The following is a 57,671-nucleotide window of genomic DNA, read 5'->3' on the forward strand; positions in this document are numbered from 1 at the left end:
CGCCGGCATAGATGCCCACATGTGAGGCATCGCCGTTCAGAATCACCACGTCACCTGGCTGCACGGCCCCGACCGGGACTTCCAGGCCCACCTCGGCCTGCTGCCAGGTGGTGCGCGGCATATCGATGCCGACGCTGCGGAACGCCCACTGCACCAGACCGGAGCAGTCCCAGGCGTCCGGGCCCACTCCACCCCAGCGATAGGGCTTACCGGTCTGGGTCTGCGCCAGTCCCAGCGCGATCATGGCGCGCGGGCTGGTGATCGGCAATTGTGCCGAGCCACTGGCACTTCCGGAGGCGGAACCGCTACCGCTGCCGGAGGAGGAACCCGAGGCGGCGGATCCGGTATCGGCGTGCGCCGCGCCCGCCCAGAGCGCGCCGGTGAGAGTCAAGGCCGCGGCAGTCGTCAGAAACGATGCGGTTCGGCACAGCAGTCTTCGTGTCATGCACTCGCCCTTCAGCTCAACCACGCCGAAGGCACGACACTCAGCAAGCAATCAACCTGCAAACGGGCCACGCTGCCCGGTGTGACGTGAGATTCAGCGCTTACGACTGGAACTAGCGATACATCTCGAAAACACCATAAAGCTAAACGTTAGCTCTAAAGTTGCTGTTCTATCTCATCAGTCACATGCTTCACAAGGGGTATCCGGCGGGCGAGTCTCGAGAGTCACCTCACTCGCGGGCGGCGAACACCTCCCGAGCGGCGGTGATGGCATTGAGTGCCGCCGGGAAACCCGCGTAGCCGCCGAGCTGGATGATCGCCTCGATGGCTTCCTCGCGCGTGCCGCCGACATTGAGCAGGCCGTGCAGGTGCACGCGCAGCTGTGGACCGGCGGTGCCGAGCGCGGTGCATGCGGCGACGGTCGCCAGCTCGCGCGTCTTCAGATCCAGGCCGGTGCGCGAATACACGTCGCCGAAGGCGAATTCGACGATGTAGCGCGCCAGGTCGGGCGCGGTGTCCGCGAGCGCGGCGAAAATGTGCTCGGCCGCATCGCCATCCACCTCATCGAGCTTGGCCAGACCGCGCTGATAGCGCTCCTCCCCGGTCTCCTGGGGCCGAATATCGGACTCCGACACCGGATTTCCGGCCTCCGGCCGATCCGCGAAGGCGGCCCGCGCCACCGTGATGGCATTGAGCGCCGCCGGGAAACCCGCGTACACCCCGACCTGGATGATCGTCTCGACCACCTCGGCCGGAGTCAGTCCCACCGTGAGCCCGCCGTCGATATGCCAGCGCAACTGCGGTGCGGCGTGCCCGAGCGCGGTGAGCGCCGCGATGGTGATGATCTGCCGCTGCTTCAGCGTCAGCCCGGGCCGCGAATAGATATCCCCGTACCCGAACTCGACCACGAACCTGCCCAGGTCGGGCGCGATATCGGCCAGACTGTTCACCACGGCCCGACCGTTCGGGCCACCGACCTGATCGAGCACCTCCAAACCACGCTGGAAACGATCATCGGCGGTGGGGCTGGAGCTCATGCGGGACTTCCTTCCCTGAGGTGACATACCTGAGTTGACGCCGCGGGGCCGGGCGACGGCCCAACCCATCCTCAACTCCGCAACCTCCATCCCGCGCGGGACATTCCGGCCTGTCCCGAGATGGCGAAGGGGCGCAGCCGCGATGGCTGCGCCCCTTGCGATCTATCCGGCCGTCAGGCCTTGGTGACGGAAACCTTGACGCCGCCGACGATCTCGGCGGCTTCCGCGCCCGCGTCCCCGAAAGTCAGGGTGGTGGCGAGGATTTCACCGGCGATCAGGTCGCGGTGGGTTTCGGCCCAGCCCTTGCGGTCGGCGGGAACCTCGAGGATCACGGTGATCCGGTCCGAGACGTCCAGGCCCTGGGATTTGCGGGTCTCCTGGAGGTCGCGGATGAGGTCGCGGGCCCAGCCCTCGGCCTCGAGTTCCTCGGTGACGACCGAATTCAGCACCACCAGACCGGCATTGCCGGGCAGCGCGGCGGTGGATTCGGGTTCGGCGGCCACCAGGCGCTGGGTGTACTCCTCGGGCAGCAGCGCGATACCGGCGGCGGTGACGGTGCCGTCGGCGGCCTCGCTCCACTCCCCGGCCTTGACCGCCTTGATCACCGTCTGCACCTGCTTGCCCAGGCGCGGTCCGGCGGCACGGGCGTTCACCACCAGTTCGAAACGGCCGTGCGAGGCCACATCGGTGGTGAGATCGACCTTCTTGACGTTCACCTCATCGGCGATGAGATCGGCGAACGGGCGCAGCCGCTCGGCATCCTCGGCCGCCACGGTGAGCTCCGAAAGCGGCAGGCGCACACGCAGATTCTGCGCCTTGCGCTGACCGAGCACCGTGGAGCAGACCACGCGCACCTCATCCATGGCCGCGACCAGTTCCGGATCGCCGGGCAGCTCGGACGCGCTCGGCCAATCGGTCAGGTGCACCGAGCGACCGCCGGTGAGCCCCCGCCAGATCACCTCGGTGATCAACGGCAGCAGCGGCGCGGCCAGCCGGGTGATGACCTCCAGCACGGTGTGCAGGGTGTCGATGGCATCGCGATCCTCTTCCCAGAACCGCGAACGTGACCGGCGCACATACCAATTGGTGAGCGCGTCGGCGAAGGACCGCAATTCCTCTGCCGCGGTGGCGATATCGAGCCCTTCCAGGGCATCGGTCATCACATCGCGGGTCGCGGCCAGCTTGGCCAGGATGTAACGATCCAGCACGTTCTGCGAATCCGTGCGCCACACACCGGGTGTCGAGGCGTACAGGTTCAGGAAGGTCCACGCGTTCCACAGCGGGCGCAGCGCATGGCTGACGCCTTCGCGGATACCGCGCTCGGTGACGATGAGGTTGCCGCCGCGCAGGATGGGCGAGGCCATCAGGAACCAGCGCATGGCATCGGCGCCGTCGCGGTCGAAGACCTCGAAGACATCCGGGTAGTTGCCCTTGGACTTGGACATCTTGAGGCCGTCATCGCCCAGTACGATGCCGTGCGCCACAACCGATTTGAACGCCGGGCGATCGAACAGCGCGGTGGACAGCACATGCAGGTTGTAAAACCAGCCCTTGGTCTGGCCGTTGTACTCGACGATGAAATCGCCCGGGCTGTGCGCGGCCTGATCGCCGGAGCCCTCGAACCACTCCTTGTTCTCGAACGGGTAGTGCACCTGCGCGTACGGCATGGAACCCGATTCGAACCAGCAGTCCAGCACCTCGGGCACGCGGCGCATCATCGACTTGCCGGTCGGGTCATCCGGATTCGGGCGCACCAGATCGTCGATGCCGGGCCGGTGCAGATCGGCCGGACGCACGCCGAAGTCCTGCTCCAGCGCATCGAGCGAACCGTAGACATCCACGCGCGGGTACTGCGGATCGTCGGACACCCACACCGGGATCGGCGCGCCCCAGAAGCGATTACGGCTGATGTTCCAGTCGCGCGCGTTCTCCAGCCACTTGCCGAACTGGCCGTCCCGCAGATGTTCCGGGGTCCAGTTGATCTGCTGGTTCAACTCCAGCGCACGATCACGGAACTTGGTGACCGCCACGAACCAGGACGGCACCGCCATGTAGATCAGCGGCTGACCCGAACGCCAGCTGTGCGGGTACGAGTGCTCGATCGTCTCGTGCCGCAACAGCTTTCCGGCGGCCTTGAGGTCCTTGATGATGACCGGGTTGGCGTCGAACACCATCAGACCCTGATACGGCGGCACCATCGAGGTGAACTTGCCGCCCGCGTCCAGGGGCTGCACGATCTCGATTCCATTGGCGGTGGAGACATCCATATCCTCCTCACCGAAGGCGGGCGCGAGATGCACGATGCCGGTACCGGAGTCGGTGGTCACGTAGTCGGCGTTGAGCACGCGATGCGCGTTCGGGTGACCCACGAAGAAGTCGAACGGCGGCTGGTACCGCAGATCGGCCAGCGCCGCGCCGGAGTGCTCGGACAGCACCTCGGGCTCCTCGCCGAACTCCCGGGTGTAGTGCGAAACACGTTCGGCGGCAAGCAGGTATCGCTTACCGTCCTGCGCGCGCACATGCACGTAGGTGACATCGGGATGCACCGCGATGGCGAGGTTGGACGGCAGGGTCCACGGCGTAGTGGTCCAGATCAGCGCGTTCGCGCCGTCCAGCTGCGCGAGCGGATGCTCGGCCGGAACCGACAGCACCATATCGACGGTGACCGCCGGGTCCTGGCGCATGCGGTACGAATCATCGAGGCGCGCCTCCTGATTCGACAGCGGCGTCTGCTCGTACCAGCTGTACGGCAGCACCCGGAAACCCTGATAGATCAAACCCTTGTCATGGAGCGACTTGAACGCCCACATGACCGATTCCATGAAGTCGAGGTCGAGGGTTTTGTAGTCGTTGTCGAAGTCGACCCAACGTGCCTGTCGCGTCACATAGTTTCGCCACTCGTTCGTGTAGCGAAGAACCGAGGATTTGCACGCGGCATTGAATTCCGCGAGACCCATGGCATCGATCTGTGATTTGTCCGTGATACCGAGCTGCTTCTCCGCTTCGATTTCCGCGGGCAGTCCATGAGTGTCCCAACCGAAGCGCCGCTCGACCTTCTTACCGCGCATCGTCTGAAATCGTGGGATCAAATCCTTGACATATCCGGTCAGCAGATGACCGTAATGCGGCAACCCATTGGCGAAGGGCGGACCGTCGTAGAAGACGAATTCCTCTGCATCGGAACGGTTCTCGATGCTGGCGCGGAAGGTGTCATCGGCGGCCCAGTAGTCCAGCACGCGCTGCTCGAGCTCGGGGAACGATACCTGCCCGGTCACGGAGCTGAGCTCGACGCGAGGGTAGGCGTTGGGGGTCGGGGTCTCGCCGGACATCTCGGCGTCAGCTCCTCGTGCCAGTGGGTCTCGGGGACCCGGTGGGCACGGGGACGATGACGGCGCCGGTGCGCCGATACCGCGGTACCACCCCGCTTGTCCGGCTGCGGACCGGACCTCTCGTTATGAGCTGTGACGGGCTCACCCGTTCGGTTCTACTGGGCGCGCACACCCGAAACGGCTGCTCACGCTGTTCTTCCGAAGACTCCCCGGTGATGGCCGGATCAACGCCGCAATACTGTGTCGATTCTAACCGGGCAGGTCCAGTGGATATTTCCGGCCCGTCTAATGCTTCGCGTGCCGCCCGCCTGGGCGCGACTGCGAATCTTCCTCCGGTTCACGTAGCGACAGCGCACTGACCAGCAGTAACACCGCGCCTAACACGCACACAATGATGCAGCCCCAGGCCCAGATCACCGAACCGGTGGTCAGGGCTGTCACCAGCAGGCCGAAGCCCACCGCTGCCAGAGCCAGCGTCATCACGAGCATGGTCACCACCCCTCTTATGGAAACGGTGGCGGCGCCGCACCTCCCGTTTCACCGAACGGGGAGCGCGGCACCAATGGCCGTGATTACGACTCTACTTGCCGCCCTTGAGGAGTGCGCCGTTGCCCGAAGCGCCCTCGCCGAACTCGCCGCCGTCGACCGGGACCGCGGAACCGCGGTTCTCCAGCTCTTCCAGCTGCGATTCCAGGTAGGACTTCAGGCGCACCCGGTACTCGCGCTCGAAGGTCTTGAGCTGCTCGATCCGGCTCTCCAGCACGCTGCGCTGCTGGGTGATGGTGGCCATGATCTCGGTGTGCTTGCGCTCGGCATCGGCCTGCAGGGCGTCGGCCTTCTCCTTGGCCTGGCGGAGCTGGGAATCGCTGCGGGTCTGCGCGTCCGACAGCATGGCCTCGGCCTTCTGACGGGCATCGGCGATCATCGCCTCGGAACGGGTGCGGGCATCGCCCACCAGTCGCTCGGAGTTCGCTCTGGCATTGGCGAGCAGCTGCTCGGCCTCGGTCTTGGCATCGGAGGTGAGGCGATCGGCCATCTCCTGGGCCAGCGAAAGCACCTTGGCGGCCTGTAGATTCGCGTCCGCGCTGGGGGCCTCGGCCTTGACCGGGACCGGCGCGGCGACGGGCATGGGCGCCGGCGGCGGAATCGGAGCGGCCTTGACGGGCTCCGGCGCGGGCGGCTGCTTCACAGCCTGGACAGGACCGCGATTCTTCTTGGCATCAGCCAGTTCCGCGTCCAATTCGGCAACGCGCTGGCGAAGATCTGCGTTTTCTTCGATGAGGCGTGAGAGCTCCTGCTCGACCAGGTCGAGGAAGGCGTCGACTTCATCCTCGTTGTAGCCGCGCTTCCCGATCGGTGGTTTGCTGAACGCGACGTTGTGCACATCGGCAGGGGTCAGCGGCATGGAACGATCCCTTCACGCTTCGTTGGAGATCTAGCGGTAGATCTGGGTAAGCATTCTTTCCGCTCATTCTGTCACACATGAGCTAACGGCTGCCCCTGCTGGCCCGTGATCGTCATGAGGATGAACACGATGAAAAGCAGGACCATTATCGACAGATCCAGCCTAATTCCCCCAAGATTCACTGGGGGTATCAAACGCCTCAGGAGTTTCACGGGCGGGTCCGTGATGGTGAAGATCGCCTCGAGGATGATCACGACGAACCCGGTGGGCCGCCAGTCCCGCGCGAAGCTGCGAATGAACTCGACGATGACTCGGCTGATGAGCAGCAGCCAGAAGAGGAACAGCAGGAGGTTCAACACCTGGAACAAGGCCACAGTGTTCACTCTGCCTCAGAAACAGTGCCGCGCAAAATAGGATCACCGATCGCGCCGGTCACAGTGTGGTTTTCGGCGTAGTTCCGCCGGATCTTCCCCCGCGCGCGGCCGCACGCTCACACCCGTCACCGACCGGCCGCGGATAGGCCGTGAATGGACTGGGCGGGCTCTGGCGACCGCTTCGCAACCCCCGTTAACGACTGTCACACCGGCGCTGATCATCACAAAGCCGGTGCGACAGCTTACTTCTGGTTGTAGTAACCGTTCTCGGCCAGCTTGCGGCGCTCCTCGGCGGAGACATCCACATCGGCGGGCGAGAGCAGAAACACCTTCGTGGCGACCTTGTCGAATGAACCACGCAGCGCGAACGCCAGACCGGCGGCGAAATCCACCAGGCGGCGGGCATCGCTGTTGCTCATCTCGACCAGATCCATGATCACCGGGGTGCCGTCCCGGAAACGCTCGCCGATGATGGCGGCTTCGGCATAGGTGCGCGGGCGTAGCGTCGTGATCTTGGACAAGGGGCCTCCGTCCTCGAAGATCGCGGAACGGCGCGGCGGCTGCTGTTCCAGCCGGCGCTCCTCCATCCGCAACTCTTCCATGCGCCGCTCGGCCTCCGGGTCCACCGCGAGCGCGCCGCGCGTGGTGCCGCGCACCATCGAGGCGCCGCCGGAACCCATGGAACGAGTACGGCTGGACGGGGCGGTGTCGATACGGGTGGGGCGACGCGGCGCGTCGTAGCGATCACGTTCGCGCTCACGGTCATCCGCGTATTCGTCCGCGTACTCGTCGCGGCGCGAAGTGCCGTACGCGGGCTTGTAGGGCGCCTTGTACGGCGGCGGCTCGGCGTAACCGGGCTCGTCGTCGTAGCGCTCGTGCTCATACCGGTCGTAGTCACGCTCGGTGTAGGCCCGGGACCGGCGCGGGGCACGTTCGTCGACGGCCGGACGGGGGCCGCGGTCCTCGACATAGTCGTCTTCGTAGTCCTCGAGCGGAACCATGCCGAAGTACGCCTTGAACTTGTGCAGCGTGCTCATCTGGTCGACCTTCCTTCGGCCCCGGTTGGCCTGGGGTGTTGTCCTGCTCAGTCCTCGTCTGCCACCAAGCATATGTTTCATATGTGACTGATGAGGTTTCTTTGCTACGCCGAGGTTATCGGTCGAGCGCCCATCAAAGCGGTACCGACACGCACGCAGGTGGATCCGTGGCGTATCGCGGCCTCCAAATCACTTGACATGCCCGCGGACAGCTCTCTGGCCTGGGGATGTTCCGCCAAAAGTGAGTCGTGCATATGGGCGAGTCGCTCGAATGCGGCGTCTGGGTCGGCGTCCAGCGGCGGGATCGCCATCAGGCCCGCGAGCTGCAACGATGCCGATTGGGCGACCTGATTCGCGAGGGTGAGCATGGCATTGTCCGAGACACCTCCGCGCGCCGGATCGGCATCGAGACTCACTTGCAGCAGGACGCGCAAGGGGGTCGTCCGCTCCCCCGCTTCCAGGGCCGTGTGGACCCCCGAATCCAGGGCGCTCGCCAACCGGTCACTGTCCACCGAGTAGACGGTATCCGCCCAGCGTGCAACATGTTTCGCCTTGTTGCGCTGCAATCTGCCGATGAATTCCCAGCGTATTTGCGACAGGTGGCGCAGTTGCGCCACTTTGTCCGATGCCTCCTGCTCGCGTGATTCACCGAACTCACGCAGGCCGAGGCCATAGAGGATCTCGATATCCGAGGCCGGGTGGAACTTGGTCACCGGCAGTAGTCGCACACTGTCCGGTGCACGGCCCGCGGCCCGGCACGCTGCGGCGATGCGCTCGGTCAGGCCCTCGAGCGCCGCCGACAATTGCGCGACACGACCGGGCGCGGAAGTGAGCTTCGACTCCTGCGCCACTGCGGAACCGGTTGCGGCGGCGGGATTCTCGGTCATTCTGCAATTCCCTCCGATGCCATCCAAATCACACCGGCGAGTCTGCCGGTCGGCGCGCCGCGGCGGTGACTGAAGAGCGCTTTGTCCTCGATCGTGCAGCGCGGGTCCACGGCCACGGCGCTCACGCCGGCGGTTTCCAGCTGCCGCCGGATGCCCGCGCGCAGATCCAGACCCGGGGTACCCCGCACGGTGGTGGTCGCACTGCCCGGCAGATGTTTCTCGACATCGGCGCGCATGGCGGCGGGCACCTCGTACTGGCGGCCGCTGGCCGCCGGTCCCAGGAACGCGCCGATCCGCTCCACCCGCGCGCCGAGCTCGACCATGGCCTCGATCGCCTTGGGCACGATCCCGATCCGCGCGCCGATCCGGCCCGCGTGCACGGCCGCGATCACACCGGCCTCGTCATCGGAGAGCAGCACCGGCACACAGTCCGCGCTCAGCGTGACCAGCGCCAGATCGCGCTGAGTGGTCACCAGCGCATCGGTGGCGGGAACCGCCTCGGCCCGCGGGCCGTCGACCACCGTCACATTGCGGCTGTGGATCTGTTCCATCCACACCAGCCGCTCCGGCGGGAGCCCGATGCTCTCGGCGAGCCGAACCCGATTGCGGCGCACGGCTTCCGGATCATCCCCGACGTGGTCGCCCAGATTGAACGAGTCATAGGGGGCCTGGGAGAAGCCGCCCGCCCGAGCCGTGACAACTCGTCTTGTCCGATACGTCGTGCCCGCAGAAGTCATACCTCCGAGAGTAGTGGCCAATTCCCCGCAACCCATCCGGAGACGGCGTGGTCATCACCACCCGCGCGGCCCCGCGGCTCATCCGAGCGGGCGAGACCGGTACTCGGCACCGAGCGGGCCCACCCGGGCAAACGAACGCGCCCGCCTCCGGATGGGGGCGGGCGCGGTTATCGCCTTGCGGCGCTCGGGTCAGCGGCGCATGAAGGAGGGGACGTCGACGTCATCGTCGTCGGCATCCGGGGGCTGGATATGGCTGCGGGAATTGTTCGCCACGGTGGGTTCCATTGCCGGGCGCGGGGATTCGTAGGAGGGGGCCGGGCCGCGACCCGAGGACGGCGGCGGGTTCTGCGCCACCGGGGCCGGGGCGGGTTCCTGCCGGACCGGAGCCGGTTCGGGAGTGCGGGCGGTGGTGTAGTCCGGGGTGCGGGCCACCTCACCGGCGCGGGCGGTATTGAAGCTGGAGGTGGTGGTGGCGCCCGTGCGGCCTACGGCGGGCTCGATGCGTCGGGCGGGGCCGCTTCCGTCAAAACCCGCCGCGATCACCGTCACTCGGACCTCATCGCCGAGGGAATCGTCGATGACGGTACCGAAGATGATGTTCGCTTCGATATGGGCTGCTTCCTGCACCAGCGAGGCTGCCTCGTTGATCTCGAAGAGGCCGAGATCCGAACCGCCCGCGATCGAGAGCAGTACCCCGTGCGCGCCGTCCATGGACGCTTCCAGCAGTGGTGAATTGATGGCGGACTCGGCGGCTTTCACCGAGCGGCCCTCACCGCGGGCCGAGCCGATGCCCATCAGGGCGCTGCCCGCGCCGGACATGACGGACTTGACGTCCGCGAAGTCGACGTTGATCAGACCCGGGGTGGTGATCAGATCGGTAATGCCCTGAACACCGTTGAGCAGCACCTCATCCGCGGAGCGGAACGCGTCCATCAGGCTCACGGCCGCGTCGCCGAGCTGCAGCAGGCGGTCGTTCGGGATGACGATGAGGGTGTCGCAGGATTCGCGCAACGCCTGGATGCCCGCCTCGGCCTGATTGCTGCGGCGCTTGCCCTCGAACGAGAAGGGCCGCGTCACAACGCCGATGGTGAGCGCGCCGAGCTTGCGCGCGATGCTGGCCACGACCGGGGCGCCACCGGTGCCGGTGCCACCGCCCTCGCCCGCGGTCACGAAGACCATATCGGCGCCCTTGAGCACCTCTTCGATCTCGTCCTTGTGGTCCTCGGCGGCCTTGCGGCCGACTTCCGGATCGGCGCCGGCGCCGAGGCCACGAGTCAATTCACGACCGACATCGAGCTTGACGTCCGCATCACTCATCAGCAGCGCCTGCGCGTCGGTGTTGACCGCGATGAACTCGACTCCCTTGAGTCCCTGTTCGATCATCCGGTTGACGGCATTCACGCCGCCGCCGCCGATGCCGACGACCTTGATCACAGCAAGGTAGTTGTGCGGGGGCGTCATGGGCTCTCGCCTTCCTTAGATCCAAAAAGCTTGTCGTCTAACGGATGCTCGCCGTATGCCAGTTCCGGATGGTCTCGGTTCGATGAACCCTCAACCATAGGTTTAGCCTTATGTCAAGTATCCGACTGGTGCGGAACGGTATTCGCAGCCACCGCGTTACGGGCGCAGGCGCGCCGAGACGAGAATCAGAATCTTGTGTGATCCACCTCGTCCGGTCCACCTGGCATCGTATCGTGGACGGTTGCCCTCCGGTGCCGGGACGGCGCTGGAGCGTTCCTGCAGGCCACCGAAACTTTCGGTGGCCCAATGGGTATCGCTCACTTTACCGTGACGAGATTCGGACTCGAAACGTCGAACACCTTGCCGGGCTGGGTGAGTAGAGGTCCCACCACCGCCGCCTTCTTCTGTGAATCACCGGTCCCACCCCACAGCACGGTACGCCCATCTCGCAACTCGAGAGCAATATCCGAAACCGATCTGGCCACAACCTCTCCCACGCCCAGGCTCGGCGGCACCAGCGCCATCACCGCGACGGCCGCGCGGGTGGCCGGATCATTGCCGCCGGGATGGTCGGTGACGAGTTTGGGCGCGGTGCCCGGGGGCTGTTCGATCGCGAATTCCACGCTGTCGCAATCGAGCAGATGCGGGCCGTCCGGGGCGTCGTAGTAGAGCACGGGGGTGCGCTCGACCACGGTCACCTGCACGGTGGACGGGAATTCGCGCTGCACCCGCACACTGCGGACCTTGGGTAACTGCGCCACCCGTTCGGCCATGGCGGTGGTATCGAGACGGATCATGGACAACCCGTCCGGCACCTGGAGTGCGTCCAGCACTTGCTCTTCCGGCACCACGGACAGTCCGTCGACGCGCACGGTGCGCACCGACAGCACCGGCGTGAACCAGGCCGCGATCCCGAGCGCCAGGATCAGCACCAGGCCGATCGCCGCGCCGATTCGCACCCGCGGTGAGCGCCACGAGTTCAGCAGCGTCGAATCCTCCCGGGACCGGCCGCGGCGCAGCCGGGCGCGCCGGGCCGCGCGCACCGCCGAATCTTCTTCGGCGGCAGGCTCGTCCGCCCGGTCGTCCGCGTCGTGCGCCGCGTCCACCGCACCCCGCTTGCGGCCGGAGCCGTCAGCCGAGTCCTTCGCTCCCCCACCCGGGCTCATCTCCGCTCACCGCCCGTGCGAGGGTCGCGCGCGCAGACCGTCCAGAATCTGGCTGCCCAGCATGGTGACATCGCCCGCGCCCATGGTGATCACCACATCGCCGGGACGCGCGAGCGCGGCCACCTGACGGCCCACCCGGGACATATCCGGCTGATAGTGCACGGGTTTGGTGACCGAATTGGCCACCAGCGCACCGTTCACCCCGGGCAGCGGTTCCTCACGCGCGCCGTACACGTCCAGCACCACGACCTCGTCGGCGAGCGAGAGGGCGGTGCCGAACTCGGTCGCGAAAGTGGCGGTGCGACTGTACAAATGCGGCTGGAAGACCACGATCACCCGGCCCGGGCGCGAGCGCGCGCCATCGCGGGCCTCCTGGGCCACCAGTTCGGCGGCGGCGCTGAGCACCGCGCGCACCTCGGTCGGATGGTGTGCGTAATCGTCGAAGACGCGCACGCCGTTCTCCCGGCCGGTGAGCTGGAAGCGGCGGTGCACACCGCCGAAACCCTCCAGGCCCTGGATGATTTCGCCCATATCGGCTCCGGCGGCGCGGGCGGCCAGCAGTGCGCCGAGCGCGTTCAGGGCCATATGGCGGCCGGGCACCGAGAGTCGCAGGGTGCGCGGCGCGGGCTCCTCCGACAGCTGGAAGATCGCGACACCGCCGACATCGCGGGGTTCCCAGGACAGCAGGTGCGCGCCGATCGGCACACCCGCGAAATCGCCGGAACCGTAACCGATTACCTCGATACCGCGCGGATCGTCGGCGAGCCGGGCCACCGAGCGTTCGGCCAGGCCGAGCGAGCCGGGATCGTCCAGGCACACCACCAGGCGGCCGCCCGGTTGCAGGCGATCGACGAAATCGTCGAAGACCTTGGTGTACGCCTCATCGGTGCCGAAGAAGTCCAGGTGATCGGATTCGATATTGGTCACCACGGCCACATCCGGCGCGTACTGCAGCAGTGAGGCATCGCTCTCATCGGCCTCGGCCACGAAGATGCCGCCGGTGCCGTGATGGGCGTTGGTGCCCGATTCGTTCAGCTCGCCGCCGACCGCGAAGGACGGATCCGCACCGCAGTGCTGCAGCGCCACCACCAGCATGGAGGTGGTGGAGGTCTTACCGTGTGTGCCCGAGACCAGCAGTGTCTTATGGCCCTGCATGAGCTCGGCCAGTACGGCGGGACGCAGCAGGACCGGCAGGCCGCGCCGATGTGCCTCCACCAGTTCGGGATTGGTCTTGGGGATGGCGGCGAAGGTGGTCACCACGGCGGTCGGGCCGCCGGGCAGCAGGTCCAGGGCGCTCGCGTCATGGTCGATGCGCACCTGTGCGCCGCGGGCCCGCAGTGCCAGCACGCCGCGGCTCTCCTTGGCGTCCGAGCCGGACACCATGCCGCCGCGGGACAGCAGAATTCGGGCGATACCCGACATTCCGGCCCCGCCGATGCCGATCATATGCACCCGGCGCAGCAGCTCCGGTAGGTCTGTCTGCTGCTCGACGGGCGTATTCACGGCCTGTTGGGTATCGGCTGCTTCAGTCACGACCTGCCACCTCCAGCACAATTCGCGCTACCTCGTCCGCGGCGTCGCGATGTCCGGCGTCCGCCGCCGCGCGACCCATGGCTGTCAGCCGATCCATATCCCTGAGCAGCGGTATCACCTCGTCGATCACGTATTTCGGAGTCAGCTCCGCGTCCGCCACGATTCTGCCACCGCCGACGGCGACAACGGGCCGCGCGTTGAGCTCCTGCTCGCCATTGCCATGCGGTAGCGGAACATAGAACGCGGGCAGCCCCACCGCCGACACCTCGGCGACGGTCATCGCACCCGAGCGGCACACCACCGCGTCGGCGGCGGCATAGGCCAGCGCCATCTGCGACAGATACGGCACCGCAATGTATTTCGCGGGCTCGTGCAGCCCGTCCAGGACGAGGCTGTTCTTCGGCCCGTGCGCGTGCAGCACCGAGATCCCGGCCGCGGTCAACTGCGGCGCGGCGGCCGATACGGCCTCATTGAGACTGCGCGCCCCCTGCGACCCGCCGAACACCAGCAGCACCGGCCCCTCGGCGGGCAGGCCGAAGTGCTCGCGCGCCCGCGCCCGCAGCGCGGGACGGTTCAGTGTGGTGATCGCCGACCGCACCGGGATACCGACAACCTCGGCATCGCCCCGACCGCGCGCGTGCACGCCCGAATTCGCCGCCGCGGCCAGCACTCTGGCGGCCACGCGCGCGCCGATCTTATTGGAGATACCGGCCATGGCGTTGGCCTCGTGCACGATCACGGGTACCTGACGCCGCCCGCGTGCTCGACTGCCCGATGCGCGACCGCGCCCCGGCAGGTACGCCAACGGCGAAAGTCCGCGTCCGGCAGCCAGATAGGCGGGCAGGGCGACATAGCCGCCGAAGCCCACGATGACGTCGGCGTCGACCGCGTCGATGATGTCGCGGGTGCGGCGCATCGAGGCCAGCACTCGGCCCGGCAGGCGGAGCAGGTCCGCGGTGGGCTTGCGGGGTAGGGGCACCGGGGGAATCAGCTCGAGGGTGTATCCGCGTTCGGGCACCAGCTTGGTTTCCAGGCCGCGCTGGGTGCCCAGTGCGGTGATCCGGATGGCCGGGTCGTGACGGCGCAGCGCGTCGGCGACCGCCAGGGCGGGTTCGATATGTCCCGCGGTGCCACCGCCCGCCACGATCACCGAGAGCGGCCGCTCCACTGTCACCTCGAATGTCCCCTGTCCCTATCGTGTTTCGTCGGATAGCTGGGTTCCCAGGCCCGGGTGCTGCGCCACGATTCGGTGGAGCGGCTGGTGCGCCGGGCGGTATCGGAATCTACGGACCGGCGGCGCGGCGGTTCGGAGCGGCCCCGGCCCGACGGCGGTAGCGCGCGGCGCTGCGGTGCGGGTTTCACACCGGATTTCGGCTTGGGCTTGGCTTTGGCGGTGCTGCGCGCGCGGGCGGCCTGTGCCCGTGCGGGCGAATACATTTCGGGCACCGGCAGGCGCAGCAGGCGGCTGAAGCGGCCGTCCTGTCCGGCGTGCAGCGCCGCCACCGCCTCGGGTTCGTGCCGGGCGGCATTGGCGATGATGCCGAACATGAGCAGGGTGATGGCGAGCGAGGAACCGCCCGCCGACACCAGCGGCAGCTGGAGTCCGGTCACCGGCAGCAGTCCGACCACGTAGCCGACGTTGATGAGCGCCTGCCCGGTGATCCAGGTGGTCGCCGCGGCGGTCAGCAGCCGGATGAACGGATCCACCGATCGGGTGGCGATGCGCAGGCCGGTGTACACGAACAGCGCGAAAAGCCCCAGCACCAAAGCACATCCGAGGAAGCCGAGCTCCTCGCCGATGATCGCGAAGATGAAGTCGTTGTGCGCGTTGGGCAGATAGCTCCACTTGGCCCGGGACTGTCCGAGCCCGCGACCCCAGATTCCGCCGTCCGCAAGCGAATACAGCGCCTGGCGGGCCTGATAGCCGATGCCCTGCGGATCATCGCCGGGGCTGAAGAACGCGCGCATGCGGTCCGAGCGATATCCGGCCGACAGCGCCAGAATGCCCGCCGCGACCGCACCCGATACCGCGATGGTGACGAACATGCGCAGCGGCAGCCCGCCGAACCACAGCAGCGCGGACAGCACGATGCCCAGCGCGATGGTGGTGGACAGGTTCGGTTCGAGCACGACCAGGAAGCACACCAGCAGCCCGGCGGGCACCAGCGGCATCAGAATGTCCTTGTACCCGGCCCTTTCGGTCTGCCGCGAGGCCAGCAGATGCGCGCCCCACACCACCAGGGTCACCTTGGCGATCTCGGACGGCTGCACCGAGACGAAGCCGAGGTCGAACCAGCGCCGCGAACCCTGCACCTCCAGGCCGATGCCCGGAATCAGCACCAGCACCAGCAGCACCACCGAGAGCGCGAACACCGGGAACGACAGCTGCCGCATCACGCGCATGGGAATCCGCAGCGCGATATAGAACAGCACCGCGCCGAACAGCGCCATCATGGCCTGCTGGATGAACAGCGAATACGCCGATTTGCCAACGGCATACGATTCCACGCTGGACGCGGACAGCACCATCACCAGGCCGAGCACGGTGAGCAGCACCGCGATGGCGACCACGAGATGGAACGAGGCCAGCGGCCGTGCCAGCCAGGCCGCGAACCAGGTGTTGCGGAACCGCGCGGTCGCCGCCGAATCCTTGGCCGTGCGACCGGAATCGGTGGCCGCACGCGCCGGGGTCTGCGCCGTTCGGGACGGCATCCTGTCTCCGGCGCGGCGCGGCCCCGTCATTCCGATCTCCCGATGTCCTTCTCGTCCAGGGCCTGCACCGCGGTGGCGAAACTCCGCCCCCGGTGGGTGTAGTCGGCGAACATGTCCAGGGATGCCGCGGCCGGAGCCAGCAGCACGGTGTCGCCTCGGGTGGCATAGCCCGCGGCCACGCGGACCGCGCGGGCCATCACCGCTTCGGGTTCGATTTCGGTGAAGGGGTCACCCATCCCTGCATCGTCCCCCGAATTCAGCTCCACCACGGGGACATCCGGCGCGTGTCGCGCCAGTGCGGCGGCGATCACCGGGGCGTCGACGCCGAAGAGCACGGCCGCCACGAGGTGTTCGCGGACCTCTTCGACCAGATCCTCCACGCTCGCGCCCTTGAGCTGACCACCGGCCACCCAGATCACCGACTGGTGCGCCAGGATCGAGGAACGCGCGGCATGCGGATTTGTGGCCTTGGAATCGTCCACGAAATCGACACCGCACAACTCCCGCACGTGTGCGGCGCGATGCGGGCCGACCTTGTGCTCCTGCAATCCCTCTTTCACGAATTGCGGTGCCACATCGATGGATCGGGTGAGCGCGGCGGCGGCGAGCGCATCGGCGACACCGGCCGGACCCTGCGGGCTGATATCGCTCGTCTCGGCCAGAATCGCGGCCTTGGTGAAGGCGCGATCGAGCAGTTTGCCGTCCACCACACCGAGTTCACCGTCGGCGGGCACGCCGATGCGGAAGCCGACGGTGCGGCGCGCCTTGGACTTTCGCGCCAGCGCGGCCGCGACCTGATCGTCCAGGCCGACCACGCCGACGCGGCCGGTGAGCGCACGCGCCTTGGCGGCGGCGTAGGCGTCGAGCCCGCCGTGCCAGTCCAGGTGATCCTCGGCGACGTTCAGCACCACACCGGCTTCGGGTCGCACCGAAGGGGCCCAATGCAATTGGAACGAGGACAGTTCCACCGCCAGCACCTGCGGTCCCGGATTGCGGCGCAGCGCGTCGAGAATCGGCAGTCCGATATTGCCGCAGGCCACGCTGGGAATCCCGGCGGCCCGCAGAATCGAATGCGTCATCTGCGTGGTGGTGGTCTTGCCGTTGGTGCCGGTGATGACCAGCCATTTGCGCACCGGACCGTAGATGCGCGCCTGATCGACCCACCAGGCGAATTCGACATCGCCCCACACCGGAATGCCCTCGGTGACAGCCGAGACCAGTATCGGGGAATCGGGCCGCCAGCCCGGGCTGGTGATGACCAGCGCGAACCGTTGCAGCGCATCGGGTTCCAGCAGATCCGCGGTGGTCGCGGTCTGCAAGCCCAGTTCGGCGGCCTCGGCCAGGGCCTTACCGCCGCCGTCGGTCACCACCGGGCGGGCGCCGATGTCCTGCAGCGGCTCCACCAGGGAGCGCCCGGACACCCCCCAACCGGCGACGAGCACGTCACGACCGCGCAGGAATTCGAGCATGGGGCCTGGCGAACGCAGGACCCTCGGAGAATGTTCGACCATCAGATGTTCACCCGACCGCGGAGAGGTAATCGCTGTAGAACAGGCCCAGACCGATCGCCGACGCCATGCCGGCCAGCAACCAGAACCGGATGATCACCGTGGTTTCCGCCCACCCTGATAATTCGAAGTGGTGGTGGAACGGCGCCATCTTGAACAATCGGTTCCGCGTGGTGCGGAATACCGCCACCTGGAGAATCACCGAGGCGGCCTCGGCGACGAAGAGCGCGCCGATCACGATCATCAATAGTTCGGTGCGGGTGGTCACCGATAGGCCCGCGAGCAGACCGCCCAGCGCGAGCGAACCGGTATCACCCATGAAGATCTTGGCGGGCGCGGCATTCCACCAGAGGAAGCCGATGCACGCGGCACCACCCGCGGCGCACACCAGCGCCAGATCCAGCGGATCGCGCACGTTGTAGCAGCCCGCCTCGGGATGCGTGGTGCAGGCATTGCGCCACTGCCAGAAGGTGATGATCATGTACGCGCCCAGCACCAGCGAGATGGAACCGGCCGCGAGACCGTCCAGGCCGTCGGTCAGGTTGACCGCGTTGGACCAGGCCACCACCACCAGGCTGACGAACAGCAGGAAGACCACCACGCTCATCGACACGGTGGCGATATCGCGGGTGTACGACAGGTGCCTGCTGGCCGGGGTCAACCCGTTCGCGCCTTTGAATTGCAGTGCCAGCACACCGAAGATGACCGCCGAGGCCAACTGTCCGATGTACTTGCCCGCCGCGGTGAGCCCGAGATTGCGCTGTTTGCGCAGTTTGATCATGTCGTCCAGGAAGCCGACCGCGCCCAGCGCGGTGGCCAGGCCCATGACCAGCAGACCGGACGCCGACGGGCCGGGCTCGCCGTAGCTCATCGAAATCAGGTGTGAGCCAAGGTAACCCGCCCACATACCGGCCAGGATCGCCACGCCGCCCATGGTGGGGGTGCCGCGCTTGGCCTTGTGACTCTCCGGGCCGTCGACCCGAATCTCCTGGCCGAAGCCCTGTTTGGCGAACCAGCTGATCACCGCGGGGGTGAGCAGAATCGAGACGGCGAGCGCGATGGCCGCCGACAAGAGAATCTGAGTCATCGCGCGGCCTCCAGCAGATGCTCGGCAACGGTCCAGAGCCCCACCGACTTCGACGCCTTCACCAGCACCACATCACCCGGTTCCAGTTCGGCGTCGAGAATCTCGATCGCGGCTCGCAGGTCGGGCACCAGTATCGACTCTTCACCCCAGGAACCCTCCATCACCGCCCCCTGATGCATACCGTGCGAGGGCCGCCCGGTCCCGACCACTATGAGCCGGTCCACGTCCAAGCGCACGACGAGACGGCCGATGCGATCGTGTTCGATCACCGAATCGTCGCCCAGCTCACCCATTTCGCCGAGGACGGCCCAGCTGCGGCGGCGGCCGATCTCGCGGCCCTGCCCGTCCGCACCGGCCGCGCGGGACATGGTGACCAGCGCCTTGAGCGCGGCGCGCACCGAATCCGGGTTGGCGTTGTAGGAGTCGTTGATGACGGTCACGCCGTCGGGGCGGGTGCGCACATCCATGCGGCGGGCCGAGGCGGCGCTGGCACCGGAGAGTGCCCGCGCCACCGTCTCCAGCGACGCGCCCTGGTTCAGGGCCACCGCCGCGGCGGTCAACGCGTTGCCGACCTGGTGTTCACCGTGCACGGCGAGTCGGATCTCGATGGATTCGCCGTTGTGGTGCAGCGTGAATCGGGCCCGCGCCTGCTCGTCCATCCGGACGTCGGTGGCGCGCACATCGGCGTTCGCGGCCATACCCACGGTGACCACGCGGGCCTGTGTGCGTGCGGCCATCTTGGCGACGAGGTGGTCGTCGAGGTTCAGCACGGCGAGGCCGTCGGCCGGAAGGGCTTCGACCAGTTCGCCTTTGGTCTGGGCGATGACTTCCTGACTGCCGAATTCGCCCAGGTGCGCGGTGCCGACATTGAGCACCGCGCCGACCGCGGGCGGCGCGATCTCGGTGAGCGCCTTGATATGTCCGGGTCCGCGCGCGGAGAGCTCCAGCACCAGATAGCGGGTATTCGCATCGGCGCGCAGCGCGGTCCACGGGTGGCCGAGCTCATTGTTGAACGATCCGGGCGGGGCGACAACCTCGCCGAGCGGGGCCAGCACGGCCGCCAGCAGATCCTTGGTGGAGGTCTTACCCGCCGAACCGGTCACACCCACCACGGTGAGCGTGCCCGCCGCCGCGAGCCGATCGACGCTGGCGCGCGCCAGCTTGGCCAGCGCGCCGAGCACCGCCGCACCGGAACCGTCGGTGTCGTACGCCAGCGCGATGGCGCGGCTGGCATGCGGTTGCGGCGTCACCACGATGGCGGGGACACCGACCGGGCGCGCGGCCAGCACGGCCACCGCTCCGGCCGCCACCGCGCGTTCGGCGAAATCGTGACCGTCGGCCTTCTCACCCGGCAGCGCCAGGAACAGGTCACCGGAAGTGATTCGGCGCGAATCGAATTCGACCGCTCCGGTGACCGTCGCATCGGGGTCGGGGACGTCGTGCAGCGTGCCGCCGACAATGTCCGCGATCTCCCGCAAAGTCATCTCGATCATGAATGTGTCAGGTCCCTCGTCCTTCGCGACAAGGCCGCCGCGAGCACCTCGCGGTCGTCGAACGGATACTTCACTCCCGAAATCTCCTGCCCTGTTTCATGTCCCTTGCCCGCGACCAGCAGCACATCGCCGGGTTGCGCCCAGTCGACGGCGGCGGCAATGGCCTGCGCCCGGTCCCCGACCTCCCGGACCTCTCCGCGTTCATCCGGCGCAACCGCATCGGCTCCGGCACGGACCGCGGCGCGGATGGCCGCAGGCTCCTCACTGCGTGGATTGTCATCGGTGATGATGAGCAGATCGGCGCCGCGCGCTCCGGCCGCACCCATGAGGGGGCGTTTACCGGCATCGCGATCACCACCCGCGCCGACCACCACGGCCAGGCGTCCGTGCCCCTGTTCGGCCAGCAGCGCACGCAGGGTCGCCACCACCGATTCGATGGCCGCGGGCTTGTGCGCGTAGTCGACCACGGCCAGGAAATCCTGTCCGCGCTCCACCCGCTGCATCCGGCCGGGCACATCGACTTCACCCAAAGCCGCTGCGGCGGTGCCGACTTCGGCTCCGGCGGCGGCGCAGACGGCGAGTGCGAGCAGCCCGTTGGCGATGTTGTACGCGCCCGGAAGCCGCAGGCTCACATCGGCTTTCACGCCCGGGCCGGATGCCTCGAACCGCTGGCTCGCCGCGCCCGGGACGGCCACACCGGCCACCCAATCCGCTTGTACGCCAGGGGTTGTCGTCACCGTCACCAGTTCCGGGCTGCCGTCCGCGAGCGCGGCCACGGTCACGTCACCGGCCAGCCGGACGCCCCATTCGTCATCGATGCACAGCACCGCTGTCGCGGCGGGCACGACGGCCGAATCACCGGCCACGAACAGGCGGCGCTTGGCGGCGAAGTAATCCTCGAAATCGGCGTGGAAGTCGAGGTGATCCTGGGAGAGATTGGTGAACGCGCCCACCGCGAAGGCCACCCCATCCACCCGGCCCAGCGCCAGCGCGTGACTGGAGACCTCCATGACGACCGCCTGCACACCCTGCTCCACCATGACGGCGAACATGGCGTGCAATTGCGGGGCCTCGGGGGTGGTCAGCGCCGACGGCACCCGCTGCCCGCCGATACGCGTTTCGATGGTGCCGATCAGCGCGGTGCGGAATCCGGCCGCGGCCAGTCCCGCCTCCACCAGATACGAGGTGGTGGTCTTGCCCGAGGTGCCGGTGATGCCGATGATGCGCAGCGTGCGAGACGGATCACCGTAAAGGGCCGAGGACAATTCGCCGAGCACCGAGCGCGGGGCATCGTGCACCAGCACCGGCACGCCGATCTCGCCGATCAGTTCCGCGCCCGCCGGATCGGTGAACACGGCGACCGCACCACGCTCGACCGCATCGTGCGCGAAACGCGCGCCGTGCGCCTGCGCACCGGCCAGACCGGTGAACAGATCACCCGGCCGGACCGCGTTCGAACGCTGCTCGATACCGGTGATCTGCACATCCGCCGGAATTCCGGCCGCACCGGCCGGACGGGCGTTCGTGAGCTCGGCGACCGTGCGCAGGGCGGTCACCGGCGGTGCGGCGGGCCGAAGTACCTGCGGACTGTCTTGCGCGGGCACGAAGCTCCTCTCCGGGACGGTGTTCATCGAAGGTCATAGGTGCGAATCCGGTACTCGGACTCGGATCGACGTGTCAGGTTACCTGTGTTCGGTCACCGTGCGATCGGCACGCCGGAGTTCGGTCACCCGCCCCGGCGCGAGCCGGGCGCGGTGTACGTCACGTCCATCGCCTATCCGCTCTAACTCGCCTGCAGAATCAGCTGTTTGGCCGGTGGTGACGGCGGCACCCGATCGCGTTGCAGCGCCCAGGACGCGATGGCGTGGAACAGCGGCGCGGCCGATCCGCCACCGCTGCCGTCGGAGCTGCGCACGGGTGCGTCGAGCATCATGCCGATCACATAGCGCGGATTGTCGGCGGGGGCCATACCGGCGAACGTGATCCAGTAGCGGTCGGTCGAATAGCACCGGCACTTCTGATCGATCTGCTGCGCGGTACCGGTCTTACCCGCCACCTGATAGCCCTCGATGGCCGCCGGACTGCCGGTACCCGACTGGATTCCGCGCGGATCCTTCTGCACCACGGCCTGGAACATCTGCCGCAGCGTCTGCGCGGTCTGCGGGCTCACCACCTTGACCCCGTCCGGCTGCTCCTCCTCGGTGCGACGGCCGTCCGGGGCGATCTTGGCCTTGACGATGCGCGGCGGAATCCGCACGCCGTCATTGGCGATGGCCTGGTACATGGCCGTCATCTGCAGCGTCGTCATCGAAAGACCCTGGCCGATGGGAAGATTCGCGAAGGTCGAACCGGACCACTGATCACGCGGCGGCAGTACGCCGGCGCTCTCACCGGGCAGGCCGACACCGGTGCGCTGACCCAGGCCGAACTTCTTGAGCATGTCGAAATAGCGGTCCTCGCCCACGCGCTGAGCCAGCATGAGCGTGCCCACATTGGAGGACTTACCGAAGATGCCGGTCGTCGTATACGGGGCCACCCCGTGCTCCCAGGCATCGTGCACGGTGACGCCGCCCAGGCTGATCGCGCCCGGAACCTCATGTACCTCATCGGGATTGGTGAGTCCGTATTCGATGGCGGCGGCCGCGGTGACGATCTTGTTCACCGAACCGGGCTCGTACACCTCGGCCACCGAGGGATTGCCCAGATCCGATTGCGCCCAGGACTGCGGGCCCATCGCGGGATTGAAGGTGTTGTCATTGGCCATCGCCAGCACCTGGCCGGTATGCGCGTCCAGCACCACCGCCGACGCGGCCTGCGCACCGGACATATCCTTGGCCTGCTGCACCTGCTGCTGCACGTAGTACTGCAGATCCTGATCCAGGGTGAGCTCGACGCCGTAACCGTTCACCGCGGGCACCTGATCACGCCAACTGCCCGGAATGACCGCGCCGTCCGAACCGCGGTCGTAGGTCATGGAACCGTCCGAACCGGCGAGGATCGCGTCCATCGCCGATTCCAGGCCGATCTGCCCGTGCCCGTCCCAGCCGGTCGCGCCGATCATATTGGCGGCCAGCGAACCACCGGGATACTCACGCATATCCTGGCGCTCGGTGCCGACCTCCGGGAACTGGAGATTGATATCGGCCGCGATGCGCGGATCCACATTGCGCACCAGATACGCGAACGGCTCATCACTGCGCAGCTTGGTCAGCAGATCCTTCTCCGGAGCCGCGTTGCCCAGCTTGTCGTGAATGTATTTCGCGATGGCCTGCAGGCGATCATCCGGTTCCGGCTTCTTCGGATCCTTGTCATGCGCCTCGGCCAGATCCTTGCGCACCTTCACCGGCTGGAAGGTCAGCGCCTTCGCGGCGATGGTGAAGGCGAGCGAATTGCCGTAGCGATCGGTGATCGGACCGCGCTTGGCCGGATCCGGCAACTTCACGGTGCGCTGACTGGCCGCCTGCGCCGAGAGCATGGGCGCGGAAAAGCTTTGGATCCAGAGCAATTGGCCCGCGGTCACCAGCAGGGCCAGCAGCATGAGCACCCGGCCCACCCCGAACCGGAATCGCGTGGAGCCGTCCATACCCGCGGCGGTGCGCGGTCTGGCGCTGCGCCCCGGTCCGGAACCCGCACGGCCGGAGCCGGATCGGCTGCGCGCGGCGGCCGCCCGTCCCCGGCCGGAATCACGACCGCCGCGCACCGCGCGGGAAGAACTCATCGAGGCGTTCCATTCGGCGCGGCCTGCAGCGCCGGGGACTGCGACGCCGGATTCTGCGGCGCGGTAGCCGGATTGGGCGCGGTGGTCGGCGGTGTCGTGGTCACCGGCACCGGACGCTCGCCCTGGGTCTGCACCGCACGCGGCGCGGTCGGGGGCGGGGCCGAGGGTGTGGTGTTCAACGGCGGCACCGGACCGCCCTGTGCGGGCTTGGGCTCACCGATCACGATGACCTGACCATCGGGCCCCACCACCAGGCGGGCCGGATCCTTGGCCGGGATCATGCCGAGTTCGGCTGCGCGCTGGGCCAATTCGGGGGCCGAATCGGCCGCTTCCACCTCGCGCTGCAAGGCCGCCTTCTCATCGGAGAGTTGCTCATTGCCGCGCCGGGCCGCGCCCAGCTGATAGCTGTCCTCGGTGGCGCGGGTGGTGAGCAGCAGCGTCAGCGCCAGCCCGCAGCCCAGCAGCGCGATAATGGTGGCCACGAACGACATGCGGCCACGCGGTGCGTCCGCACCGCCCATCCGCCGCAGCACCGGCGGCAATTCCGCGCGCTCCCGGCTCTTACGGCGGGCATAGGCGCGTTGTGCCGCACCCGATTTCACGTGTTCGGCGGCCTGTGCCCGGCGCGCCCCCCGGCCGGTGCTCTGCGTCTTGATGGTCATAGGGCGGCCCCGTTCCACGACGGGCGTGCGTGCCACCTCCGAGTCCGGTATTCCCGGACGGGCGTTGCCCGCCACTCCCCGGCCGTGTCCGCTCGCCGATTCCGCACTTGCCCGCTCATTGCGCAACCTCCCCTGCGATACGCTCCGCCGCCCGCATGCGCACCGGAGCGGCCCGCGGATTGTCTTCGATCTCCTGCTCGGTGGCTTTTTCCGCGCCCCGGGTCAGCAGCTTGAATTCCGGTCCCATTCCGGGCAATTCGACCGGCAGGTCAATGGGGGTGCGCGAAGCCGTGCGCTTGGCCAGCTCCGCCTTGACCACCCGATCCTCCAGGGACTGGTAGCTCATGAACACGATCCGGCCGCCGGGCGCGAGCGCGTCCAGCGCGGCGGGCACCGCGGCTTCGAGGGATTCCAGCTCGCGATTCACCTCGACGCGCAACGCCTGGAACGTGCGCTTGGCGGGATGACCGCCGGTGCGGCGGGCCGCGGCCGGAATGGTGGCGTACAGCACCTCCACCAGCTGGGCGCTGGTGGTGAACGGTGTTTTCTGCCTGCGGCGCAACACTTCCGAGGCGATCTTGCCCGCGAAGCGTTCCTCACCGTAGACCTTCAGCACCCGGGCCAGATCGCCGTGGCTGTAGGTATTGAGCACATCGGCCGCGGTGGGGCCGGTGCTGGAATCCATCCGCATATCCAGCGGGGCGTCGATCGAATAGGCGAAACCGCGATCGGCCTCGTCCAATTGCATGGAGGACACGCCGAGGTCCATGAGAATCGCGCGCACGGAACCGGTAGGCGGCAGCCCGGCCTCTTCGAGGGCGTCGGCGATACCGTCATACCTGGTGTGCACCAGCGTGATTCGGTCCTGGAACGGGCTTAGTCGCTCCCCCGCCAGTTTCAGCGCCTCGGTATCTCTATCGAGTCCGACCAGGCGGATATTGGGGTAGGTGCGCAGGAAGTGTTCGGCATGACCACCGAGGCCCAGCGTGCAGTCCACATAGACGGCTCCGTCGAGACCCAAAGCGGGACCGAGGATTTCGTCGGCGCGATCGAGGAGAACCGGGACATGGCGGGGGCCGTCATTGCCTGGGTGCACCTTCGACCTCCCGGACCTCACATTCGTCGCACGGCCGCTGACGGGTCGCTTGCGATTCGGACTAAGCACTGAATCGATGGCCAATGCCCCAGGGTCTCTGACCGAAGCGCGGCACCTGGCGTTGGGGAAGTACGTCAGGGTCCGCGTCGGGCAGAGGCCGCAGGGCACTCGCCTCGCTGTGGGCTAGAAAATTCCGCCCAGCGACTCGTCTCTGGCCTGCGAGTAATCCTCCTCATGCTCGGCGAGGTAGCTCTCCCACGCCGTCTTGTCCCAAATTTCGAGGAAGTCGACCGAGCCGATCACCACGCAATCCTTCGAGAGGTTCGCGTAGCGACGATGCTCAGCCGACAACATGATGCGTCCCTGTGCGTCCGGACGCTGTTCATCCGAGGAGGCGGCCAGGTTCCGGACGAACGCGCGAGCCTGCGGATTGCTTCGGGACGCGGCGGCGGCTCGCCGCGCGAGCGCGGTGAACTCTTCCTTCGGATACACGGCAAGGCTGTGGTCTTGACCCTTCGTGACCATCAACCCTCCCGCCAAATCGTCCCGGAACTTCGCAGGCAACGTGAGTCGCCCTTTGTCGTCCAGTCGAGGGGTATAGGTACCGAGGAACAAGTCCCAGCACCTCCTACCGGATCACCCTCTCGACTGTTCGGCCTCCTGTAGTGCGCGCTCCACATTACCCCACTTTCCCCCACTTTCAATCGAAAGCGGCGGTGATCTCGGTCCCCGCTTGGCGAACTTCGCAGGTCACACCAGCTATCACACGGGTGGGGAACTTTCCCCGCAGTTCCCCCGACACGCGCGGCACGCGGCGGGCAGGACCCGACAACAGTCAGCAAACCCGCAGATAGCGCGCATTTCCGGCGAGTGTGGGTGAGCGTGGGGGAAACCCGTGGGGGGAGGTGGGGAAGGCCGGGAGGGCATCGACACGCCGTTCAACTTCCACAAGAAACGCCGTGGCGCCACACCTCAAATCGGTGTGGCGCCACGGCGTGTCGCTCTTGTTTCAGTTAGCCGAACAGCCGCCCCTAGTAGTAAGGAGCGGACCGATCAGTTGTCCTGCTCGAACCGGCGGCGGAACCGGTCTTCCATACGAGATGAGAACCCGCCCGACTTCTTCGGCCGGCCCTGGCCGCCGCCAGGACCGTTGCCCGACGACGGATGACCATCACTGCCGCGGCCACCCTGGGACTTCATCCCAGGGCCACCGGTCAGCAACAGCACACCCGCGCCGAACATGACGATGAATCCGATCAAACTGATGATCGGGAAGTCGCCCAGCTTGATGGGCGCGGCGATGCCTGCCACGAGCAGGAACAGACCAAGGACGAACAAAGCCGCCGACTGAAGTCTGCGCCGGCCGGTGGCGGATCGTAAGCGTCCGCCCCGAACCGTCGAGGCGAACTTGGGGTCCTCAGCATAGAGCGCGCTCTCGATTTGTTCGAGCATGCGCTGCTCGTGCTCGGAGAGTGGCACGGTACCTCCCCCGGCACTAGGTGGTGGCGGTCGCCTCCGGGTAAGCGACAGATAGCCGACGTTGGCGGCTGTCTGCCACCAATAATACGAGTTCGATCAGGTACCTACCACCTACTCGCCGATAGTCATGCCAGCATTCCGGCAACCCAGCCCGTACCGGGACCCAATCGTGATGCCTGGGCCAGCAGATCTTCCACATCGTGCAGGAATGCGCCTACCCGCGAAGAGAACTCGTCGGCGCGCCGATCATCGACCGGACGGGGCAATCCGGCCTCCAAAGCGGCCCGCGTTTCGGACTGCGCGCTGAAGTAGTCGGCCCACATGACGAATTCCGGTGCGGCGGCCTGCATCATGACCCAGGCATTGCGGGAACGCGCCCGGGGCGCGCGATCCGCGCCCGTGAGCGCCAGCACCGCGCCCGCCCCGCGCAATGCCGCCAGATAGGCCGTTCGGAAGCGCTCGGCCGGATCCTGTTCCCCCGCGGCCTGCATCAACAGGCCGTCCGCACGCCGTAGCAGTTCACCGGCGCGCCCGGGATGGGCCGGACGTTGGTTTCTACCGGACATCGGGTACCTCCCCACTCGCATACCCCGACTCCACGGGACCCCCTCAGGGCGAGAAGAGCCTCCAGAAAGATCGAACAGGTATTCGAAGGTTTCAATTGAGTCTGACTCTAAAGACACCCACCGACAAGTTCCGGCGCTCGACCACGCGGCAACGCCAGGCGAGAACGGCGCTATCGTCGGACCATCCGTCCGCGCCAACGAGAGCTGCGCCTGCCCGATGACCGCCGTCACCCCCAACACCACGCCCGCACCCGTCGTCGTCGATCTGTCGGCGGCGACCATGCGCGTCCGGCTGCATGACGCCCTCTCGGTATACGTCGCGGCGATGGACTATCCGCGCGGTACCGAACATCAGCGCGCGCCCATGTGGACCGAGCACACCACCCGGCCCGGCTGGCAGGCCGTGGCGGCGGTGCTACCCGATGACGACGGGCGCCTGGACCTGCGCACCGCGCCGATCGTGGCCATCGCCTACGGGTATCACGGTGCCGCGCACCAGTGGTGGCATCAGCAGGTGTACAGCGGTATGCGGCGCACCGGATGGCCGGAACACGCTGCGCGCGAACTGCTTTCGAACTACTTCGAATTGACCGAACTGCATGTGCATCCGGCCGCACAGGGTCGCGGCATCGGAGAGATATTGCTCACCCGGCTGCTGCAGAACCGGCCCGAGCGCATGGTGCTGCTGTCCACCCCGGAGGTCGACGCCGAGGCGAACCGGGCGTGGAAGCTGTATCGCCGGCAGGGATTCGGGGACGTTGTCAGACATTTCATCTTCTCGGGCGACACGCGCAAGTTCGCGGTGCTCGGGCGGCGGCTGCCGCTGTGAGTGTGCTGATCATCGGGTCGGGGCACAACGCACTGGTCGCGGCCTGTTATCTGGCGCGGGACGGGCATCGGGTGGAGGTGCTCGAGCGCGATACCGTGCTCGGCGGGGCCGTGTCGACGGTTGAGCGGTTTCCCGGACATCAGGTGGATCGCGGATCGTCGGCGCACATCATGATCCGGCATACCGGGATCATCGAGGAACTCGAACTCGCGAAGTTCGGGCTGCGGTATATCGACTGTGATCCTTGGGCTTTCGCGCCCGCGCCGCCCGGGGTGGACGTGCCGCCGATCGTGTTCCATCGCGATGTGGAGGCGACCTGCGCGTCCATCGCGGCCGCGTGCGGGGCGCGCGATGCCGCCGCCTATCGAGAATTCGTCCGGGTGTGGGGACCGCGGACCGCGCGGGTCATGCGGAGTTTTTCCGGTGCACCCACTCCGGGACGATTATTGAAGTCGTTCTGGGGGCTGGACGCGAAAGGCGGCGGGAGCGCGCTGTCGCGGGAGTTCCTGCAGAGCGGAGACGCGCTGCTGGACAGTTATTTCGACGATGAGCGGCTCAAAGCGGCGCTGGCGTGGTGGGGTGCGCAATCCGGGCCGCCCATGTCCGAGCCCGGCTCCGCGCCCATGGTCGGGTTCGCGGCGCTCATGCATACGCTGCCGCCCGGACGGGCGGTCGGCGGTAGTGGGGCCTTGACGACCGCCCTCGCGGCGCGATTGCGGGCCGATGGCGGGGTGATCAACCCCGGGGATGCCGCGGTGTCGCTGGCACGGTCCGGGAAGGGCTGGCGGGTCGAGACCGCGAGCGGGCGAAACCTGTACGCGGACACCGTGATCGCGGGATCGCACATTCTCACCACGCTGAAACTGTTGGAGCAGGGCGGTTTCGACGCGGACACCCTCGACGACTGGCGACGCCGCATCCGGGTGGGCCCGGGCATCGGCATGGTGGTGCGCGCAGCCACCACCGCACTACCCGAGTACCCGGGCGCGAAAACCGGCGAATCCGCCCACGGCCTGCAACTTCTCGTAACCGATCGCCGCCACCTGCGCCGCGCCCACGGTGCCGCGCTCGCCGGTGATCTGCCACCGCGCCCGGTCGTGCTCGCCATGAGTTTCAGCGCCCTCGACCCGAGTATCGCCCCGCCCGGGGAACATCAACTGTCGCTCTGGGCGCAATGGCATCCCTACGCATTGGCCGACGGCAGCTCCTGGAGCGCCCACGCCGACCGCGAAGGCGACCGCATCATCGCCGAAGTCGACGCGCACGCACCGGGTTTCGCCGCCACCGTCCGCGACCGCTTCGTGCAGACCCCCGCCGACCTGGAACGCGAAATGGGCCTGCTCGGCGGCAATGTCATGCACGTCGAGATGTCTCTGGACCAGATGTTCATGTGGCGACCCCTGCCCGAACTCTCGCACCACAAAGTCCCGGGCGCACCCGGCCTCTATCTCACTGGCGCGTCCACCCACCCGGGCGGCGGCGTCTCCGGCGCGAGCGGTCGCAGCGTCGCCCGCGTGATCCAGCGCGACCTGCGGCCTACTCGACTGCGCCTGCCCCGCCGATGAGTGGCGACCTATCCCCGGCACGAATGGAATCGAGTCGGACCACCACCGATGCCGAGGGAATTGAAGGCGTCCCGGACGGGCGATCCCCCTCGGCTGCCCAGCCCGGCGGTTACTCGATGATGATGTCGGACGTCGAAGCGGTTGGAGCGGAGCGGGATCGGCGAATCGCCGTGGGTACCGAACCTGGAACGACGCGGCGAAGCTCGGGGAACCGGATGCGTCGACCGTGGGAGGCGGTACGTGCGGGGGCGCGATACGGGCAGTTGCTCGCGCACGGACGGGTGAGTCGCACGGTCGTGGTGGCGGCGCTGCCCGCCGTGCTGCTGGTGCTGGTGCAGATCAGTTATCCGCTGACGGACGGGGTGGCCCGGGATCGGGTGACCGTTGCGGTGGTCGGTTTGTCGGCGCTGACGGCGCTCGTGCACGCGGGGTTGACGCGCGGGGTGCGGTGGGCTGCCGGATTTTTGGTGATCGTGTCGGGGATCGGGCTGGCGGCGGAAGTGGTGGGGACGGCTACGGGGGTGCCGTTCGGGGCGTACGAGTACGCCGTGGGGCGGTTGGGACCGGAGGTCGCGGGGGTGCCACTGGTGGTGCCGCTGGCCTGGACCGGGGGGATCTATCCGGTGTGGATCGTGGCGGGGTTGCTGAGTTCGGCTGTGGGCGAGTGGGTTTCGCGCACGGTGCCACGAGTTCGGCTGCCGATGCCGCGGGTTTGGCTCACGATGCTCGGGGCGGTGGGGTGGGATCTGTTTCTGGATCCGCAGATGGTGGCGGATGGGCAGTGGGAGTGGAAGTCCGGGGCGGCCGGGTTACCGGGGGTTGGGCAGATTCCGCTGACGAATTATCTGGGGTGGCTGGCGGTGGCCGCTTTGATGGCGATGCTGCTGGAGGTGTGGGATCGCACCGCGATCGACACCGGTGCGGCCCGGGTGGTGCCGGTGGCGGTATTCCTGTGGACCTGGCTCGGGTCGGCGCTGGCGCACGCGGTGTTCCTGGGACTGCCGATATCGGCGATATACGGGTTCGCGGGGCTCGGGGTGCTCGGGATTCCGCTGGTTCGGGGGCTGATGGCCCGTCGAATCACACTGCGGCCCCTGGGCCATGGCACGATGTGAGCCGTGCCGAGTCCGATCACCTCCACAGCAGACGACCCGCTCGAATCCGCGACGCCGGAACCGGAGACTCGGCGACCGCGCCGATGGATGCGGATATCAGCCGTCATGCTGTTCGCGGCGCTCGCGGTCATGCTGACCGGATGCCTGCGCGTACAGGTGTCGATGGGCGTCTCCTCCAATGACCGCGTATCCGGGCGCATCGTGGCCGCCGCGGTACCGCAGAACGACAAGGACAAAGGGCCGCAGCTCAAAGCGCCCGACGCACTGTCCAGCAAGGTGCGCGTCGACAGCTACTCGCAGGACGGGTATGTCGGCAGCCAGGTGTATTTCGACGATCTGACCTTCGGTGAGGTACAGCAGCTCGGCTCGCTGTCCGATCAGACGCAGGGCATGTTCACGCTGCAGTTCAACCGGGTCGGCGATCTGGTCACCCTCACCGGGCGCGTGGATTTGAAGAGCCTGCCCCCGCACGGTTCGGATGTGCAGTTCACCGTGGCGTTCCCGGCGCGCGTGGCCACCACCAACGGCACCCGCGAGGGTGATTCGGTGGTGACGTGGAAACTGCCCGCGGGCGATGTGTCCACGCTGCGCGCCGAAGTCGGCTATTCCGACCCGAATACGCGCTCGTTCGCCGGTTGGGCCGGAATCGTCGGCGGCATCACCCTCGCGGTGGCCGCGGTGGTCGCGGTGCTGGCGTACATGACCCGGAATCCGGATCCGCCGAAGTACGTGCGCGCCGCGCGCTGGCTGCGCACCAAGCGCGATACGCGGGTGTGAACACCCACCGCACCTGGGAATTCGCGGTGCGGGCCGGAACGGTGCTCGCCGTCCTGGGCGCGGGCACCGCACTGGTGAACCGAATCACGCTGCGGCAGTTGCGGGATGGGGATGCCGAGGTGACCGAACCGGTCACGGTATGCGTTCCCGCCCGCGACGAGGCCGATCGCCTGCCCGATCTGATCGCGGATCTGCGTGCGCAGCAGGGGGTTCCACGGCTCAGGGTGCTGATACTGGACGACGATTCCGGTGATGACACCTACCGTGCGGCGCTCGACGCCATCGGCGGGGACCACCGATTCACGCTGCTGCGCAACGATATTCCACCCCCGCCCGGCTGGACCGGCAAGAACGCCGCGTGCGCGCTGTTGGCCACCCATGCGGACGATCTCGACGGGGTCGCCGACCCGATCGGTCCCGGCCCCGGGGGCGGGTACACCCCCCGCCCGTTCGAAAGTGGGCACGGCAGCACCGATTCCGAAGTCCTGATCTTCCTCGACGCGGACGTGCGGCTGAGCCCCGGCGCACTCGCGGTGGGCATTCACGAATTGCGCCGAACCGGGGCGAGTCTGGTCTGCCCGTGGCCCGCACAGCAGGCCGAAACGACGGCCGAACGACTGGTGCAGCCCCTACTGGCCTGGTCCTGGGCATCGACACTGCCTGTCGCACTGGGCAATGCGATGCCGTTTCGCTCGATGGCGGTGGCGTGCGGCCAATTCCTGGTGTTCGACGCCGCCGCCTACCGATCGATCGGCGGCCACGCCTCGGTGGCCGATCGGATCACCGAGGACCTCGCCATCGCGCGCGAACTCCGCTGCAATGGCCACCACACCGCGCTCGCAGCGGGCGGCCACATCGCCGCCACCCGGATGTACCGGGGCGCAAGCGAACTCGACGAGGGCTACCGCCGCTGGCTGTGGACGGCCTACGGCGGAGTCGCGGGCAGCATCGCCGTCGGCGGCTACGCCGCTCTCACCTACTGGCTACCTCCCCTGGCCGCGCTGACGGGGCGAGGACGGGTTCGCCGAATAGGTCTCCTCGGGTACGCCGCCGCCGTCGCCGGAAGGCTGCTGGCCCATTCCGGTGAGGACGGCGGGCGGCTCACCGGTGCGAATGTTGTTTCGGCGGTGGCACATCCGTTGTCGGTGGCGGCCTACGCGGTCCTGTCGGTGCGATCGCATCGGGCACACCGGACCGGTGCGCTCGTGTGGAAGGGCCGGGAGCTCGACGACAACCGTTGACGGACCGCGGTATTCGGCCCGGGTTACGGGACCGGGGTGATGCCGATGGTGGGGAGGAAGAAGCAGGAGCGGCCCGCGTTGTTGACGACGCCGAACATGGTGGCCAGGACGGTGCCGGAGCCGGTGTCGACGGGGACGGCGCGGACGCCGCCCGCCGGTAGGGCGCTGAGGAAGAAGTCGTGGACGGCCTGTTCCACCATGGGGCGCAGTTCATTCGGAATCTGCGGCGGGAGCATGCCGTTGAGGACATGGGAGAGCGAGCCCATGGGGGCGAAACCGCTTTTACCCGAGGTGAGATTGAACCAGACGACCTGCATACCGGAGGTGTCCGCACCGTCCGGGCTCAGACCGTAGGGGACGAAGGCGAACATGGTCTGGCCCGCCTTCACGGCCGAAAGATCAAGGCCGGGAATCGAAACGGCGTATTTGGGCCACGGGCCGGGGATCGCGCCCGCGACGGCGGGAGCCATACCGAGCGCGGTGCCGCCGAGACAGAAGGGGGCCGCGGTCGGGTAGAGGAACGGCTGCACCCCCAATTGCTGTAGCCCGTCCAGGGTTTCGCCGTAGGCGGCGAACCAGTCGGAGGGCCCGGCGATCCGGGTTGCGCGTGCGATGGTGCTCACCGCCGCGGCGGTGTCCCGCGGACTCAGTCCGTGCGCCATGGCAGCGGCCGCACCCCGCGCGAGCGCGGCACCGAGCCCCTCACCGCTGGGATCGGCGGTCCCGCTCGCCGACACCCCGCCCTGCCCGTTCGCCGTGACCGCACCGTCGTTCGATATCGCACCGCCGTCGGCCGTGGCCGGGGGATGCACGGGGTGGGGTGGCTCTGAGTTTGCCGGTCCGGCTGCGGCGAGCAGTGCACAGGCAGATAGCGCGCCTGCTATGCGGACGAGATTGCGTGACACGGGCATAGCGGGCTCCTCAACATCGCGGTCGAGGGTGGACGCTACTCGGCTGACCAGTGCAATTCCGACATTTCGCCCGGCATGCCGGGCGACAATCAGGCGTGCACGGGAGCGGCAGTGACCGTGTAGCCGAGGTTCGCCAGCACTTCGCTGGTGGCCTTGGCGAAGTTCAGGGTGATGAAGTGCAGGCAGGGCGCGCCCTCGTCGATCAACCGCTGGGCCATTTCGGTGGCGATCTCGATACCCGCGGCGCGAACGGCCGCCCGGTTCTCCTCCGGACCGTCGCCCGCGGCCTTGCGGAGGCGCTCGAGGACCCCGGCGGGAAGTTCACGGCCGGAGAGTTCGACCGCGCGCTCCACCGTGCGCAGCGAGGTGATCGGCATGAGCTCGGGAATGATCGGCTTATCGCCCTCGGCCGGATCGAGTTTGGCGACGCGTTCGCGCAGCCGGAAGTAATGCTCCGGATCGAAGAACATCTGGGTGATCGAATATTCCGCGCCCGCACGGAGTTTCGCGATCAGATGCCCGGTGTCCTGATCCAAGTCGGTGGACCGCGGATGCCCCTGCGGGAACGAGGCGACGCCCACGTGGAAGTCACCGAGATCGCGCACCATGCGCACCAGTTCCTCGGCGTACTCCACGCCTTCTGGATGCTTGACCCACTCCCCCAGCGGATCACCGGGCGGATCGCCGCGCAGCACCAGCAGATTCCGGATGCCCGAATCCGCGTACGCCCCGACGATCGAACGCAGTTCGCCGACACTGTGATCCACGGCGGTCAGATGCGCGACGGTCAGCAGCGTGGTCTCGCGTGCCAGCTGACCGGTGACCCGAATGGTGCGATCGCGGGTCGATCCGCCCGCACCGTAGGTCATGGACACGAAGGCCGGATGCAGGCGTTCGAACTCCCGTGCCGCCCGCCACAACCGCGCCTCACCGGCCGCGTCGCGCGGCGGATTGAATTCGACGGAGAACGGCACCGACCCGTCCGGGCGCGGCCCGAGCTGCTGGATGATGGAGCGAGTTCCGGACCCTTGCGGTGTGCGGGAAACTCGGCCAGGGGTCGAATATCCCCGTACATTGTCGAAACTCACGGCCCCAGTTTAAGGGCATTCGAGCCGATGGCCTGCCGAGACCCGGCCTCACACGCTGCGACGACACCTATTTCCCGCACCGAAGCGGACAATACGACCAGCGCAAAGCCCTCGCCCCCGGCACCGAAGCGACCCGCACCACATCGCCGCGTTGGCGACACCCCGGCCCGGACGGTTCGGACCGCCTGACCGGTTGGGTCGGTGTGCCGGGTGGCTCGGTAGAGTCGGGGCGAACCCCCGAGCGGGCCACTGTTGGTCTCGCGGCGTCGGTGGTCGGCGACTTCTCAGCTGAGTTCGAGCGTTCGCGCTCGCCTCGGAAATCGTCGCCGAACCCCGGGCGGGGACGTGCACGCGTCGCGCCGAGGGTGCGGCCCCACCACAGGAGGATCCTCTGTCCGCCGGACCCGGTACCCCGACACGTCAGCCGGTCGGCGCGGGATCGCTCGTCGCCGCCGTGGAGGAACGACTCGCGCATTTCTTCGTCACCCGGCAGGAGATCATCGCACCGCTCGGGCCGGTGGTGGCCGACGCGGCGCGAGCGCTGGAGGATTTCGTACTGCGCGGCGGGAAGCGCACCCGGCCCGCGTTCGCGTGGACCGGATGGCTGGGCGCGGGGCGCGATGCCACCGACCCGCAGGCCGACGCGGTGCTGACCGCCTGTGCCGCACTGGAATTGGTGCAGGCCGCCGCGCTCATTCACGATGACATCATCGATTCCTCGCGCACCCGGCGCGGATTCCCCACCGTGCACGTGGATTACGAGACCCGGCATCTCAGTGGCGCGTGGGCGGGCGATTCCGCGCACTACGGCGCGAGCATCGCGGTGCTCATCGGCGATCTGGCGCTGGCCTGGGCCGATGACATGACCCGCAGCGCCGGATTGGACGCGGACGCCGAGCATCGGTTCGCGCCGGTGTGGTCGGCCATGCGCACCGAGGTGCTCAGCGGGCAGATCCTGGACATCCACGGCGAGGCGGGCGGGGATGAATCCGTCGAGGCCGCACTGCTGATCAACCGATTCAAGACCGCCGCGTACACCATCGAACGACCGCTGCACCTGGGTGCGGCGCTCGCGGGCGCGAACGATGAATTGATCGCCGCGTACCGGGAATTCGGCACCGATATCGGCATCGCCTTCCAGCTGCGCGATGATCTGCTCGGCGTCTTCGGCGATCCGGCCGTGACCGGTAAACCGTCCGGCGACGATCTGCGCGAAGGTAAGCGCACCGTCCTCATCGCGGAGGCGCTGAGCCGCGCCGATGTCACCGCACCGGCTGCCGCCGCACTGCTGCGCAGCAGCCTCGGCACCGATGTCACCCCCGAGCAGGTCGCCGAATTGCGCGGCATACTCACCGATCTCGGCGCGGTGGACGCGGTCGAGGCGCGCATCACCGATCTCACCGACCGGGCGCTCGAGGCCCTGGACGCGAGCACCGCGACGGCCGACGCCAAACGGCAATTGCGATCCATGGCATTGGCGGCCACGGCCCGCGCCTACTGATCCTGCCCCCGGCGCGGATGAGATACCGACGAGGAAGCAGTACCGATATGAAAACTGTTGCGGGACCTACCGATCGGGTCGTCGTGGTGGGCGCGGGGCTCTCCGGGCTGGCGGCGGCGCTGCATCTGGTGGGTGCGGGGCGGCAGGTGACGGTGCTGGAGCGGGCCGATCATCCGGGCGGGCGGGTCGGGTTGTATCGCGGTCCCGATTACGAGATCGACTCCGGGGCAACCATTTTGACCGTACCCGGACTGGTCGACGAGGCGTTGGCGGCGGTCGGCCGGACCCGCGAGTCGGCCGGGCTGCGGATCATCGATCTCGCACCGGCGTATCGCGCGCGGTTCGCCGACGGGACGAGCGTCGGGGTGTATTCGGATCCGGACGAGATGACCGCCGAGGTCACCCGGGTGCGCGATGCCGCTGCGGGACAACGGTATCGGCGGCTGCGCGACTGGTTGCGGCGGGTGTACGAATCCGAGTTCGGGCATTTCATGGACACCAATTTCGATTCGCCGCTCGATATGGTGCGGTACCCGGATAAGCGCGGCGCGCTGCTGAAGCTGGTGCGGCTGGGCGCTTTCGGACGGCTCGGCCCGCGCGTGCGCAAGCTCATGGGCGATGAGCAGTTGTCGCGACTGTTCAGCTTTCAGGCATTGTTCGCGGGCACCGCACCGAATCAGGCGCTCGCGGTGTACGGCGCGATTCCCTATATGGATACCTGCCTGGGCGTGTCGTATCCCGAAGGCGGAATGCGCGCCATCGCCGACGCACTCGCACGAGCCTTCACCGATGCGGGCGGCACACTCGAATTGAATACCGAGGCCGCCGGTATCGACTATCGAGGCCGACGCGCGACGGCCGTCCGAATCGCCGACGGCCGCACCATCCCGTGTGACGCGGTCGTGCTCACCGCGGATATCGGCTCGCTACCCGCTTTCGGCCTGCGCCGCCGCCGCGGTCTGCGCGCCTCCCCCTCCGCCATGGTCGCGCACGGCACCATTCCCGCCGATATCGCCGCCGCCTGGCCGATTCAGGCGCATCACACCATCGATTTCGGCGGGGAATGGGATCGCACCTTCACCGAGATCGCCGCCCGCCCGGGCCGGGGCAAGCTGATGACGGACCCTTCGCTGCTGCTCACCCGCCCCGCCCTCACCGATCCGGCGCTGTACATCGACCGGGTCGAACCGCATATCGACCAGGCCGGGCACCTGTCCGACACCACCCGGTACGAGCCGCTGTCGCTGCTGGCACCCTGCCCCAATCTCGATGCCGCACCCTTGAATTGGGATCAGCTGGCCCCCTATTACCTGCGCGAACTGCTGCAAACCCTGGAAGCGCGCGGTTATCAAGGCATTTCGCGGCACTTCCGCATCGATATCGTGGACACCCCGCAGACCTGGAAGAACAGGGGCATGCTCGCGGGCACCCCGTTCTCCGCCGCGCACCTGTTCCGCCAGACCGGTCCCTTCCGGACCCGGAACCTGGTTCCGGGTCGCGACAATGTCGTTCTGGCGGGTTCGGGCACCGTTCCCGGCGTCGGCGTGCCGACCGTGCTGCTGTCCGGAAAACTCGCCGCGACCCGCATCACAGGTGATCTACGACATGCCCGGGCCGGAACCTCCCCCGCCGGGGCGGTGGCACCGCCGCACAAGCACTAGACTGACCGCGTCCTGAACCACTGCGGCGGGCGCCGCTGACCTTTCCGGGGGGAACGACCACCGATGCCGACCCCCGATATGGACGTCACCATTACCACTCTCGACCCGCAACCCGCCGTCATCGCGAACACCGAGCATCGCTGGGTGCGCAACTGGGCCGACTTCGTGCGCAGTCCCGAAGGTAAAGCCGCACTGCTCGGCTTCTTCGGCGCGGTCATGATCACCTTCGGCGGTTTCGGTGCGGGCAGTGTGCGCCGCAACGATCCACTGCTCGAGGCCGCGCACCTGTCGTGGCTGCGCTTCGGGCACGGGTACGCGCTGTCGACGGTGTTCGTCTGGATCGGTGTGCTGGCCATGATCACCGCGTGGGTGCGGCTGGGTCGCGCGACGCTCGGCACGATCCCCAATGCCAAGGTGACGCTGAACGAATTGCGCGCCATCGTCGGCATCTGGATCTTCCCGCTGCTCTTCGCGGTGCCCATGTTCTCCCGCGACGCCTACTCGTATCTGGCGCAGGGCGCGCTACTGCGCGACGGCTTCAATCCGTACCAGGTCGGCCCGGTGGTGAATCCCGGTGTGCTGCTGGACAATGTGAGCCCGGTCTGGACCACCACCACCGCCCCGTACGGGCCGATCTTCCTGCTGCTGGCGCGCGGCATCACCTCCATCACCGGCGATAACGTGGTGGCGGGGACGATCGCGCTGCGCCTGGTCATGCTGCCCGGACTGGCGCTGATGATGTGGGCGGTACCGCATCTCACCAAACATCTCGGCGGCAGGCCGACCACCGCGCTGTGGCTGGCGGTGCTCAATCCGCTGGTGCTGATCCATCTCATCGGCGGCGTGCACAACGAAATGCTCATGGTCGGATTGATGGCGGCGGGTATCGCGCTGGTGCTCGAACACCATCACGTGGCCGGAATCGTGGTCGTCGCGGTCGGTGTGGGCGTGAAGGCCACGGCCGGTATCGCACTGCCATTCCTGGTGTGGATCTGGATGATCCACGAACGTGAGCGGCGTGCCGCGCAGGGTGAGGGCGAGCTGCCGCATCCCGCGCTGATGTTCGCCAAGATCGCCGGATTGGGTGTGGCGGTCTTCGGGCTCGTCTTCGCCGCCGCGTCGGCGCTGGCCGATGTCGGCATCGGCTGGCTGACCGCGCTGTCCGGTTCGAAGAAGATCATCAACTGGCTGTCGCTGCCGACCATCATGGCGCATATGACCACCTGGGTGACGCCGCTGCGAATGGAATCGGTGCTGTCGGTGACCCGATTCCTGTGCGCGATAGCGCTTGTCGTGATTCTGGTGTGGGCGTGGTGGCGGTTCCGGCATACCGAGCGGGAAGCGGTCTTCGGCATCACCGTGGCGTTCGTGGCCATCGTGATCCTGTCCCCCGCCGCGTTGCCCTGGTACTACTCGTGGCCGCTGGCGCTGGCCGCCGGATTCGCGCTGTCCACCACCACACTTCAGGTGCTGGTCGGATTGTGTACGTGGCTGATGCTGGTCTTCCAACCGGACGGTTCCATCGGCCTGTACAGCTTCTGGCATGTCGCGCTGGCGACCTTCGCGGCCGTGGTGGCGGCGGTATCGCTGCGCACCATCGACCCGCTCAAGCTCAGCGCGAATTCGCACGTCCATCCCCCGGCGAGCGTGAGCGCGCCGCCCAGCGCGGCATGAGCTCGGCCGAACTCCAACTCGCATACCGGGATTGCCGCCGTATCGCGGCCGAACACGGCCGCACCTATTTCCTCGCGACCCGGCTGCTGGAGCCGGAACGAAGACCGGCCGTGCACGCGCTGTACGCATTCGCGCGCATGGTCGACGATATCGTCGACGACGGCACCGCGGCGACGCGCGCGGAACACTCTGCGGCACAACTGGATCGGATCGAGCACGAGCTACGCGGGCGACTCGCGCACGCACCGGGAGCCGGTGGCGCGGACCGCATCCTGCTCGCGGTCTCCGACACCATCGCGCGGTATGACATTGCGCCCGAACACTTCTGGGTGTTCCTGGACTCCATGCGCATGGATATCCCCGGCGGACCGCAATACCGCGACCGCTACCCCACCATGGACGCCCTGCGCGAGTACATGCGCGGCTCCGCCGCCGCGATCGGCCTGCAACTGCTCCCGGTGCTGGGCACCGTGGTTCCCATCGCCGAGGCCGAACCGGCGGCGGCCGCGCTCGGCGAAGCGTTCCAGCTCACCAATTTCCTGCGCGATATCGCCGAGGATCTGGACCGCGGCCGCATCTACCTGCCCGCCGACGAACTGGCGGCCTTCGGCGTAGACGAAGAACTGCTGAAGCACTGCAACGACACCGGCCGCACCGACCCCCGAGTCCGCCGGGCCCTTGCCCACCTCATCGCGGTGAACCGGGGCATCTACCGTCGCGCCATCCCCGGAATCGACCTGCTCACCCCGCGCGTGCGCCCCGCCATCCGCACCGCCGCCACCCTGTACGGCGCGATCCTCGACGAAATCGAACGCTCCGACTACGCCGTCTTCACCCGCCGCGCCACGGTCCCCCAGCACCGCCGACTACGCGTCGCCGCAAGGGAATTCGCTTTCGCCGAGACTCGGTGAAAGCCCAGCGCACCACTCAGCTCAGCCCAATGGTGAGCAATTTCCGAACGGCTTGCTCGTCGGGACGCAGGGCTTCTGCAGGCTCCCGGTGGGCAGGCCGAGGAAGATGGTCCCCCAATCGAGCGCCGCGCTACCCGTATCGGGGAATGGATTGTCGACGGGCATCGGCGTGGCCGGTGCCGCGACCTCGGTGGGAGAGCCGACGACGGGAGCCGCGGCGGCGATCGCGGAACTGCCCGCCACCGCCCCGGCAAGGGCCGTCAACACGACAGCGGTACGAAGGGCAGGAAGCAGTGCACGCATGAAGCGGGTCCTTTGATCGGGCTGCAAATTCACCCGTGACGTTCTCAGACCCGTATCCCGCTGTGACAGAACGCGTTTCCCCTGCCCCCAACGCCGGGGGCGGGCACTACCGCCGAATGCCGGAGGCCCGCCCGGCGCAGATCGACAGGCCGCCGAGTTCGGTGTCAGCCCAGCAGCTGGCAATTCCCGAACGGCTTTCCGGTCGGGACGCAGGGCCGTTGCAGGCTTCCGGTGGGCAAGCCGAGGAAGATCGTCCCCCAATCCAGCGCCGCGCTACCGGTGTTGGGGCCGTACGGATTGGCGACCGGCGCGGCGCCCCCTGCCGGAGCATCGGCGGCGGCGATCGCGGAACCGCCCGCCACCGCTCCGACAAGGGCCGTCAGCACGACGGCGGAACGCAGGGCGGGAACAAGTGCACGCATCAAGGTGTGTCCTCTGCTCGGAAAGCAATTCACCTCGAGACGTTTTCAGCTTTCAGCCTGTCGTCGCAGCCCTTGATTACCTTGCCCCCGAAGCGGGGGACGGGCAGTTCCTCAGTGCACGCGCCGAGTGTCCGACGTCTGCCTGCGGTGCGCCTCGATGGCCTCGAATTTCGCCAGGTTGTGCCGGGCATCCGCGAGTGCGTCGTGCGCATCCTTCGGGATGGGTGGGAGTGTCGGTTGCCCATGCTGCACCCAGTGCTGGCGCAGTTCATTCGTGTATCGAGGGAGTGCGTTCGGAAGATCAACCATCGAGCCCCACAACTGACACAGCGCCACATGGTCATATGCGCCGACCCATGCCCACATCTCCGGCTCGATGCCGGGACGGGGGATCAGGAAGCGGTAGAGGTCCTCGCGAAGCTTCTCTCTGCTGCGCCACAACGGTGACGACGGTGGCGGCAATTTCGGCAATACATTCCGTCTAACAAACGGACCGGCTTTTTCGGCATCAAATTCGGTTGACACCGCATAGAACTCGCGGCCGTCCTCGCTCACGACTCCAATGGAGACAAGATCGATAACGACCCCGTCCTCAATGAATTCGCAATCATAAAAATACCTCAAGCGATCCGTGTCCTTTCAAGTAGAATTGGATCCGTCCATAAGACCGATTGTGGGGGTATTGCATGGGACGTGAATGCACCATGGAAGGATGTTTCAAACCTGTCCGCCCGCGCTCTGCCGGAGAATTGTGCAACAGGCATTACCTCGAAAAACTCAAGCGCGGATATCCGCCGTGCACTGTCACCGGTTGCACACGTGCAGGCACGCCGACCAAGGGCGTGTGTCGTCCACATCAGACGCAGATTCGGCGATGGGGATCGGTGGCCGCCGCACCGGGGAGAGGCTCGCCCGGGCGACGCAGAACAAGCAGAGCGGACGGTCGCAGACTTTCGTCTTCCGGATATTGGATGATCCGCCCGCCGGAGGGCGGCTGGGTATTGGAACATCGTTGGATCATGGAAGACGTTCTCGGTAGGAAACTCCTTCCGGGCGAGAACATTCATCACCTCAACGGTGACAAACGCGACAATCGTCCGGAAAATTTGGAATTGTGGGTGACCAGACAGCCGATCGGTCAGCGCGTTGACGATCTGCTCGCGTGGGCACGGGAAATTATCGCGCGATATGCCCCTCATGAATCCAGCTGACCTCAACACCGGCTCCGGCAGTAGATGCCGGAGCCGGAGCCGGAGGTGAGCGCGAATCAACTGGTTGCCTAACGGTCGGTTTCACTGGATCGTCCAGCAAGTCAGCCTATGTTCCCCGGATGCCAGCTCGCCTGGGCGGGTCAGGGCCCGGCGCCGAGGCAAGTCAAGATCGGTTCACGTGGTGTTGGGTAATCCAGCCCTGGGTGTAGTCCGAGCGGTTTGTCGCGGTCCGTATTCTGAACTCGTGAACTGGACCGTCGACGTACCGATCGATCGCCTGCCGGAACTTCCGCCGCTGCCCGCCGAGCTACGCCGGCGACTCGATGACGCGCTGGCTCGCACCGCATTGCAGCAGCCGTCCTGGGATCCCGAGCAGGCCGCCAAGATGCGCACCGTGCTGGAATCGGTGCCGCCCATCTGCGTTCCCGCCGAGGTGGAGGAACTCAAGGCGCGCCTGGCCGAGGTGGCGCGCGGTGAGGCCTTCCTCATGCAGGGCGGTGACTGCGCGGAGACCTTCGCGGACAACACCGAACCGCATATCCGCGGCAATATCCGCACCCTGCTGCAGATGGCAGTGGTGCTCACCTACGGCGCGAGCCTGCCGGTCGTGAAGGTCGCGCGCATCGCGGGCCAGTACGCCAAGCCGCGCTCCTCCGATACCGACTCCCTCGGCCTGACCTCCTACCGCGGCGATATGGTGAACTCCCTGGTCGCCGATCCCGCTGTGCGCGTACATGATCCGTCCCGCCTGGTGCGCGCCTACGCCAATGCCTCCGCCGCCATGAACCTGGTGCGCGCGCTCACCTCCGCCGGTATGGCCGATCTGCACAAGGTGCACGACTGGAACCGCGAATTCGTCGCCCAGTCCCCGGCCGGCGCCCGCTACGAAGCCCTCGCCGCCGAAATCGATCGCGCGCTCGCCTTCATGAAGGCCTGTCGCGTCAACGACCCGAACCTGTCCTCGGCCCGCCTGTACGCCTCGCACGAGGCGCTGGTGCTCGACTACGAGCGCGCCATGCTGCGCCTGAGCGCGCATCCCACCACCGGTGAGCCGACCCTCTACGACCTGTCCGCGCACTTCCTGTGGATCGGTGAGCGCACCCGTCAGCTCGACGGCGCGCATATCGCCTTCGCCGAACTGCTCGCCAACCCGATCGGCCTCAAGATCGGCCCGACCACCACACCCGAAATGGCCGTGGAATACGTCGAGCGCCTCGACCCCAACAATGAGCCCGGCCGACTGACCCTGGTCGCCCGCATGGGCAATCAGAAGGTGCGCGAGGTGCTGCCCGCGATCATCGAGAAGGTGCAGGCCACCGGCCACCAGGTGATCTGGCAGTGCGATCCCATGCACGGCAACACCCATGAGACCTCGAACGGTTACAAGACCCGCCACTTCGACCGCATCGTCGACGAGGTGCAGGGCTTCTTCGAGGTGCACCATGCGCTCGGCACCCATCCGGGCGGCCTGCACATCGAGCTCACCGGTGAGAACGTCACCGAATGCCTCGGCGGCGCACAGGACATCTCGGATCTGGATCTGGTGGATCGCTACGAGACCGCGTGCGATCCGCGCCTGAACACCCAGCAGTCCCTCGAACTGGCCTTCCTGGTCGCGGAGATGCTGCGCTGAGCGAATCGCTCGGGCTCACAACGAAATAGAACGCGGCCCGGTCCATAGGGACCGGGCCGCGTTTTCGTCCGTCAGGGGTCGACCGCTTTCAGCGTTATCTGCCTAAGGGATTGCGACGAGGGTGATCGTGGAGCCCGCCTCCACATTGCCCAGACTGCTCTGCGAGATGACGATCGAACTCTCATTGGAAGCCAGCTGCCGCACCGTCACCTTCAAGCCGAGTCCTTCGAGTTTGACCCGGGCGGCGGCGACATTGGAGCCGAGCACACTCGGCACGTCCACCGCGCTGTTGATGATCAGGGTGACCCCGTCGCCGGAGTCGACGGTGGCCCCGGCGGCGGGATCGGTGCCGATCACCTGACCGCCCTTGACCTTGGTGTTGAACTCGGATCTGGTGTCCCGCACCGTGATTCCGGCCTTGGTGAGCACATCCCGGGCCTCATCCTCGGTCTTGCCGCTCACATCGGGCAGTTTGATCGGCGCGGAACCCTTACTGCGATAGACCTTCACGTTCGCCCCCGCCGGGAGCACGGTCCCGGGCGCCGGATCCACCTTGGCGAGTGAGCCTTTCGGGGCCGTACTGCCGATCTCGCCGGAATCGACCGGTGTCAGCCCCGCATCCTTGATCGCCTGTTTGACGCTGTTCACATCCTGTCCGGCCTTGACGTCCGGAACCTTCGGTTTACCGCTGGAGACCAGCACCGCGACCGTCGAACCCTTGGTGACCTTGGTTCCGGCGGCCGGATCGGTGCCGACCACATTGCCCGTCGGAATGATGTCCGACGCCTTCTGTCTGGTCTCGGTCTTGAAGCCCGCATCGGTGAGCGTGGTGATCGCCCGCTGGGTGTCGAGCCCGGCGATCGACGGCACCGCCGAGTATCTGCCCACCCCCACCCACCAGCCGCCGATACCGAGGAGCAGGGCCAGGGCGACCACGATACTGAGCCAGATGATCACGGTGCGCCGGGATCTGCCGCGGTCCTCGATCAGGTCCGAGCGTCTGGCGCGCTCGGGTTCGCGCGTGTCGTACTGGGTGGTCGGCGGCGCGTAGTCCGGTGGAATCTCGCGCGCGGCCGTCATGACCCGGGTCTGCTGATGCGGCGGCGGAATGTGCTGCGTCGGCGGATCGGCCGGGATGCGCGTGGTGAGATCGGCGGCCCCGTACGGTGCGTGCCGGGCCGGTGCCGGGGTGTGCGGCTGCCGCGCGGGCGCTGCCGGGGTAGCGACCTTGTATCGCGCGCTGAGATGTTCGGCCGATTCGGTCGGCGAGGGCACCCGGTAATCCGGTAGCTGCAATTCGCGGGCGATCCGGCGTAGTTCGCGCGCCATCTCGGTGGCATCGCTGAACCGGTGCGCGGGTTCGCGCGCGGTGGCGTGCGCGACCAGTTCGTCGAATTCCGGTGGCACCCCGCCGATCAGGCGGCTCGGGCTCGGCACATCCTTCTCGACCCGTTGCAGCGCAACCGAAATGGAGGTGTCACCGGTGAACGGCGTACGCCCGGTGAGCATTTCGAAGATGAGAATGCCCGCGGAGTACACATCACTGCGCGAATCGGCGCTGCCGCTGGTGACCTGTTCGGGCGACAGGTACGCCGCCGTGCCCAGAATCACGCTGTCGGAGGTGATATTCGCGGCCGCGACCGCGCGCACCAGACCGAAGTCGGCGATTTTGACTTCGCCGGAATCGGAGATGAGCACGTTCTCCGGCTTGATATCGCGATGCACCAGTCCCGCCGCGTGCGCGACGCCGATCGCCGCGAGCACCGGTTCGGCAACCGCGCGCACCGCGTGCGGGGGCATGGGCCCGCGCTCGCGCAGCAACTCGCGCAGCGTGCCGCCCTCGACGAGTTCCATGATCAGGAACGGATGATCTCCGTCCACACCCTGGTCGTAGACCGCGACCAGGCCCGGATGCTTGAGTTTGGCGACCGCGCGGGCCTCCAATTCGAAGCGGGTGAGGAATTGTGGGTCGGCGGCGAACTTGGGGTCCATCACCTTGATGGCGACCGGTCGGTCCAGCCGGGTGTCCACCCCCCGGAACACCATGGACATACCGCCGCGCGCGATCGGCGCGTCGATGCGGTAGCGCCCTTCCAGCATCTGGCCGATCAACTGCAACCCTTCCGACTTCCGTGCCGCCCGGTGCGACTGTGACCCGATGGTAGTCGGGTCGGGGTGTGATGCGGCGGACGCGGCGCGACCGACTACCGTAATCCCCGTGAGTGCCATCCCCTACAGCAATGATGTCCTGCCGGAATCGGTCACCGTGCTCCCCCTCCCCGACGTGGCGGAGCTGCTCGGCGAGTCGGTCACCCGCGTACACCAGATGCTGCGCGAACATCAGCTGATCGCGGTTCGCCGCGACGGCGTTATCGCCGTCCCCGAGGAGTTCTTCGACTCCCACGGAGCAATCGCCAAGCATCTCACCGGGTTGATCACCGTCATGCGCGACGGCAAATACACCAATGAGGAAATCCTCGAGTGGATCTACACCGAGGACCCCTCGCTGCCGGGCCGTCCCATCGACGCCCTGCACGGCGATCTGGCCCGCGAGGTCATTCGCCGCGCGGCCGCCGATCCGTTCTGAGTCGGCGGTAGTACCCGCCCCCGGCGTCGGGGGCAGGGGAAACGCGGTCTGTCACAGCGGGATCGGGGTCTGAAAAGGTCGCGGGTGAAATCGCAGCCCGATCAAAGGACCCGCTTCATGCGCGCTCTGCTTCCCGCTTTCAGAACCGCCGTCGTCATGACGGCCCTCGCCGGGGCGGTGGCGAGCGGCACCGCGATCGCCACCGCGACCGCACCCGATCCGGCCGACAGCGCCCAGTTCGTCGCGGCCGGTCCGGCTGACGCGCAGTTCGTGTACACGAGCGATACGGGCAGCGCGGTGCTCGACCTGCTGACCATGTTCTTCAATCTGCCCACGGGCAGCCTGCAGAAGCCGTGCCCGCTCGTGTTCGCGGACTCGTGCGCGATGCGGCCGCCGACCAGCGGTAGTTAGAAGTCCGTACCCCGGATATGGCTCGGGCCCCGAGAGTTGCTCTCGGGGCCCGTGTCTGGCTGAGGTGACTCAGCCCGCCATGGTCTGGGGGATGCGGTCCGCGTCGGGGCGGGTGCCCGAGGGCACGTTCTTCTTGAGGCTGGCGGCGTAGACGTCCACGTATTCCTGGTCGCCCATGCGCATCAGTTCGTACATGATCTCGTCGGTGACGGCGCGCTCGACGAAGCGGTTGCCGCCCATGCCCTCGTAGCGCGAGAAGTCGATGGGCTTACCGAATTTCACGGTGACCTTGCGGGGACGCCAGCGGAACGGTCCGGGCGGGCAGACCTCGTCGGTGCCGATGAGGGCCACCGGGATCACCGGGACGCCGGTTTCCAGGGCGAGGCGCGCGACACCGGTCTTGCCCTTGTAGAGGCGGCCGTCCGGGGAGCGGGTGCCCTCGGGGTACAGGCCGACCAAGCGGCCCTCGTCGAGCAGCTTGCGCGCGGTGTTGAGGGCGGACTCGGCGGCATCGGCGCCGGAGCGGTCGATCGGGTACTGCCCGGTGCCGGAGAAGAAGAACTTCTGCAGGCGACCCTTGAGACCGGGGGTGGTGAAGTACTCGGCCTTGGCCAAGTAGGTGATGCGGCGCGGGCTCGCGAGGGGGGTGAACAGCCAGTCGGTGAACGACAGGTGGTTACCGGCCAGAATCGCGGCGCCATCCGGGGGGATATTCTCCACGCCCTCGACCTTGGGTCGATTGATGAGCGAGATGAATGGTCCCACCAAGACGAACTTCAGCAGCCAGTAGAACATTGCGTCCTTTCCCCTGTTTCGATACCCGGGACCGGCCTCGTTGCGGGCACCACACTCTCTTTGGCGACTCTACCGCCGAGACAAGCCGGTGACCAACCGCCCACTGCCCGATATGTCCGGTTCACCGAGTATTTACGTCAAGGACGGCGATTCGCCCGGGAGTGTCACCGACCCGAGGGACCCGCGGGCACCGCATCACGCTGCGCCTCGAGCGCGGCCCGCGCGAGTTCGGCCGCACCGATCATGCCCGCCGCCTCACCGAGTTGCGCGGTCCGGATGCGCGCCAGGCGGCGATGCCTGGCACCGGTGATCGACGCCGCGTAATGGTCGCGCGCATCGTCCAGGAACAGCGGGGCCGAGGAGCTCACGCCACCGGCGACCACGATCAGATCCGGATCGAAGATGTCACTCACGAACGCCAGCCCCAGACCCAGCCAGCGCGCGAAATCGGCCATCACGTCCAGGGCCAGCGGATCGCCGTCCTGTGCCGCGCCCGCCACCCGGCGACCGGTGAGCGAACCGGGATCGCGGCCCGCGTCGCGCGCCAGCATGGTGGAACGGACCGGATCGGTGGCCAGCATCTCCAGCGCGGTATCCACCAGAGCCGTTCCGCTGCAATACCTTTCCCAGCAGCCGCGTTTACCGCAGGCGCAGGCGCGGCCGTTCGGCACCACCTGCAGATGACCCAGTTCCGGTGCGACGCCATAGCTTCCGCGATACAGCCGCCCATCGATGAGCAGCGCGGCTCCTATACCGGTGCCGATGGCCACCAGCACCACATTGCGCCCGCCCGCCGCCGCGCCGAACCGGTATTCGGCCCACAGCGCGGCATTGGCGTCGTGTTCGAGCACCACGGGCAGCCCGAGCCGATCGGTGAGCCGCCGCGCTACCGGGGCGTCCTCCCAGGGCAGATGGGGTGCGAAACGCACTGTCGCACGGTCCTCGTCGACGAATCCGGCGACGGCCAGGCCGACCGCGCCGATGGCATGGCGGCCGCACAGTTCGCGCACCACTCGCGCCAGCCCGTCCTCCAGGGCCCGCGCGGACTGCGGTGTGGAGGCGGTCACGGTATCGAGCACCTCACCGGCCCCGTCCACGACCGAGGCACGAATATTGGTGCCGCCCACATCGATTCCGACAGTCAGCGGCACCTGTCCACCGCCCCTCATGCCTTGATGGTCACGTCGATGGGGACATACCCTGCCCGCGTCGCCCCCCGCCCGCGACCCGGCTCGCTCGCATCCCCCGGTCGCCCGGCCGCATCCGGCCCGCGTCCGAAAGATCGGCTGCCGCTCGCGGTCTCACGCTCGCGACGACCCGCGCTCACCCCGCTCTGCGCGTCCGTGCCGGAGGCGTCGCCGCCCGCTCGGCGGGCGGCGGTGTCCGGTGCGGCTGCTCCGCTCTCGGGGCCGCCTTCCGCGCCCGCGCGACCCGCGGCGGGATCCGCCGTTCGATCGCTTTCGGCCTGCGCGCGTGCGTGTTCGGACCGAATCCCCTGTGCGCCCGCGGCGAAGCGGGCGATGAGCCCGGCCAGCGCGGCGCTCGCCCCGGTATGCGTTCCGGCGGCGCGGCCGCGAGCCGCGGCCGCATCCGGAGCTTCATCGGTGGCGAAATGGCCTGCGGCGTGGTCGAATCCGTCGGCGTCATCGCCGGGCCGCGCACCGGAATCGGCCGGGGCCGCGCCGTGACCGAAGGAATGATGTAGCCAGGCTTGGTATTCCGGTGATTCGGGATCCAGATCCGGTGGCAGGACGGGTTCCACGGGGACACCGGCGAGCGCCTCGCGCAGCACCGTCACGATGGCGGTGCCGTGATCGGCGATGGCCGCCACCACGTCGTGGTGTTCCCCGCGCACCACGGCCGCCGCCGCGCACACCGGGCACCAGGCGCAGCTGGACCATTGGGTGCGGCCGTCGGCGGCGGTGCGGCGCAACACCGGTTCGACGCGTTCGAGGACGGCCTCGGCGAGCAATCGGAGTTCCTCGGCGAATTCGCTGAAATTGTCGTCGGGGTGGCCGGATCGCGGATGGCCCTGCGTCGCGGTCATTTCGGCCAGACCTCGGGGTCGGGACGGAAACGGATCACCAGTTGATCGCCGTCGAGTTCGGCGGCCTCGACCGTGCACCGCCGCAATACCGGCGCCAGCCGCAGCCGGCGCCTGACCCCGTCCGCTCCCACGATCAAATCGTCCTCCACTCGTCCCAGCTGCAGGGTCGACGGATCGACCACGGGTAGATGCATGCGCATGGCGAACACCGAATGCACACCCGTTCCCGCTTCCAGCCGCACTACCGGCCCGGCCGAAACGAACGGCATCCCGTCCACATCTGAGCCAAGCATAGGGACCGGACCCGGTCCCACCCAGTTACCACTCGGATCGACCGCATAGGACAGTGCCGTTAACGAGCTCAGGCCCACGGGTTCGGATCCGGCGTGGGTTACCACCTGCACGGGAATGCCACCCATGCGTTTGCGTAGATCGGCGATCACATCCAGTTGTTCCCCGCGACGGTTGAAATACCACTGCACGGCGGGATGAATATTCGCGCCGTAGTCGGGCGCGGCGGTCTCCGGGAGCACTTTGTTGACCAGGACGGCGGTCAGGCGCAGGCCGAGCAGGGCGGCGGCCGAGCGCACCCGCGCGGATTCGGCGACGGCGACCTGTTCGGGCGCGGTGACCAGGCGGGCATTGGTGCGGGCCGGATCGGCGATGAGATCGCGGGCCGCGGTCACCGAGGCCACGATCTGCTCCACCGTGACCGCGAGCACCGCGCGGCGCAGATCCCCGCCGACCGCGGTGAGCGTGCGCGAATGCGCGGGCCAGACCCGTTCGAGATAGCCGAGCAGGGTGTCGGGGGCGGTGAGAATGCGCAGCATATCCGCCGAGGGCGGGCAATCCAGGATGATCACATCCCACTGCCGGGTCTTGCTGAATTCGGTGATCTCCAGCAGTGCCAGGAGTTCCTGTACACCGGGCAGGCCGGTGAGTTCGGCGGGATCCAGTGCGCCGATATCGATTCCGTGATCGTGCCCGGATCCGGACAGCATGAGCACCACGGTGCGGAAGCGATCCTCCAGCAGCGCAAGGGAATCCACTTCGATCACATCCAGGCCCGGCTGTACCGCCGCCACCCCGGGCACACTGCCCGGCTGATGCGCGAACCGGAATCCCAGTGCGTCACCGAGGGAATGGGCCTGATCGAGGGATGCCAGCAGCACTCGCTGTCCGGCGCGCGCGTAGGCGAGTGCGGTCGCGCACGCCAGCGTCGTCTTTCCCACCCCACCCTTGCCGACGAACAGTTCCACACGGGTGGCAGGTCGCTCGGGCCTGCTCGCGGTCAGCCTTCGACCCGTTTCTTGAGTTCCTTCAACGCCGTATCGGTGATGACCTTCTCGGCCTTGCGTTTGAACATGCCGATCATCGGGATGTTCAGGTCCACGGTGAGTTCGTACACCACCTGGGTGCCGCCCTCGGGCAGGGTGATCAGCTCGTAGCTGCCGTCCTGCGCCTTCTGCAGATCACCGCTGACCAGGGTCCAGCTGACGGCCTTACCGTCTGGACGCCAGTTGTAGGACAGCGTGTAGGTGTCCTTCACGACGCCCGCGTCCAGTACGAAACGCGCGGTGCGCGCGCGGCCGTCCGGGAATTTGTCGAGCACCTCGACCGAGCGGGCCGCGGCGACCCATTCCGGATACGACTCCAGGTCCGCGATGACGGCCAGCACCCGATCAGTGGGGGCGTCGATCACGATCGACCGTTGAGTGCGATCGGCCATGGGTGGCAACGCTTCCTTTCGGAGGGGGCGGAACTACGAGTGGTCTACTGCGCGGCCGCGGGGGCGACCCCGGCCTTGCGACCGGCCTCGAGCCGGGCCTTGACCTCGAAGGACATCTTCTTTCCGGCAACCCGATGGGTGCGATTGAGCGCCAGCAGATCCCGCGGCGACAAACCTTCGAGACGCTGCGGTTCCGCGTGCATGAAGTAGTGCAGGATCACCCCGTCCAGCATGGGTTCCAGCCACACCTCCATGGTGCCGGTGGCCGCCCCGCTGATGGTCCAGCGAATCCCCTTGTCGGCCCGGTCTTCCCGCACCTGCAACTGCAGATCCGGCCACCACTGCCGCCACCGGCCGCGATCGGCCAGCATCTCGCCGACGACGGTGCCGGGCGCGGCGATAAAGGTCTGGTCGGCAACCTGGATACTGCTCACGCGGTGAGCCTAACCCAGAGTCCGCCCACGCTCGATTCGCCTCCGCCTCTCATCGCTCGGCCGAGGTCAGTTCAAGGTGATGCCCGGAGTCGAGCGCACCGGCGGGTCGAGTAGATCGCGTAGGCGTTCGCCCATGCGATCCCAGCGCCACTGCTGTTGGACCCAGGTGCGGCCGGCTTCGCCCATGCGGGCGGCGGCGTCGCGATCGGAGAGGACATCCACGATGGCCTTGGTGATGGCGGCGGTGGAGCGGCCGTTGACGACGTAGCCGGTTTCACCTTCGCGGACCGTTTCGGGAGCGCCGCCCGAATTGCCCGCCACCACGGGGACGCCGGAGGCGGAGGCTTCGAGGAAGACTATGCCGAGGCCCTCGACATCGAGGCCGAAGCCGCGGGTGCGGCAGGGCATGGCGAAGACGTCGGCGAGGGTGTGATGAGCTGCCAGTTCGGCAGCGGGGACGCGGCCGGTGAAGACGACATCGTCTGCCACGCCGAGGGTTTCGGCGAGGGTGTGCAGTTTCTGTTCGTAGGGGCCGCCGCCCGCGATGACCAGGACCGCGCCGTCGATCTGCTTGCGAATGTCCTGCATGGCGACGATCAACGCGTCCTGGCCCTTGCGCGGGACCAGCCGGGACAGGCACAGGATGGTGGGACGATCGCCCAGGCCGTAGCGCTCGCGCAATTCGGCGCGGGCGGCCGGATCGGGTTTGAAGACCTCGGAATCCACGGCGGGCGGCAGATATTCGAGGGCGGCCTGTGCGCCGAAGGCGGCGGAGAAGCGGCGGCGCGTGTATTTGCTGACGTAGGTGATGACATCGGTGTTGTCGCCGATGGCGCGCAGGGCCTGGCGCGCGCCGGGCAGCATGGACCAGCCGACCTCATGCCCGTGCGTGGAGGCCAGAATGCGTTCGGCTCCCGCACGGCGCAGCAGCGGTGACATCAGGGCCAGTGGCGCGGCCGCACCGAACCAGACCCGATCGCACTGTTCATCGCGCAGCAGTTTCGCCGCGCGGCGTGCCACCAGCGGTGTGGGCAGCATCAGCGTGGTGGGATGCCGGACCACCTCGAAGGGCTGCTCCGCATCGAACTTCCAGTGGCTGTCGCCCTTCCAGCGGGGCGCGTAGACCACGAGTTCATCGGGTGGTAGCTGCATGGCCAGCGCGTGCACGTAGGACTGGATACCCCCCGGTCGTGGCGGGAAATCATTGGTAACCAGCAGCGTTCGCCCCATGCGATCAACCTACTGCACCGGCGGCCGCGACTCGCCCCGGCCTGAAACCTCGCACCCCCGCAGAGTGGCGTGTCGCGTCAGGCGCCGGGGGTGGTGCGGGCGGTGATCCAGGAATGCCAGCGCGCCAGCAGGTCCGGATACCCGATGGCCAGGGTGTTCTGCACGATCGCCGCCACGGCCGGGTTGTCCTTGGGGCCGGTCGCCAATTGCCGGTAGAGCGAGACCAATTGGGCCTCGCCGAATTGATCGGCGATGAAAGCGCAGGCGGACCAGGCCTGTTCGTAGACCGCGGCCGCCTCACCGCTGGCGGGTTCGAAGGCCGCGTCGGCAGGCAGATCGGCGGGAAGAGTACCCGCGCGCGCCCGCGTGGTGAGGGTGGGCGCGACCTCTTCGATGGGCTGGCGCATACCGCGATGCGCGACATATTCGGCGAAGCCCTCGAGCATCCACTGCGGTGAACGGTCGACGGTCACCGCACGCGTCGCGACATGGGTGAGCTCATGACGCAGCACCGAGCGCAGTCCGTCCGGGCCGAGCCGCCGTCCGGCTTCGGATCCGAAGACCACCCGCTGGCCCGTCGGTTGCGCACCCGGATGAAAGGGATCGGCGACCGTGGCCGCGGCGACTTCGGCGGGCACCGCACCGGTCTCATTGGTGAGCGCCGCGAATTCGGCGGGGCTGGAAGCGACCACCACCACCGGGGCCTGCGACCAGTCCGAACCCCAGACCGCGCTGACCGCCGTGGTGGCCGCGCTCAACTCCGCGGCGAGCACGTCCATATCGCCGCTGCGGGCCGGATGTCCAAGCACCACACCGACTTTGCCCGCCCCGGTGTTCACCGGTTCGGAGATCACCTTGCCGTAGGAGTCCATCAGCCGGTGCAGCGCCGATACCTGCGGATCGGTGGCGACCAGCGCATCGCCGCCGGGCACCACCGCGCGAATCTTGGGCAGTACCGAATTGGGCAGCATGAGCAGGGCACCGCAGGCGGCGGTCAACCCGGTCACCATGACCAGGGTCAGGCAGAACTGGAACCGTCGTTTCGCCGACAACCAGCCGCGTACCTGCCGCAGTGCGCTCATTGCCACCTCGTGGTGTTGGTCAGAATCGTCGCGCCGAGTGGAAAGGTGTCGATCCCATCGGTGCCACCTGGACGGGCACTCCGAATGTGGAGGCGTGCAACATCAAACCATTGCCCGCGTAGATGCCGACATGCGAGATATCGGAATAGAAGAAGACGACATCGCCGGGCCGCAGATCCTTCTCATCGACCGGTGTGCCGTAGGAAGCCTGCTGCTGACTGGTGCGCGGCACATTCTTGCCGACCTGATGGAACGCCCACTGCACCAGACCGGAGCAGTCGAATTGTTCCGGGCCGACCGCGCCCCAGACATACGGCGCGCCGATGCGGGTGAGCCCGGCGGCCAATGCGCTGGTGCCGCTGCCCGGAACCAGCCCGCGCAGTAGCGAATCCCGGTCGAAGCCGGGCGGGAACATCGAACCGGCAAGGGCGGAGCGATCACTCGCGGAGAGCTGACCCCATGCCGCGATGACCCCGGCCATGGAGCCCTGTAGTGAGGAGCGCTTGTTCTCCAGATCGACGCGCACGGCATCGGCCTGGTCGCTGGCCGCACGCGCCGCATCGGCGGCGGTGCGGGCAACGGCCTCGGCCGCGGACGCGGTGGCGCTGACCTTCTGATATTGGCTCAGTTGATCATTGGTGCGCGCACCGACGAAATCCACGATGGACATCTGATCGAGCAGTTGCTGCGGTGAGGAACTCACCAGCAGCGAGGTGAGCCGGTTGGTACGGGAACCGAGCAGGGCCGAGCTGGCCGCGCGATCGATCACCGGCTGATATCTGCGAATCTCGGAGCGCGCCGCATCCAATGCGGTGGCGGCGTCCGCGGCCTTGGAATCGGCGTCCTTGGCGGCGGCGACCTTGGTGTCGAGATCGGACTGGGCGTTCAGGGCCTGCTGGTTGAGCTGTTCGGATTGCCGTGACAGATCGATCAGGCGCTGCACCGCTTCCCCGGCCGATGCCGGTGCGGCGACCGGATCGGCCATCGCGGGTCCGATGCCATTGGCTCCGACCAGGAGTACCCCTGCTGTGAGGGCTCCACCTACGAGTTTCTTCGTGCGATGTTGCGCTACCACCGTGGTGCCGTGTCCCGTTCTCTTACCCCGAGCTGGAAAAGAAGGTCTCGAATAGATTACGAAACGGCGACCGCTTGTGTCCAGCAGGACACGAAATCATTACGGTCGCCGTTCGCTCACAGGTCATCCGACCTGCGGATCTTCGATTCAGATTCGTCGCGCGCCGGCGAACGGCATGGACGAGATCGGGGCGACCTTGACCGGCTGACCGGAGGTCGAGGCGTGCACGACATTACCGTCGCCCACGTAGATGCCGGAGTGGCTGCCGCCGTAGAACGACACCACATCGCCGGGCTCGAGCGAGTCCTCGGAGATGGCGTAGCCGGCGTTGAGCTGGTCATAGCTGGTGCGCGGCAGGCTGATTCCGGCCTGCGCGTACGACCACTGCACCAGACCGGAGCAGTCGAAGGCGTTCGGGCCCGCGGCGCCGTACACGTACGGATCGCCCAGTCGGCTCATGGCGGCGTCCACGACCTGCTGGCGCGGGCTCACCTGGGGAGCGGGGGCCGGGGCGGCCGGGATCTCGACGCCCGGGATGGCGGGCAACTGCACCGGAAGCGATTCCGGGACACCGGGGATGCCGGCGGGGAGCTGGATCTGATCCGGGACGTCGAAGGTTCCGACGCCGGGGATGGTCACCGGCTGCGCCGAGGCAGGAGTGGCGGGCAGCAGCAGCGCACTCAGCGTGGCAGCGCCGACGGCACCGGCCGAGAGGGCCCGCTTGACGGTCTTGGTCGCCATGGTGAGGTACTTCCAATCTGCCCCGCGACGCCGCACCGGTTTGGTGGGTCGGACTCCGCGAGGTCTCAGGAAGATTACGAGCCGATAACGGTGGTTTGTAAAGCTGCGCCCAACGGACGATGGCTCGAAATAGTTACAAGCCAACATTTCGGTGCGACAAAAGTCACAGCAATCACGAAACGATAACAGCGACCAATTCGGCGGGAGCTTCCGCTGAGCTACCAGTCAGTAGGGAAGGGGTCGTGACGACCCCTCCTTGCAGGACAGATTCCGAATAACAGCAGGTCGGAGATGCCTTGCCCGACCAGGCTCTGACCGGCGGACTTGCAAACCGTGCTGAGGCGATCCTCACCGTGCCAGCACGCGCCGGACACTGACCCGGACAGTGCGTCACACTCGCTCGGATTGATCCACATTATGAATCAATGTGACCCTGACCACATTTCTGCATATTTGCTCAAATTGGGGATTTCACCCCGCAAATCTCGATTACGAATTCCGACATTTCCCCTGGTCGATGAAATCGGGCCGTTACCGGGGGTAACGGCTTCGAACCTGTCGGACCCCCGGCCTACGCTTGCGGGTCGTGTCCGAACAGCTGGCCTTCGATGAGCTCGAAACACCGCTCTATGACACAACGTTCGTGGTCGTGGACCTGGAGACCACCGGAACCAGTCCGGACGGCGACGCCATCACCGAGATCGGTGCGGTGAAGGTGCGCGGCGGTGAGGTGCTCGGCGAGTTCGCGACCCTGATCAACCCCGGGTACGCGATTCCACCGCAGATCGTGCAGATCACCGGGATCACCACCGCGATGGTCATCGACGCGCCGCGCATCGAACAGGTGCTGCCCGGTTTTCTGGAGTTCGCGGCCGGGGCTGTACTGGTCGCCCACAACGCGCCTTTCGACACCGGCTTCCTGCGCGCCGCGGCGGCGCGCTGCGAACTGCCCTGGCCCGCTTTCCAA

At 67.4% G+C, this 57,671-nt stretch carries 54 protein-coding genes (2 of these 54 only partly in view); 14 read left to right on the forward strand and 40 right to left on the reverse strand.

The annotated features are described in order from the left end of the window. From ACFC4D_RS19880 to ACFC4D_RS19995, 24 genes are all read right to left on the reverse strand, one after another. A protein-coding gene (locus tag ACFC4D_RS19880) for an NlpC/P60 family protein (RefSeq protein ID WP_364643647.1) crosses the window boundary here: on the reverse strand, nt 1-445 show its 5' portion. The gene continues 95 nt to the left of window position 1, outside the view; the window shows 445 of its 540 coding nt (coding positions 1-445); the start codon lies at nt 443-445; its stop codon lies off the left edge, out of view. Between the two features lie 229 nt (nt 446-674). Next, the gene (locus ACFC4D_RS19885; protein ID WP_376065223.1) at nt 675-1,481 is read right to left on the reverse strand and encodes a carboxymuconolactone decarboxylase family protein; all 807 of its coding nucleotides are present in this window, start codon (nt 1,479-1,481) and stop codon (nt 675-677) included. A 173-nt stretch (nt 1,482-1,654) separates the two neighbouring features. Continuing rightward, nucleotides 1,655-4,810: an isoleucine--tRNA ligase gene (ileS, locus tag ACFC4D_RS19890; RefSeq protein ID WP_376065225.1), complete on the reverse strand. Its 3,156-nt coding sequence runs from the start codon at nt 4,808-4,810 to the stop codon at nt 1,655-1,657. A gap of 285 nt (nt 4,811-5,095) precedes the next feature. Continuing rightward, entirely contained in the window at nt 5,096-5,299 is a 204-nt protein-coding gene (locus tag ACFC4D_RS19895) for a hypothetical protein (RefSeq protein WP_375968244.1), read from the reverse strand. A 91-nt stretch (nt 5,300-5,390) separates the two neighbouring features. Next, nucleotides 5,391-6,215, reverse strand: coding sequence for a DivIVA domain-containing protein (locus tag ACFC4D_RS19900; RefSeq protein ID WP_375968079.1), 825 nt, complete (start codon nt 6,213-6,215; stop codon nt 5,391-5,393). 71 nt (nt 6,216-6,286) lie between these two features. After that, nucleotides 6,287-6,589, reverse strand: coding sequence for a YggT family protein (locus ACFC4D_RS19905; RefSeq protein WP_364643659.1), 303 nt, complete (start codon nt 6,587-6,589; stop codon nt 6,287-6,289). 242 nt (nt 6,590-6,831) lie between these two features. Continuing rightward, the gene (locus ACFC4D_RS19910) at nt 6,832-7,626 is read right to left on the reverse strand and encodes a cell division protein SepF (RefSeq protein ID WP_364643663.1); all 795 of its coding nucleotides are present in this window, start codon (nt 7,624-7,626) and stop codon (nt 6,832-6,834) included. 104 nt (nt 7,627-7,730) lie between these two features. After that, entirely contained in the window at nt 7,731-8,513 is a 783-nt protein-coding gene (locus ACFC4D_RS19915; RefSeq protein WP_376065226.1) for a YggS family pyridoxal phosphate-dependent enzyme, read from the reverse strand. Then, nucleotides 8,510-9,250: a peptidoglycan editing factor PgeF gene (gene pgeF / locus ACFC4D_RS19920; protein ID WP_364643669.1), complete on the reverse strand. Its 741-nt coding sequence runs from the start codon at nt 9,248-9,250 to the stop codon at nt 8,510-8,512. Before pgeF ends, ACFC4D_RS19915 begins: the two co-directional genes overlap by 4 nt. A gap of 189 nt (nt 9,251-9,439) precedes the next feature. Continuing rightward, nucleotides 9,440-10,711 carry a cell division protein FtsZ gene (gene ftsZ / locus ACFC4D_RS19925; protein WP_375968082.1) on the reverse strand — a complete coding sequence of 424 codons (1,272 nt, stop codon included), beginning with the start codon at nt 10,709-10,711 and terminating at the stop codon, nt 9,440-9,442. Nucleotides 10,712-11,028: 317 nt separating this feature from the next. After that, nucleotides 11,029-11,877 carry a cell division protein FtsQ/DivIB gene (locus ACFC4D_RS19930; RefSeq protein WP_376065229.1) on the reverse strand — a complete coding sequence of 283 codons (849 nt, stop codon included), beginning with the start codon at nt 11,875-11,877 and terminating at the stop codon, nt 11,029-11,031. Between the two features lie 6 nt (nt 11,878-11,883). Next, nucleotides 11,884-13,323 carry a UDP-N-acetylmuramate--L-alanine ligase gene (gene murC, locus ACFC4D_RS19935; RefSeq protein ID WP_376065556.1) on the reverse strand — a complete coding sequence of 480 codons (1,440 nt, stop codon included), beginning with the start codon at nt 13,321-13,323 and terminating at the stop codon, nt 11,884-11,886. A gap of 79 nt (nt 13,324-13,402) precedes the next feature. After that, nucleotides 13,403-14,584 (reverse strand): undecaprenyldiphospho-muramoylpentapeptide beta-N-acetylglucosaminyltransferase, encoded by a 1,182-nt coding sequence (gene murG / locus ACFC4D_RS19940; RefSeq protein WP_376065231.1) that lies wholly within the window; start codon nt 14,582-14,584, stop codon nt 13,403-13,405. After that, on the reverse strand, nt 14,581-16,122 hold the full coding sequence (gene ftsW, locus ACFC4D_RS19945) for a putative lipid II flippase FtsW (RefSeq protein WP_375968085.1): 1,542 nt from the start codon (nt 16,120-16,122) through the stop codon (nt 14,581-14,583). The genes murG and ftsW overlap by 4 nt, the downstream gene beginning before the upstream one ends. Nucleotides 16,123-16,148: 26 nt before the next feature. Continuing rightward, nucleotides 16,149-17,591 carry a UDP-N-acetylmuramoyl-L-alanine--D-glutamate ligase gene (gene murD / locus ACFC4D_RS19950; protein WP_364643684.1) on the reverse strand — a complete coding sequence of 481 codons (1,443 nt, stop codon included), beginning with the start codon at nt 17,589-17,591 and terminating at the stop codon, nt 16,149-16,151. Between the two features lie 49 nt (nt 17,592-17,640). After that, on the reverse strand, nt 17,641-18,717 hold the full coding sequence (gene mraY, locus ACFC4D_RS19955; protein WP_364643688.1) for a phospho-N-acetylmuramoyl-pentapeptide-transferase: 1,077 nt from the start codon (nt 18,715-18,717) through the stop codon (nt 17,641-17,643). Then, entirely contained in the window at nt 18,714-20,210 is a 1,497-nt protein-coding gene (murF, locus tag ACFC4D_RS19960; protein ID WP_376065234.1) for a UDP-N-acetylmuramoyl-tripeptide--D-alanyl-D-alanine ligase, read from the reverse strand. Before murF ends, mraY begins: the two co-directional genes overlap by 4 nt. After that, nucleotides 20,207-21,841: a UDP-N-acetylmuramoyl-L-alanyl-D-glutamate--2,6-diaminopimelate ligase gene (locus ACFC4D_RS19965; protein WP_376065237.1), complete on the reverse strand. Its 1,635-nt coding sequence runs from the start codon at nt 21,839-21,841 to the stop codon at nt 20,207-20,209. Before ACFC4D_RS19965 ends, murF begins: the two co-directional genes overlap by 4 nt. 152 nt (nt 21,842-21,993) lie before the next feature. Continuing rightward, the gene (locus ACFC4D_RS19970) at nt 21,994-23,928 is read right to left on the reverse strand and encodes a peptidoglycan D,D-transpeptidase FtsI family protein (protein WP_376065238.1); all 1,935 of its coding nucleotides are present in this window, start codon (nt 23,926-23,928) and stop codon (nt 21,994-21,996) included. Next, complete coding sequence (locus ACFC4D_RS19975) at nt 23,925-24,590, reverse strand: hypothetical protein (protein ID WP_364643698.1); 666 nt, start codon at nt 24,588-24,590, stop codon at nt 23,925-23,927. The genes ACFC4D_RS19970 and ACFC4D_RS19975 overlap by 4 nt, the downstream gene beginning before the upstream one ends. Nucleotides 24,591-24,705: 115 nt before the next feature. After that, entirely contained in the window at nt 24,706-25,707 is a 1,002-nt protein-coding gene (rsmH, locus tag ACFC4D_RS19980; protein ID WP_364643701.1) for a 16S rRNA (cytosine(1402)-N(4))-methyltransferase RsmH, read from the reverse strand. Between the two features lie 162 nt (nt 25,708-25,869). Continuing rightward, nucleotides 25,870-26,301 (reverse strand): division/cell wall cluster transcriptional repressor MraZ, encoded by a 432-nt coding sequence (gene mraZ, locus ACFC4D_RS19985; RefSeq protein WP_364643704.1) that lies wholly within the window; start codon nt 26,299-26,301, stop codon nt 25,870-25,872. 438 nt (nt 26,302-26,739) lie between these two features. Then, nucleotides 26,740-27,165 (reverse strand): DUF3040 domain-containing protein, encoded by a 426-nt coding sequence (locus ACFC4D_RS19990; protein ID WP_364643707.1) that lies wholly within the window; start codon nt 27,163-27,165, stop codon nt 26,740-26,742. Nucleotides 27,166-27,290: 125 nt separating this feature from the next. Beyond that, complete coding sequence (locus ACFC4D_RS19995) at nt 27,291-27,731, reverse strand: SAV_6107 family HEPN domain-containing protein (RefSeq protein WP_364643709.1); 441 nt, start codon at nt 27,729-27,731, stop codon at nt 27,291-27,293. Nucleotides 27,732-27,948: 217 nt separating this feature from the next. Here ACFC4D_RS19995 and ACFC4D_RS20000 point away from each other — a divergent pair, with 217 nt between their 5' ends. From ACFC4D_RS20000 to ACFC4D_RS20020, 5 genes are all read left to right on the forward strand, one after another. Next, the gene (locus ACFC4D_RS20000; RefSeq protein WP_375968089.1) at nt 27,949-28,560 is read left to right on the forward strand and encodes a GNAT family N-acetyltransferase; all 612 of its coding nucleotides are present in this window, start codon (nt 27,949-27,951) and stop codon (nt 28,558-28,560) included. After that, entirely contained in the window at nt 28,557-30,125 is a 1,569-nt protein-coding gene (locus tag ACFC4D_RS20005) for a phytoene desaturase family protein (protein ID WP_376065241.1), read from the forward strand. The genes ACFC4D_RS20000 and ACFC4D_RS20005 overlap by 4 nt, the downstream gene beginning before the upstream one ends. 215 nt (nt 30,126-30,340) lie before the next feature. Then, entirely contained in the window at nt 30,341-31,240 is a 900-nt protein-coding gene (locus ACFC4D_RS20010) for a carotenoid biosynthesis protein (protein WP_376065245.1), read from the forward strand. An 87-nt stretch (nt 31,241-31,327) separates the two neighbouring features. Further along, complete coding sequence (locus tag ACFC4D_RS20015; protein ID WP_375968246.1) at nt 31,328-32,017, forward strand: LppM family (lipo)protein; 690 nt, start codon at nt 31,328-31,330, stop codon at nt 32,015-32,017. Beyond that, nucleotides 32,014-33,258, forward strand: a complete 1,245-nt coding sequence (locus ACFC4D_RS20020; RefSeq protein ID WP_376065247.1) for a glycosyltransferase — start codon at nt 32,014-32,016, stop codon at nt 33,256-33,258. Before ACFC4D_RS20015 ends, ACFC4D_RS20020 begins: the two co-directional genes overlap by 4 nt. Nucleotides 33,259-33,281: 23 nt before the next feature. Here ACFC4D_RS20020 and ACFC4D_RS20025 read toward each other — a convergent pair whose 3' ends face one another. Beyond that, on the reverse strand, nt 33,282-34,169 hold the full coding sequence (locus ACFC4D_RS20025) for a hypothetical protein (protein ID WP_376065249.1): 888 nt from the start codon (nt 34,167-34,169) through the stop codon (nt 33,282-33,284). A gap of 89 nt (nt 34,170-34,258) precedes the next feature. Beyond that, nucleotides 34,259-35,257: a methylenetetrahydrofolate reductase gene (locus ACFC4D_RS20030; protein WP_376065251.1), complete on the reverse strand. Its 999-nt coding sequence runs from the start codon at nt 35,255-35,257 to the stop codon at nt 34,259-34,261. A gap of 391 nt (nt 35,258-35,648) precedes the next feature. Between ACFC4D_RS20030 and ACFC4D_RS20035 the strand changes: the two genes are divergently transcribed. From ACFC4D_RS20035 to ACFC4D_RS20050, 4 genes are all read left to right on the forward strand, one after another. Continuing rightward, entirely contained in the window at nt 35,649-36,758 is a 1,110-nt protein-coding gene (locus tag ACFC4D_RS20035; protein ID WP_376065559.1) for a polyprenyl synthetase family protein, read from the forward strand. Between the two features lie 47 nt (nt 36,759-36,805). Then, nucleotides 36,806-38,419, forward strand: a complete 1,614-nt coding sequence (crtI, locus tag ACFC4D_RS20040) for a phytoene desaturase family protein (RefSeq protein ID WP_376065253.1) — start codon at nt 36,806-36,808, stop codon at nt 38,417-38,419. Between the two features lie 63 nt (nt 38,420-38,482). Continuing rightward, the gene (locus ACFC4D_RS20045; protein ID WP_375968096.1) at nt 38,483-40,093 is read left to right on the forward strand and encodes an alpha-(1->6)-mannopyranosyltransferase A; all 1,611 of its coding nucleotides are present in this window, start codon (nt 38,483-38,485) and stop codon (nt 40,091-40,093) included. Then, complete coding sequence (locus tag ACFC4D_RS20050) at nt 40,090-41,004, forward strand: phytoene/squalene synthase family protein (protein ID WP_376065255.1); 915 nt, start codon at nt 40,090-40,092, stop codon at nt 41,002-41,004. The genes ACFC4D_RS20045 and ACFC4D_RS20050 overlap by 4 nt, the downstream gene beginning before the upstream one ends. A 21-nt stretch (nt 41,005-41,025) precedes the next feature. On the opposite strand, the gene ACFC4D_RS20055 is transcribed toward ACFC4D_RS20050, so the two are convergent. The 3 genes from ACFC4D_RS20055 to ACFC4D_RS20065 all read right to left on the reverse strand — a co-directional run bounded on the left by ACFC4D_RS20055 (nt 41,026) and on the right by ACFC4D_RS20065 (nt 42,353). After that, complete coding sequence (locus ACFC4D_RS20055) at nt 41,026-41,307, reverse strand: hypothetical protein (RefSeq protein ID WP_376065257.1); 282 nt, start codon at nt 41,305-41,307, stop codon at nt 41,026-41,028. A 164-nt stretch (nt 41,308-41,471) separates the two neighbouring features. Beyond that, the gene (locus ACFC4D_RS20060; RefSeq protein ID WP_375968099.1) at nt 41,472-41,729 is read right to left on the reverse strand and encodes a hypothetical protein; all 258 of its coding nucleotides are present in this window, start codon (nt 41,727-41,729) and stop codon (nt 41,472-41,474) included. A 111-nt stretch (nt 41,730-41,840) separates the two neighbouring features. Next, a complete protein-coding gene (locus ACFC4D_RS20065) occupies nt 41,841-42,353 on the reverse strand; it encodes a polyadenylate-specific 3'-exoribonuclease AS (protein ID WP_375968100.1) in 513 nt (170 codons plus the stop codon). Between the two features lie 395 nt (nt 42,354-42,748). Here ACFC4D_RS20065 and ACFC4D_RS20070 point away from each other — a divergent pair, with 395 nt between their 5' ends. Both ACFC4D_RS20070 and ACFC4D_RS20075 read left to right on the forward strand, forming a co-directional pair. Then, nucleotides 42,749-42,940 carry an HNH endonuclease gene (locus ACFC4D_RS20070; protein WP_375968101.1) on the forward strand — a complete coding sequence of 64 codons (192 nt, stop codon included), beginning with the start codon at nt 42,749-42,751 and terminating at the stop codon, nt 42,938-42,940. 244 nt (nt 42,941-43,184) lie between these two features. Beyond that, the gene (locus ACFC4D_RS20075; protein WP_364643741.1) at nt 43,185-44,573 is read left to right on the forward strand and encodes a class II 3-deoxy-7-phosphoheptulonate synthase; all 1,389 of its coding nucleotides are present in this window, start codon (nt 43,185-43,187) and stop codon (nt 44,571-44,573) included. 102 nt (nt 44,574-44,675) lie between these two features. On the opposite strand, the gene pknB is transcribed toward ACFC4D_RS20075, so the two are convergent. Beyond that, complete coding sequence (gene pknB, locus ACFC4D_RS20080; protein ID WP_376065260.1) at nt 44,676-46,685, reverse strand: Stk1 family PASTA domain-containing Ser/Thr kinase; 2,010 nt, start codon at nt 46,683-46,685, stop codon at nt 44,676-44,678. A gap of 106 nt (nt 46,686-46,791) precedes the next feature. Here pknB and ACFC4D_RS20085 point away from each other — a divergent pair, with 106 nt between their 5' ends. Together ACFC4D_RS20085 and ACFC4D_RS20090 are read left to right on the forward strand one after the other, a co-directional pair. Then, complete coding sequence (locus ACFC4D_RS20085; RefSeq protein ID WP_364643746.1) at nt 46,792-47,160, forward strand: Rv2175c family DNA-binding protein; 369 nt, start codon at nt 46,792-46,794, stop codon at nt 47,158-47,160. 117 nt (nt 47,161-47,277) lie between these two features. Beyond that, on the forward strand, nt 47,278-47,571 hold the full coding sequence (locus ACFC4D_RS20090) for a hypothetical protein (protein WP_376065262.1): 294 nt from the start codon (nt 47,278-47,280) through the stop codon (nt 47,569-47,571). A gap of 69 nt (nt 47,572-47,640) precedes the next feature. On the opposite strand, the gene ACFC4D_RS20095 is transcribed toward ACFC4D_RS20090, so the two are convergent. From ACFC4D_RS20095 to ACFC4D_RS20140, 10 genes are all read right to left on the reverse strand, one after another. After that, nucleotides 47,641-48,366, reverse strand: a complete 726-nt coding sequence (locus ACFC4D_RS20095) for a lysophospholipid acyltransferase family protein (protein WP_364643749.1) — start codon at nt 48,364-48,366, stop codon at nt 47,641-47,643. Between the two features lie 164 nt (nt 48,367-48,530). Next, nucleotides 48,531-49,535 (reverse strand): ROK family protein, encoded by a 1,005-nt coding sequence (locus tag ACFC4D_RS20100; RefSeq protein ID WP_364643752.1) that lies wholly within the window; start codon nt 49,533-49,535, stop codon nt 48,531-48,533. Beyond that, a complete protein-coding gene (locus ACFC4D_RS20105; protein WP_376065264.1) occupies nt 49,532-50,413 on the reverse strand; it encodes a hypothetical protein in 882 nt (293 codons plus the stop codon). The genes ACFC4D_RS20100 and ACFC4D_RS20105 overlap by 4 nt, the downstream gene beginning before the upstream one ends. Continuing rightward, nucleotides 50,410-51,672 (reverse strand): ArsA family ATPase, encoded by a 1,263-nt coding sequence (locus tag ACFC4D_RS20110; protein ID WP_376065266.1) that lies wholly within the window; start codon nt 51,670-51,672, stop codon nt 50,410-50,412. The genes ACFC4D_RS20105 and ACFC4D_RS20110 overlap by 4 nt, the downstream gene beginning before the upstream one ends. A 32-nt stretch (nt 51,673-51,704) precedes the next feature. Next, nucleotides 51,705-52,142, reverse strand: a complete 438-nt coding sequence (locus ACFC4D_RS20115) for an SRPBCC family protein (RefSeq protein WP_364643761.1) — start codon at nt 52,140-52,142, stop codon at nt 51,705-51,707. A 44-nt stretch (nt 52,143-52,186) separates the two neighbouring features. Continuing rightward, nucleotides 52,187-52,576 (reverse strand): polyketide cyclase / dehydrase and lipid transport, encoded by a 390-nt coding sequence (locus ACFC4D_RS20120; protein WP_364643764.1) that lies wholly within the window; start codon nt 52,574-52,576, stop codon nt 52,187-52,189. A 66-nt stretch (nt 52,577-52,642) separates the two neighbouring features. Next, on the reverse strand, nt 52,643-53,806 hold the full coding sequence (locus ACFC4D_RS20125; RefSeq protein WP_376065270.1) for a glycosyltransferase family 4 protein: 1,164 nt from the start codon (nt 53,804-53,806) through the stop codon (nt 52,643-52,645). Nucleotides 53,807-53,883: 77 nt separating this feature from the next. Continuing rightward, nucleotides 53,884-54,888 carry a hypothetical protein gene (locus ACFC4D_RS20130; RefSeq protein WP_376065271.1) on the reverse strand — a complete coding sequence of 335 codons (1,005 nt, stop codon included), beginning with the start codon at nt 54,886-54,888 and terminating at the stop codon, nt 53,884-53,886. A gap of 19 nt (nt 54,889-54,907) precedes the next feature. Beyond that, complete coding sequence (locus ACFC4D_RS20135; RefSeq protein ID WP_376065274.1) at nt 54,908-55,873, reverse strand: NlpC/P60 family protein; 966 nt, start codon at nt 55,871-55,873, stop codon at nt 54,908-54,910. 237 nt (nt 55,874-56,110) lie between these two features. Next, nucleotides 56,111-56,704 (reverse strand): C40 family peptidase, encoded by a 594-nt coding sequence (locus ACFC4D_RS20140; RefSeq protein ID WP_364643776.1) that lies wholly within the window; start codon nt 56,702-56,704, stop codon nt 56,111-56,113. Nucleotides 56,705-57,290: 586 nt separating this feature from the next. Here ACFC4D_RS20140 and ACFC4D_RS20145 point away from each other — a divergent pair. Further along, nucleotides 57,291-57,671, forward strand: the 5' end (the start) of a protein-coding gene (locus tag ACFC4D_RS20145) for a DEDD exonuclease domain-containing protein (RefSeq protein ID WP_376065275.1). It continues 1,350 nt past the right edge of the window; 381 of the gene's 1,731 nt are visible here — the first part of the coding sequence; the start codon lies at nt 57,291-57,293; its stop codon lies beyond the right edge, outside the window.

Source organism: Nocardia sp. NPDC056000, from assembly GCF_042269265.1.
In the GTDB taxonomy this organism is placed as follows: Bacteria; Actinomycetota; Actinomycetes; order Mycobacteriales; family Mycobacteriaceae; genus Nocardia.

Coding starts and splice junctions, on each gene's coding strand:
- ACFC4D_RS19885 (WP_376065223.1), bottom strand. CDS start 1,481: ATGAGCTCCAGCCCCACCGCCGATGATCGTTTCCAGCGTGGTTTGGAG.
- ileS (WP_376065225.1), bottom strand. CDS start 4,810: ATGTCCGGCGAGACCCCGACCCCCAACGCCTACCCTCGCGTCGAGCTC.
- ACFC4D_RS19895 (WP_375968244.1), bottom strand. CDS start 5,299: ATGCTCGTGATGACGCTGGCTCTGGCAGCGGTGGGCTTCGGCCTGCTG.
- ACFC4D_RS19900 (WP_375968079.1), bottom strand. CDS start 6,215: ATGCCGCTGACCCCTGCCGATGTGCACAACGTCGCGTTCAGCAAACCA.
- ACFC4D_RS19910 (WP_364643663.1), bottom strand. CDS start 7,626: ATGAGCACGCTGCACAAGTTCAAGGCGTACTTCGGCATGGTTCCGCTC.
- ACFC4D_RS19915 (WP_376065226.1), bottom strand. CDS start 8,513: ATGACCGAGAATCCCGCCGCCGCAACCGGTTCCGCAGTGGCGCAGGAG.
- pgeF (WP_364643669.1), bottom strand. CDS start 9,250: ATGACTTCTGCGGGCACGACGTATCGGACAAGACGAGTTGTCACGGCT.
- ftsZ (WP_375968082.1), bottom strand. CDS start 10,711: ATGACGCCCCCGCACAACTACCTTGCTGTGATCAAGGTCGTCGGCATC.
- ACFC4D_RS19930 (WP_376065229.1), bottom strand. CDS start 11,877: ATGAGCCCGGGTGGGGGAGCGAAGGACTCGGCTGACGGCTCCGGCCGC.
- murC (WP_376065556.1), bottom strand. CDS start 13,323: ATGATCGGCATCGGCGGGGCCGGAATGTCGGGTATCGCCCGAATTCTG.
- ftsW (WP_375968085.1), bottom strand. CDS start 16,122: ATGCCGTCCCGAACGGCGCAGACCCCGGCGCGTGCGGCCACCGATTCC.
- murD (WP_364643684.1), bottom strand. CDS start 17,591: ATGCTCGAATTCCTGCGCGGTCGTGACGTGCTCGTCGCCGGTTGGGGG.
- mraY (WP_364643688.1), bottom strand. CDS start 18,717: ATGACTCAGATTCTCTTGTCGGCGGCCATCGCGCTCGCCGTCTCGATT.
- murF (WP_376065234.1), bottom strand. CDS start 20,210: ATGATCGAGATGACTTTGCGGGAGATCGCGGACATTGTCGGCGGCACG.
- ACFC4D_RS19965 (WP_376065237.1), bottom strand. CDS start 21,841: ATGAACACCGTCCCGGAGAGGAGCTTCGTGCCCGCGCAAGACAGTCCG.
- ACFC4D_RS19970 (WP_376065238.1), bottom strand. CDS start 23,928: ATGAGTTCTTCCCGCGCGGTGCGCGGCGGTCGTGATTCCGGCCGGGGA.
- ACFC4D_RS19975 (WP_364643698.1), bottom strand. CDS start 24,590: ATGACCATCAAGACGCAGAGCACCGGCCGGGGGGCGCGCCGGGCACAG.
- ACFC4D_RS19995 (WP_364643709.1), bottom strand. CDS start 27,731: ATGTCCGGTAGAAACCAACGTCCGGCCCATCCCGGGCGCGCCGGTGAA.
- ACFC4D_RS20000 (WP_375968089.1), top strand. CDS start 27,949: ATGACCGCCGTCACCCCCAACACCACGCCCGCACCCGTCGTCGTCGAT.
- ACFC4D_RS20010 (WP_376065245.1), top strand. CDS start 30,341: ATGCGTCGACCGTGGGAGGCGGTACGTGCGGGGGCGCGATACGGGCAG.
- ACFC4D_RS20015 (WP_375968246.1), top strand. CDS start 31,328: ATGCGGATATCAGCCGTCATGCTGTTCGCGGCGCTCGCGGTCATGCTG.
- ACFC4D_RS20025 (WP_376065249.1), bottom strand. CDS start 34,169: ATGCCCGTGTCACGCAATCTCGTCCGCATAGCAGGCGCGCTATCTGCC.
- crtI (WP_376065253.1), top strand. CDS start 36,806: ATGAAAACTGTTGCGGGACCTACCGATCGGGTCGTCGTGGTGGGCGCG.
- ACFC4D_RS20045 (WP_375968096.1), top strand. CDS start 38,483: ATGCCGACCCCCGATATGGACGTCACCATTACCACTCTCGACCCGCAA.
- ACFC4D_RS20050 (WP_376065255.1), top strand. CDS start 40,090: ATGAGCTCGGCCGAACTCCAACTCGCATACCGGGATTGCCGCCGTATC.
- ACFC4D_RS20055 (WP_376065257.1), bottom strand. CDS start 41,307: ATGCGTGCACTGCTTCCTGCCCTTCGTACCGCTGTCGTGTTGACGGCC.
- ACFC4D_RS20060 (WP_375968099.1), bottom strand. CDS start 41,729: ATGCGTGCACTTGTTCCCGCCCTGCGTTCCGCCGTCGTGCTGACGGCC.
- ACFC4D_RS20070 (WP_375968101.1), top strand. CDS start 42,749: ATGGAAGACGTTCTCGGTAGGAAACTCCTTCCGGGCGAGAACATTCAT.
- ACFC4D_RS20090 (WP_376065262.1), top strand. CDS start 47,278: ATGCGCGCTCTGCTTCCCGCTTTCAGAACCGCCGTCGTCATGACGGCC.
- ACFC4D_RS20095 (WP_364643749.1), bottom strand. CDS start 48,366: ATGTTCTACTGGCTGCTGAAGTTCGTCTTGGTGGGACCATTCATCTCG.
- ACFC4D_RS20100 (WP_364643752.1), bottom strand. CDS start 49,535: ATGAGGGGCGGTGGACAGGTGCCGCTGACTGTCGGAATCGATGTGGGC.
- ACFC4D_RS20105 (WP_376065264.1), bottom strand. CDS start 50,413: ATGACCGCGACGCAGGGCCATCCGCGATCCGGCCACCCCGACGACAAT.
- ACFC4D_RS20115 (WP_364643761.1), bottom strand. CDS start 52,142: ATGGCCGATCGCACTCAACGGTCGATCGTGATCGACGCCCCCACTGAT.
- ACFC4D_RS20125 (WP_376065270.1), bottom strand. CDS start 53,806: ATGGGGCGAACGCTGCTGGTTACCAATGATTTCCCGCCACGACCGGGG.
- ACFC4D_RS20130 (WP_376065271.1), bottom strand. CDS start 54,888: ATGAGCGCACTGCGGCAGGTACGCGGCTGGTTGTCGGCGAAACGACGG.
- ACFC4D_RS20135 (WP_376065274.1), bottom strand. CDS start 55,873: ATGGCCGATCCGGTCGCCGCACCGGCATCGGCCGGGGAAGCGGTGCAG.
- ACFC4D_RS20140 (WP_364643776.1), bottom strand. CDS start 56,704: ATGGCGACCAAGACCGTCAAGCGGGCCCTCTCGGCCGGTGCCGTCGGC.